This is a genomic window from Marinomonas sp. ATLA20, assembly GCF_057180105.1.
Window position 1 is genome coordinate 288,357 of record NZ_JBXUKU010000001.1, and the last position, 57,671, is coordinate 346,027.

Genomic DNA, 57,671 nt, shown 5'->3' on the forward strand with positions numbered 1-57,671 from the left:
ATTTCACTGTCTTGGAAGGTGGCTATCCAGCTGGATACCCTGCTTTAAAAGACGCAATAGTCGATTATTTGTATCGTGTTCGTGGTCTTGACTGCTCGGCTGAGCAAATTATTGTCACGGCTGGCAGTCGGGATTCACTACTATTATTGCAACATGCGGTTACGTTATTAGGTGGTTCTGGAGGATCGTCAATGAAGTGGTGGTTAGAGGAGCCGACCTATCCGCCAATTCGCCAAGCTATTGATTCATCTGCCAAAGCGGGTGCCCTTTTGATTGATGAAGATGGACCGTGCTTGCCAGTCAGTGAATACGCTTCGAACGTGGCGGTTGTTACACCGAATCGGCAATACCCGCTTGGGGTAAGTATGAGTGCGGCTCGACGACAGCAATGGTTGCAGGCGTTGCAAAATGACTCCACTAGCTGGTGGATGATAGAAGACGATTACGACAATGAGTTTGTCTATCAGGGGCGAAGCAATGTGCCTTTTATGCAAACGGCGAGTGTGCATGATCAAACCCGAGATCGAGTGTTCTTTGTTGGGAGTTTTTCGAAAGTGCTGTTCCGTGGTTTACGGCTTGGCTTTATTGTTGCGCCCAAGAAACATATCGAAACATTACATAAAAGTCAGCGAGGGCTGGGGTCATCTGCATCCTTGCCAATACAGCCTGCAGTAGCAGACTTTATGATTCAAGGTCATTTTGATCGCCATGTAAATCGAATGCGTCGTCATTATCGACTTAAACGAGATGTTCTATTAGCGCTATTAGAGCGTCATTTAGCGACTTGGTTCGAATGGAAGAAGCCTCGCGGTGGCATGCATGTATTAATTGAATTAAAGTCTGCCTTTGTTCCTATCGTGCAAACTGATGTGGCTTTAGATCAGCTAATAGCCGAAGAACTTAAACTTGATGATGTACAACTTTCTCCTTTGTCTGACCACTACATTTATGCACAAAAAGAATCTAATAATTGTCGATTTGGTTTTTTATTAGGTTTTAGTGGTCCAAAAGAGGAAGAAATGACGTATATAGTGAACATTCTTCAAAATTGGTCACGTGCGAATTTGGTAAAAAAGAAGCCTTACTGATTGTAAGAAAAATGCCTTAGAAGGTTGTTAACCTTAGTAGTTGCGGGCTATGGCAGCAGGATTTGCTCAAGACAAGAATGTGAATTTTTACAAAAAGACCGTGAAGCAAACATGAACAAAGGCTAAACTAGACTTTGTGCGGTTGTATAATTTTTGCTATATTTCGCACACTTAAATTCGTATGAAGCGAGTAAAAACGGCTTTTACACTTTTGATTTTATGAATCGGATGGATAAATTGAACAAATTTCAAGACATTCAGCATCACTATGTGCATTCGGTATCCAGTGTCTTGGCGGATTCTTTACGCCATGCTGCCACCGTGTCTTGCTTGTTTTTGATTTTTTTCTTACTGATTGTTGCACCTCTCTCTGTTGATAACCAAAGTGTTATTAATATCGACCCTATTTTTAATGCGGGGCTAGCCTCTAGCCTCGTATTTATAACTCTATTATTGGTTAGTTATTGGTCCGTTATGGTCAATATCAACCCCGCTCGCCAGAAATTGGCCTTCTCTTTATTTCATGTGTTTGCTCCTAATGAGCAACCCAGTCGTGCTGAGGCGCGATGCATGATGAGATGTGGAGCTCCCCTTTTCAGATTTAGGTGATCCAAAAAGCTATTGCTGCGTTAATTCTGTTAACTAGGTAATAGTCTTTGTACTGTTTTCAGTGTGGTGATCTTTACTGAAATACCCGGCATTTGCCGGATTTTCGTTCTGTTGCTTGGTTGTCAGGTGGCAGTTTTGTGAACATAAGGGTTAGAGGATGATTCTCTTGTTAACTCGTATCCTAAGTAAAGTCGCTTTGGCGCTAATGGTGGGCTTGCTCGCCGGTTGTCAGGGTGGTGTGCTCGATCCTAAAGGGCAAGTAGGTATTGAAGAGAAGCAACTAATTATTGTTGCGACTTTGTTGATGCTGCTTGTTGTGATTCCTGTCATCTTCATGACACTGTATTTCGCTTGGAAATACCGTGAAGGCCGTGACGAAATTTACGAACCAAAATGGTCGCACTCCACAAAAATTGAAACCATTGTTTGGGCTATTCCAATTGTTATCGTCATCATTCTTGGTGTGATTACATGGAAATCTACTCACTCATTGGATCCTTACAAGCCTTTGAAATCGGATAAAGATCATATCAATGTTCAGGTCGTTTCTATGAACTGGAAATGGTTGTTCATCTATCCTGATTTAGGCATTGCTACAGTCAACGAACTGAGATTCCCAGCTAACGTTCCTGTCGCTTTCCAAATTTCATCTGAAGGCACAATGAACTCGTTCTTCATTCCTCAATTGGGTAGCCAAATTTACTCAATGGCAGGCATGGTGACTAAACTTCACTTGATTGCAAATGAGCCAGGTACATTTGATGGTATCTCTGCAAACTACAGTGGTGCTGGTTTTACTGGGATGAAATTCAAAGCAATCGCTACGGAAACTGAAGCTGATTTTGACGCTTGGGTAGAAGGTGTGAAAGCTGGATCTCATAATGTCATCAATAATGGCATATTGGATCAAACATCCTATGAAAAGCTTGCTGAGCATGATTTAGATGAGCATCACATTGAACCTACTCCAGTTCAGTACTACAACTCAATTGCATCGAGTATTTTCATGAACAACGTTACGAAGTTCATGAAAGACCATGGTCAAGTTGAATTGCTGAAAGAAACGTCTTTTGAACCTAAAATGATTCATGGCGAAATGGGTCACCACGGTGAGATGAATCATGGTGAGATGAATCACAGTGATATGAATCATGGAGAGTCTGAAGACTCATCGCATGATATGCATACGGAGGCTGGAAAATAATGTCTGCACTCTTAGGCAAACTATCGTGGGACGCTCTTCCGTACGACCCGATTGTTATCGGCACATTGTGTGTCGTTGCGATCGCTGGTTGTGTACTTGCTTTCCTACTTATTAAACACAAATTGCTTGGTGTACTCTGGAATGACTGGTTAACGTCTGTTGACCATAAAAAACTGGGTATTATGTATATCGTTCTAGCATTGGTAATGCTTATTCGTGGTTTCGCGGATGCCATTATGATGCGTTTGCAGCTCGCGCTTGCAACGAACGGTGATCCAGGCTATTTACCTCCAAGCCACTATGACCAAATTTTCACGGCTCACGGTGTCATCATGATCATCTTTATGGCGATGCCATTCATGATCGGTTTGATGAACATTGTTGTACCGCTACAAATTGGTGCTCGTGATGTGGCTTTCCCATTCCTAAACAACTTAAGCTTTTGGCTAGCTGTTTCTGGTGCGGTATTGGTAAATATTTCCTTAGGCCTTGGTGAGTTTGCTAAAACTGGTTGGGTGGCTTATCCACCGTTATCAGGATTAGAATACAGTCCAGGGGTCGGGGTTGACTACTACATATGGGCGCTGCAGATATCCGGTATAGGTACGACATTAACAGCAGTTAACTTCTTGGCGACTGTTTTCAAAATGCGTACGCCAGGTATGAAGTTGATGGATATGCCGATCTTCACTTGGACCTGTACTTGGGCCAATATCTTGATCGCAGCATCATTCCCAATTTTGACTGCTGTACTAGCGATGTTGACACTTGACCGTTACTTAGACTTCCATTTCTTCACGAATGATGGCGGCGGTAACTCAATGATGTATATCAACTTGTTCTGGGCATGGGGTCACCCTGAAGTGTACATTCTTGTACTTCCAGCATTTGGTATCTTCTCTGAGATCGTTTCTACCTTTACTGGTAAGCGTTTGTTCGGCTACAAATCTATGGTTTGGGCGACAGCGTCGATTTCCATTCTTGGTTTCATCGTATGGTTGCATCACTTCTTTACCATGGGTTCCAGTGCGAACGTCAATGCTTTCTTTGGTGTGATGACAATGATCATCGCGGTACCAACAGGTGTGAAACTATTTAACTGGTTGTTTACTATGTACCGTGGTCGCCTTCGTGTGACTGTACCGGTTCTTTGGACGCTTGGTTTCATGGTGACGTTTACTGTCGGTGGTATGACAGGTGTACTACTTGCAGTACCTGGTGCTGACTATGTATTGCATAACAGCTTGTTCTTGATTGCCCACTTCCACAACACCATCATTGGTGGTGCGGTATTTGGTTATCTAGCTGGTTTCGCTTTCTGGTTCCCTAAAGCAATGGGCTTCCACCTCAATGTTAAATTGGGTAAAGCGGCTTTCTGGTGCTGGTTGGTCGGCTTCTTCTTAGCCTTTATGCCTCTTTACGTACTGGGTTTCTTGGGTATGACTCGTCGTCTTAACCACACGGATAACCCAGACTGGAACATCTGGCTATATATAGCGGTTGTTGGTGCTTTTGTTATCCTTGCGGGTATCATTTGTCAGTTCCTACAATTGTATGTCAGCTTCCGCGATCGTAAGGACAACATGGATACCACTGGTGATCCATGGAATGGTCATACGCTTGAGTGGTCTACAGCTTCTCCGCCGCAGTACTATAACTTTGCTGAACTGCCTGTTGTTTCTGATATCGATGCGTTTACCGATATGAAAGAAAAAGGCACTGCTTATGTTCGTAAAGAAAGCTACGCACCTATCCACATGCCTAAGAACACTAAGGCTGGGATTATCATTGGTGCCCTTATTACGGCATTTGGTTTTGCAATGATCTGGCATATTTGGTGGTTGGCAATTGTTGGTTTGGTGGGTTCAATCGTGACCTTTATTGCTCGCGCTTACACCTCAGATGTTGATTACTATGTTCAGCCTGATGAAATCGCTCAGATAGAAAATGAGCACCTAGATAACGTGGCTAAGGGGTAATCATGAGCACTACACATATGAATACGCACGACGCTCACGAAGCTGGTGCACATCACGACGAACATCATGATACTGGTGGAAACACTGTATTTGGGTTCTGGATTTACCTAATGACGGACTGTTTGTTATTTGCATCCGTCTTCGCTACCTACGCTGTGCTTTTCATGAACACAGCTGGGGGCGTGTCTGGTAAAGATATTTTTGAGTTAGACTTTGTGTTGGCTGAAACTGCGGCGTTACTTGTTTCAAGTATCACTTACGGTTTTGCAATGATTTGCGCACACAGCAAAAACAAAAAAGGCACCCTATCTTGGTTGGCTGTTACGTTTTTATTAGGTGCTATATTCATTGCGATGGAAATCTATGAATTCCATCACCTAATTGTCAACGGTCATGGTCCACAAGCTAGTGCGTTTTTGTCTGCCTTCTTTACCCTTGTGGGTACTCACGGCTTACACGTAACTGCTGGTCTGATCTGGATGTTTATCATGATTATGGAAGTAACTAAAACAGGCCTAACAGCACGAGCAGTAACTCGTCTTAGCTGCCTTAGCTTGTTTTGGCACTTCTTGGATGTTGTTTGGATCTGTGTATTCACCGTTGTTTATCTGATGGGGGCGATCTAATGAGCGATCATTCTTCTGAAGCGCATTCACACGGTAGCGTGAAGTCATACCTAACAGGGTTTATCTGGTCTGTTATTTTGACTGGTATTCCATTTTGGATGGTAATGACTGAAGCGTTCGATAAAGGTCCAACTTATATAACAATCGTATTGTTAGCCGTTGTTCAGATTTTTGTTCATTTGAAGTATTTCCTTCATTTGGACTTCTCTGAACAAGGTAAGCTGGACACTTATTCATTTATATTCTCTGCTGTAATTATTGTGATGGTTGTCGCGTTATCCGTATGGATTATCTACGCTTCCAACGCAATGATGATGTAAGTAGAGTCATTTGATGATTATGCGGACTTCTTTCATTATAAGTAATGAGTGTCCGATGGGAGCCTATAAAGATGTTTAAGCGTTATCTTCAGGTAACAAAGCCAGGCATCATTATGGGCAACCTCATCTCTGTTGCGGGAGGCTTCTTTTTAGCCTCCCGTGGCGAGATTGACTGGATTCTTATGCTAGCGACAGTGGTTGGTTTGTCGTTGGTCGTTGCTTCTGGCTGTGCCATTAACAACTATGTTGATAGAGATATTGATGCCAAAATGCAGCGTACGCGTAACCGCGTGACGGTAAATGGTGAGATGTCAGGTAAAGCGGCATTTTTCCACGGTATTTTGTTAGGTGTTATTGGTTTTGCTTTGCTGTCGTATTTTACGAACTGGGTTGCAGTGGCTTTTGCTGTATTCGGTTATGTGGTTTACGTCGGTTTATACACTCTGTATTTCAAGCGTAAGTCCGTTTATGGGACTTTTGTTGGTAGTTTATCTGGCGCTGTTCCGCCGGTTGTGGGCTATTGCGCCGCAGCAGGTCAGTTCGATGCAGGTGCTGCTATCTTGCTTACTATGTTTTGTATTTGGCAAATGCCACATTCCTATGCAATCGCTATTTTTCGCTACAAAGATTACGAAGCGGCAGGGATTCCTGTCTTGCCTGTGTCACAAGGTATCGCGAAAGCAAAACGCCATATAATTCTACATATTGCTGCTTTTGCAGTCGTCGCAGCACTTTTACCGCTGACGGGTTATGTTGGAATTGGCTTTATGGTTGTTGCACTGGCTACCAGCCTTTGGTGGCTAGCGATGGCGTTACGAGGCTACCGTCCTGGGATTGATGTAAATGGATGGGCACGACAAGTGTTTTTCTTTTCCATTATCACTGTAACGGCGCTTAGTGTGACTATGGCATTGGATTTTAATGAAGTTTCTCCAAACTTATTGGTGTTTGCTGCCCATTAATCCATGCTTTTCAAAACGGGCTTTTTAGCCCGTTTTTTATTTCCCCTCCTGTGTTTATCTTGATAACTTTCTATTTGTCTCATTATTGGTTATTTTGAAGCCTGCCCGTTGAGTTTCGTATTTTTAAAATATTCCCGAAATGGTAGGAATAAATTTTTGCTCTGATTCTAAAATCAAAAAGGACGATGTGAATGAAAGCGCTTTTCACCTATTTAGCCCCCGCTTTGATGCTTTTTTCATTAGGCAGCAACTCGGTTTATGCTGTTAATTGCCAAACATTAATCACAAAAGCGCCTCAGAACGTAGAAATTAAAACCACAATGATGGGCAGAGACAAGGATGTTAGAAGTCCATATTGTTTGGTGTCAGGCGTTATGTCCCAGCGTATGGGGCTTGATAGTAAATTCTACGCGATCAAATTTGAGCTACGCTTGCCTAACTTTTGGCAAGGTCGTTTTGCTTATCAGTTTAATGGTGGTAACGACGGTGAAGTGAAGCCAGCGTTGGGTGCAATGACAGGCCTGCTTAACTCTCAATATGCGATCAATCAAGGTTTTGCTGTTGTCTCAAGCGACGGTGGTCATGATGCACAAGCTAATCCAGAATCAGGCTTGGTTGGTCCTGCCGTGTTTGGTCATGATCCAGAAGCGCGTCGCGATTATGGCTATAGTGCAGTACAAAAGTTAAATCCTGTTGCGCGCTCTTTAATTGAAAGCTATTACGAATCTCCTATCAAATATTCGTACGGTCTTGGCCAGTCAAACGGCGGCCGCATGGCGATGGTCGCTGCAACGCGCTTCCCCGATATGTTCGATGGTTTGTTGGTAGGTTATCCTGGCTTTAATTTACCAAAGGCCGCACTTCAGCACGCTTGGGATGTTCAGGCACTGCATCGAGTAAGCGATGATATCAGCGAATCATTAACCAAACGCGATTTGGATGTGTTTGCAAAACGTATTCTTGATCAATGCGACACCTTGGATGGGATTAGTGATGATATGGTGTTCGCAACGGATGCTTGTCAAAAGGTATTTGAGCCCAAGGCATTGGTATGTAAAAGCAACTTTGATAGAGACTGCTTATCATTAAACAAAGTCGGTGCCTTGATGCGCATGCATATGGGGCCTCATAATTCGAAAAACCAGGCGTTGTACACAGATTGGATATATGACACGGGCATCCGTTCTGATAACTGGCGCATGTGGAAAGTTGAAAGCACGATTTCAGACTGGAGCAATAAGCCGATTAATGTCGTAATGGGTGGTGCTTCATTAGCGCATATTTTTACCACGCCTTATACGAATGTGGCGGGTGATATTTACTCGTTAGAAAACTACTTGCTTAAGTTTGATTTTGATAAAGATGCGCCGAAAATTTATGCGACGAATAAACGATTCAAAGAATCTGCCATGACCATCATGACGCCGCCTGATGCAGCCAAGCCAAAGTTGACAGAGTTTAAACAGCATGGTGGAAAAATGATGATTTTCCATGGCAACAGTGATCCAGTTTTCTCTGTGAAGGACACCGTGCGTTGGTATGATTTCTTGGATTTTGCGCTGGTGGGAAGAGCGTCAGACTTTGTCCGTTTCTATAGAGTTCCGGGCATGCCTCATGGTCAGGGCGGTCCTTCAGCTGATCAATTTGATATGCTGCAGCCCTTGATTTCATGGGTAGAAAAGCAGCAAGCGCCTCAATATATTGTTGCAGCCACGCGCGCGGACAATCCAGAAATCACCGCACGCATGACAGGCATAAAGCGACCACTATGCCCGTATCCATCTTATGCTCAATACGATAAAGGCGATTTTCTGTTAGCCTCTTCTTTTGAGTGTGTGGTCGCTAGATAATGATTAGCGGCCGCCGCCCACGTCGATAAATCCACCCGTCGAGTAACTGGACTTATCGCTGATAAGCCAGAGAATCGCTTCGGCGACCTCTTCTGGCTGTCCTCCGCGCTGCAGTGGTAAATTAGGCCCTATGCGATCCACACGCCCCGCTTCGCCGCCATCGGCGTGCATGTCGGTGTATATCAAACCAGGTCTGACCACGTTAACTCGAATGCCATCGCTAGCCACTTCTAAGGCAAAGCCCTTGGAGAAAGAATCGACAGCGCCTTTGCTTGCCGCATAATCCACATACTCATTTGGTGAACCATAAACAGAGGCCAGAGAAGATACGTTGACGATTGCTCCGCCGTCACCACCTTGGCTCTTAGCCATGTCTTGGAAGGCTTCTTGGCAGCATTGCATGGTGCCAAAGACATTGGTTTGAAAGACTCGCTGCCAGCGCTCTGGTTTGGTATCCACAAATCGCGCTTGTTGATCTAGTACGCCCGCGCTATTTACCAAAGCCTTAATAGGCCCCCAGTTACGTCGAATCGTGGCAAACATTTTACTGACTTGTTCTGTGTCGCTTATGTCCGCTTGTACGCAATGTGCTAGTCCGCCAGATGCGATGATGTCAGTGGCGACGTTTTCTGCAGAAGTCGCATCTTTTCGATAGTTGATAATAACTTCATAGCCGTGTTGAGCCGCGAGTTTCGCCGTCGCTGCGCCTATGCCTCTCCCTCCACCAGTAATCAAAAGTATGGGTAATTTCAAATCACTCTCCTTGCGGTTTTATTTACTCTTAACAATAACGTGCCCATCTGACTAAAACCAGATTCTACCTCCTCTGACATTAAGGATTTTTGAGCGACTATTCTTCATAAATTGAGGAAGTATTAGGCATCTTTATAAAGCCAGATTGAATATAGTAAGTAATATATATAATAATCATAAGATATTAAATTTGGTGATTTGAATGCAAACAAACAACATTGGTTTTCTTCTAACTGACATCATTCGTCTCATGCGTAGGGAGTATTTAAAAAGCGATCTATGCATGACTCCAATGCAGGCGCGGGCACTGGTTTATGTTTCTCATTACGAGGGGATTCGACAAGTGCAATTGGCTGAAATGCTGGATATTCAGCCCATCACGCTTGCCCGTTTAATAGATCAATTGGCGGAAGATAATTTGGTCGAACGTCGTCCCGATCCAAAAGATCGTCGAGCCTATGGATTGTATTTAATGGCGAAGTCGGCGCCATTGTTAGAAAAAATCGATGTTGAGGTGAAGCGAGTTCGTGAGAAAGCGCTGCAAGGCTTAACAGATGAGCAAGTAACAGTTCTTCAAGGTGCGCTCTCTGTCATGCACACAAATTTATCAGCTGAATCGTCATTATAGAATTTACCTGGGGAAATACTGGAAATGAGTGAACAAGAAAATATTCCGTCCGTGCCAAAGCAAGTAGAAAAACGCACGACTCGTCGCGTTTTATTAATAGCACTTCCGCTAGTGGTGATCTTAGCTTCTGTGTTTGTTTATATGAAAGGCGGTCGTTATGTTGAAACCGACAACGCTTATGTGCAGTCAGATATCACGACAATCAATGCTGAGGTGTCTGGTGCTATTCAGACGATAGCCGTCAAAGAAAACGAAAAAGTTGCCAAAGGTCAGTTGTTGTTCAGTATTGACGCTACGCCATTTAAAGTCGCGGAAGCCAAAGCACAAGCTCAACTCCAGCAAGTCAGATTGAATATCTTGGAACAAAAAGCCGCTTACGAAGAGAAAAAAGCGGAGATTAATCAGGCAGAGAACGAATTTGCTTTTAATCAACGTGAAGAAAAGCGTCAGGCAAATCTATTAAAGCAAAAATTTATTTCTGACACTCAGTTTGACCAAGCCAAACAGGCAGCTGAAGTTAGTGAGCTTAAGGTCGCCACATTGAAAAAAGATTTGTTTCGCTTGAAAGAAGCGTTAGGCGGAGATCCAAGCGCTCCACTGGAAGATCACCCTAGTTATCAGGCCGCTCAAGCAGCGCTAGATGAAGCAAGAATTAATCTTGGGCACGTTAATGTGAGAGCGCCAGCATCCGGAGTGGTAGCTAAGGTTCCAAATAGCGGAGAATACGTAACAGCAGGTTCCACCTCTATGGTGTTGGTGTCTGATGAGCAGCAATGGATTGCAGCGAACTTCACCGAAAAAGATCTGACTTACGTTCAGCCTGGCCAAGAAGTTGAAATCGAAGTGGATGCGTACCCTGGAGTGTCATTACGAGGTAAGGTGGAAAGTATTAGTCCAGCGACTGGATCTGAATTCTCTGTGATTCCAGCCGAAAATGCGACGGGTAATTGGGTGAAAATAGCCCAGCGTCTTTCAGTGAAAATTCTTGTTGATGCCAATCAAGATACGCCAGTATTGCGTACAGGTTTTAGCTCAAACGTCACAATAGACACAGAACATCAGCGCCGTTTATTCGGTCTAGCTTTGTGAGGCGATAGATATGGCGCTTACGCAAAGCCTAAAAACGGAGGGCGCTGGCACGAATCGCATTATGATCACGATCTCTGTGATGTTAGCGACCATCATGCAAGCGTTAGATACCACTATTGCAAACGTAGCCCTGCCACACATGAAAGGCGCTATGGGAACGACTCAAGATCAGATTTCTTGGGTGCTGACGTCTTATATCGTGGCGGCGGCGATTTGTATGCCATTGACGGGGATTTTGTCCGCTCGAATTGGCCGTAAGCGTTTGTTTATGTGGTCAATTGTGGGTTTCACCGTATCGTCTATTTTATGTGGTGCGGCACAGTCGTTAGACCAGATTGTATTATTCCGTCTGCTACAAGGTGTGTTTGGTGCGAGCTTGGTGCCCTTGTCTCAATCTGTATTACTTGATACTTACCCTAAAGAAAAACACGGTTCAGCCATGGCTATGTGGGGCGTGGGTGTCATGGTGGGGCCAATCTTAGGGCCTTATCTTGGTGGCTTGTTGACCGAATATTACAGCTGGCGTTGGGTGTTTTACATTAATGTGCCATTTGGCATCGTTGCTTGGCTTGGTCTTGCAGGCTTCTTAGAAGAATCAAAACTCGATAAGAAACGCAGCTTTGATATGTATGGCTTCGTGCTGCTGGGGGTTGCGATTGGTAGCTTGCAAATGATGCTTGACCGAGGCGAGTCGCAGAACTGGTTTGCCAGCTTGGAAGTTACCATCGAAGGTCTGCTAACCCTTGTTTGTGGTGCTATGTTTTTAGCGCATATTTTTACTCACAGCCATCCGTTCATCGATCCAAAAATGTTTCGAGATAGAAATTTCAGTGTTGGTATGGTGTTCATTTTTATTGTTGGCATTATTTTATTGTCTTCAATGGCCTTGCTGCCGCCGTTTATGAGTTCATTAATGGGGTATCCCGTTGTGGATATCGGTGCGATATTGGCTCCAAGGGGGTTTGGCACCATGGCAGCGATGATCATTGTGGGGCGTTTATCGAATAAAGTGGATGCACGCTTGTTCATTACTTTGGGCTTGGTGTTGATTACCTACTCTATGTGGGAAATGACGTTATTCACTGCGGAAGTAACGGCGTGGGATATTATTCGTACTGGTTTGGTACAGGGAACAGGCTTAGGTTTTATTTTCGTTCCTTTATCAACTATCAGCTTTGCGACCTTGGATCCCCAATACCGAAACGAAGGTACGTCTATGTTTAGCTTGCTGAGAAACATTGGCAGCAGTATTGGTATTTCGGTAGTGACAACCTATTTGGCGCAGCGGACGCAGATCAATCATGCTGCATTTGCCGATTATATTAATCCCTTCAGTCTTGGGCTACAGATGGCACAAGAACAGGGCGCTTATAATACGACTACAGAGGCCGGTTTAACGGCGCTAAACCAAGTTGTGACTGGCCAGGCCGCTACCTTGGCGTACTTGCAAGATTTTCGCTTGATGATGTGGGTGACATTAGCTGCATTGCCTTTGGTGCTTTTATTAAAAGGAAAATCGAAACAAGCTAAAGCATAAGCAAAACTTCTATTCAGGTAAAAACAGTAAAAGCTCTGATTTTTCAGAGCTTTTACTGTTTAATCGATGCCCTTTAGCGGTTTTCCTTCTTTCGATCAATCATGACATAAGCTAGTACTGTCTAAAGCCACACGTTATCATGCAGGTTATCTGGGATTTGATTTGGTTAGTTTTGTTTGGAGGCCGTCATGAGTACATTAGATCGACACTTTATTTTGGGCTATGGCAGCCTAATTAATGGTGAGAGCCGTGCAAAAACCGGTGAAACAGGCAAGGTTTGGCCTGTTAAATTACATGGGTTCGAGCGTCATTGGTCAGTAATGTCTGATGTATATGGTATGAGCTCTGTTGCTGTAATCCATGCTCCTGAAAAAGCCTGCAACGGTGTATTGGTTGAAGTGCCTTACGATCAATTTCCATTATTTGATGAGCGAGAGCAAGGCTATCAAAGAGCCGTAATCGATGCCCAACAATTAACTGCGTATCAAGACCATCCTTTACCAGAAGGCACTTATTGGGTTTATCACACTGACGATGTGGTTGATCCCCATGATGAGTGCCCTATTGCACTAAGTTACCTAGATGTCATTTTGTCTGGTTGCTTAGAACATGGTGATGATTTTGCACAAGACTTTCTAACATTAACCAAAGGCTGGTCATCGCCTTTGCTGAATGATCGAAAAGCACCTCGCTATCCGCGAGTGCAACCAGAACTTCCTACTGCGCGCTTGAATACCTTATTAGCGCCGGTAACCACCTTATCTATTAAAGAGCTATCTGTAACTTATGAATCTTAACTCGACGAGCCAATTATTGGTGCGCAACGAAGAAGACTTGGTTGGCAAAGTATTATTTGCTAACCCTGAAGACACTTATCCACTTGATCTAAGCAAAAAAGCCGATGTGTCTGCTTGGTGCCAATCTAAAACCTTTTATGATGCTTTGTTGCGAGTTGGCTTTGCGGACGCAAAACTGTTTTTGTCCGAGCAATGGGCGCCAGAGAATGGCAATGATTTCGATCATATTGTGATCTATCAGCCTAAAGCGAAAGAGTTATTAGACTATCTTCTTGCGGCGGTTTTGCCTCTGTTAAAAGATGGCGGTCAAATTTGGCTGGTGGGCGATAATAAAAGCGGTGTTAAATCCTCTATGAAGCGTTTAGAGGACGGATTAGACGACGTTGGTAAGCGTGATGGTGCAAAACACTGCTTGCTTTATACAGGCTACAAGCGCCGTCCAGCGAAGCCATTCGTATTCGAAGATTGGATTGTGACTTGGCAACAAGATGTTGCAGGGCAAACATTAACGCTATGTAGCTTGCCGGGCGTTTTTGGTCATGGAAAATTAGACAAGGGCACCGACATTTTATTGAACCAGCTAAGCCAGCATCGCTTTATGAGCGACGTTGCCAGCGCACGAATACTCGATTTCGGTTGTGGTGACGGTATTATCGCCCTTTGGCTACACAACAAAACGGGAGCGCGCATCACCGCGTTGGACGACAGCGTGTTAGCGTTGAAAGCGACGGAACTGACCTTCGCTGCAAACCAAGTCAGCGACGCGGTTACCGTTATTGCTTCCAATGGCTTAGGTGAAGTGAAAGGCCGCTTTAATTATGTTGTCACTAATCCACCATTCCACAGTGGCGTGAATACCGACTACAGCATTGCAGAAAGCTTCTTTATGGCGGTGAAGCAACACCTTACCTTAAACGGTGAGTTGTTTGTGGTTGCCAACGATTTCTTACGTTACCCGCCAATCTTAGATGCGGCGCTGGGCTCGCATACTCGACTGTATCGAGACAAAGGCTTCGCCATCTATCACGGTCGCCAACCAAAGAAAAAATAACGCCCCAGATTTTGCGAAACGAAAACGCCCATTTGAAAAAATGGGCGTTTTTTTAGTTTTTATAGCATGGTTTTTTAATACAATTGATGCGGAGTCACAACGAGATTTTTCTGTTACCTCTTCACTCTAAGGTATATCAGCGATCAGTAAGTGCAAGCTTTACACCCAATAAAGCGAAGCTAGCCGCAAAGGTTTTTTGCAAGTACTTTGCTATGTGAGAGGAACCTATCAAGTATTTACGCGCTCTACTGGCGAGAGCTCCATATAGAATGAAAACAATGAGCGTCATTGCCATAAAAGTACCGCCAAGCAATAGCATTTGGCTGGTCGTCGAACTGATATTTGAATGAATAAATTGCGGTAAAAACGCCAAGAAGAAGATAGTCAGTTTTGGATTTAACACATTGATAAGACAACCTTTTAGAGCGACTTGGAATAAATTAATCTGCTTATCTTCAGTCTTTTCTAATGCGAACCCACCAGATTCACGCCACATTCCCCAAGCTAAATAAAGTAAATAAGCCACACCGACGAATTTCACCACTTGAAATGCCAATGCGCTGGTATTCAGAATAACGGCTAAGCCAAAAATACTGGCTAGCATCGAAGGGACTATGCCCAAAGTGCAACCTAATGCCGCAGAGAATGAAGCACGAGTCCCTTGAAAAAGCCCTGTTGAAATCGTGTAGATGACACCCGTTCCCGGAATAAGCACCAGAATTAATGAAGTGATTAAGAATTCCATACTAATCATTATTCATACCTTTCAATCTTTTTAGAGTTTTAAAGATGACAATAAACTGAACAAAAATAAACCAAAAGATATTTTTACTTAGTCTCTTTTGCTATCAAGCGCCAATCAACAGTCGGCTTTTTGATCCAAATAAACGTTTTAGTTTCCCTATCAACCACACCGATCCATAGAACTGGAAAATAAACAAACATACCGATGAGATAAGGCTATAAGCCATGGTGGTATTGGGTTCGATATAGCCAGCATTGAGCAATAAGTATTTGGTATTACCCCAAATCATGCTGAGTAAGGGATGCAAAAAGAAAATCGCGAAGCTAATAGAGGCGAGCATTATCAAGTGTTTGCCAAGTGCAGGCCAAACGAGATGATAGCAAAACCCGACAAATAACACGCACAGGCCCATTTTTTGAATGAACTGTAAATCAATACCCGCCCATTCAAATGCCGCTTTATGATAGCCACCTGCATGGAATAGCACACTAGATTGCAGCCAGACTGTTGTGATTACTGCGATAATCGCAGCGATCAAAAAGTAACGGTAGTGTTGCTTCATCCAATCTAAATACTGTGAGTACAGCATGCCCACTAAATAGAAAGGGGTAAAATACACAACAGACTGCAGCACATTGATATTGCCATCTGGGCGGTGAATCATGACGGCGGTGATTGAAAATAATGCCAAGATAGTTAACTGAGTCAATAATGGCAGTTTTAAATAACGAAAATGCAGTCCAGAGCAAAGAAAAGTCGCCATAATAAAAGGGATATACCAATGGGGAAACAACACAAAACCTTGCAGTATGAGCTCCCAGCACATTGATAAAGCCTCCATTACAGTAACGCGATCAACGAACAGAAAAACGAAGAAATTGACTACAATGGCAAACGCTGACACCGACAAGAATGGCACTAATACGTTCTGCACCTTCTTTGACATAAAATTTTTATAATCAAAGCGTTGAGCAAAGATGTGATGAAAGAAAAAGCCCGAAATAAACACAAAAACGCCCGTGCCACCGCGAATGATATTCTCTAGCCAAACAGGGAAGCCGTCATTGGTGTTGGTAATGGAATGCCCTAATACAATTAGTACAATGGCTAACCCACGTAGATAATCAAATTCAATAACTCGAGAGGACTTCTTGGCTTTCGACTGGTTGGATTCGACAACAGACGATTGTTGGGGCGTCTTGATGACTATCAGAGTGGGTTTTTGCGTAATGTTCACTGGCTTACATCCATGAAAGTGAGAAATATAAGCTATTAAGTCGCCAGTTCTGTTGCTAATCAATATAGCTTGCAGACAGAATCTAAAATTTTACGTTAATCATGCATTTTCGACGATATTCTTACGAATTTAGCGACAAATGTAGGTAAAAAGTTGCCAATCTGCTAGAGTCGCATCCTACTATTATTTATGCCCCCTAACACTAGGAAATCATTTTGAACAACAACGACATTTTACGCCGCCTTCGCTATACCTTTGACCTGAAAGAACTGGATATAGTGGACATTTTTGCCTCTGCTGATGGTATCGCCTCACAAGAGCAAGTCACCAGCTGGCTGAAGAAAGAAGATGATGCAGGCTATGTTGAAATGATTGACGTGGAAATGGCGACATTCCTCAATGGTTTTATTAACACTAAACGCGGCAAGCGTGAAGGCCCACAGCCTGTACCGGAAAAGCGCCTGACCAACAACGCTGTATTTATGAAATTACGCATAGCCTTGAACCTACAAGCAGAGGAAATCCTCGACATCATGTCGCTAGCAGAATTCAACTTAAGCAAACATGAGCTAAGCTCTTTCTTCCGCAAACCAGACAACCGCCACTACTGCGAATGCAAAGACCAAATCTTGCGTAACTTCTTAATGGGATTGCAAAAGCAATTTCGCGTGTAATTTCTAATCTTTTAGAACTTCGTGCTTTCAATAAAAAAGCCGCTGCCGACTAGGCCGCGGCTTTTTTATTGTCTTTTCACCTAGTGTACAAAGATTGCACTATATGGATATTTGGATACGCATTCCTTTGCGATATTAACCCTCTAATTATAAATATAACTGTGAATGAATAGGGTGGTATCCATATGTTGATGAAAAATAAAGTCGCACAAGCGGTCATTATTGCAGGCTTATCTTCTCAAGGTTTTGCGCTTGAATTGGGTGATTTTAACGGTACTCAATTTAGTGTAGGCGGTTATATTAAAGCTGAGGGTGTTTTCAATAATCCCGATGAGAGCCGTAGTACGTTTGAAAGTAGTGCTAGCCAGTCACGCTTGAACTTTACGACTAGCCGTCAAGAAGGCGATCATAAACTGAGAGGCTTTATTGAAGGCGATTTCCGAGGCGCTTCTTCAGTATTTCGTCTACGCCATGCAACATTGACGGTTGATAATTTAACGGTGGGTCAGACTTGGACTGGGCAGTTTTTCGCCAATGCACCTTTTGATACTGAAATGATTAACTTCTATGGAACGGGTATTGGTACGGTTTCAGGGAACGGAGCAGTAGTCCGACCTGACCTTGTTGCGCATTATGCAAAGGGTGGCTTGCGTTTAACTGCACAGGATCCTCTTTATAGTCATGCAAACCTTCCTGATTTGGTTGCCGGATATACTCATAGAACTGCAGAAGGCCATGCTTATAACGTGTCGGTTACAGGTCGAGACGTCGACACAACGCCGTCTGATACAAACGATAGCGAGTCGAAATTTGGTGCCGCATTGTCTTTGGCAGCAAAGCTTAAATTTGGTGACACTAGTGTGTCTGTAAGCGGTTTTTCTGGTACGGGTGCTGCAATATATGCAGGTTGGGGATACAACGGAGCCGCTGGAACAGCTGGCTCAGCCGAATTAGATAGCAATGGTGACCTGTTAACAATCACTGGCTTTTCCGCGGGTATTGGCCATAAAGTGAATGATAAGTTACGAGCGAATCTACGTTATGGTCAAGTGTCGACAGATGCTTCAAGCTTGGCTGATGATACGCTGACCATTACCACAGCGAACATGATTTACACTTACCTTCCAGGGCTTGATATTGGTGTCGAGCTACGAGATCAAAGTGCCGCGACTAATGGTGCCGCGAGCGGTAGCATTGTAACGCGTCCTGCTGGACAGCAAGTTGAAGTCATGGCGATGTATAAGTTCTAGTAAAGAGCACTAGCAAGAACAGACTGGGTCTTACCCTTTTGCCTAGTCTGTTTTTTTTAACTCTAGGTTAATGAGTAAAATGCCTTAGCGTTTGAGAAGGCAATTCCCCAATTTGTTCTCGGTATTGAGCTGAAAACCTTCCCAAATTCGTAAAACCATACTCCAACGCGACTTGTGTCACATTTCTAACGCGTTCATTGTTCTTTAATTCGGAATGAATACTTTCTAACTTTAGGCGGCGTATGTAAGCGGACGGCGTTAGTCCTGCTTCTCTTTCAAAGAGGTTATATAAGGATTTGCGGCTAATCTGGCACACCTTGGCCAATTCATCGATTGTTATGTCTGCTGTAATATTGTCTAGCACATAATTACGCACGCGTTCTACATGACGGTGTAGCGACAAAGTAGACTGAGGCTGGGTAAAGTTGCTCTTGAACATGGTTAGAATTGCACTATTAAATAGTCGACAGTAGTAGATCAATGCTCGGTCGCAAAGAGTGCGTTTATCCTGCTGTAACATGTCATTAAGTAGGTTAAATAAAGGCCCTGTCATTGGGAATACATTGGCTTTATGCTCGAATTGAATTGGGTCTTTTGTCGTTACATAGCCGAATTTTCGTGCGGTCTGGTGTAAAAAATCGGTTGGAATTTTAACAATTAACTTTCGGCAGTTTTTAGAGTTATTGGATTCAAATCGAGTGCCTGGCATGACTAAAATAGAGTCACCAGCCCGCAGTGTACGTACCTCGTTATTAGACTTACCGATGCTTTGACCGGCGAGAATGATATGCAGGAAATAAGCATTTGAAACGTTAGATGCGCGAATATTTGTGCTGTTGCCAGCTTCGTACTCTAAAATAGAAAGTGGTCCGAACTCCTTAAACGTTAACTTTGCAAGTTTCTGAAGGGGAGAGCTTTGAATGAAATAATACTCTCCAAACGCCTTATCTCGTAAAATGTTTGTTAGCGTTTGCGAAGAAGCTTCTGCGACCTGAAGGTCGTAGATAGAAAAATCAAACTTCATATTTACACCAATGCATTAATTATTTTTATAAGTCTGCAATCTTGGTAAAACAATGAATCTGTTCTACTGCATTGATCCAGTGTAATACTTGGTGGTTTGACTTAGTCATCCAATTTTGTGCTGACTTCATAAATTATTGGTATAGTAAACAATATCAATTATTTTTTTGACAGATGATAGGAAGCGATGAGAGACCTAGGAGTAATCAATTTGATAGCAAGAGAGTGGAAAGCCCGTTGCCCAATGTCTAAAAAAGAAGGTTTCATCGCCTACTTATATGAAACAGGGGTGAAAGACACATCGGCTACTGAAGGCTTTAAAGGCGCGCAAATTTTTGGGCGAGAGCTGGATGAGTTGACCTTTGAGGTGACGCTAATTACTTATTGGCCGACTCGTGAGTCAATTATTGCGTTTGCTGGTCAGGATATTGAAGTTGCCAAACTTTACCCTGAAGATGCCGAATATCAGCTAGATCCGGATACCTTTGTTCGTCATTACGAAGTGATCGAGAATCATTGGGTTTAATCTGGATCATCATGCTCGCCAAGGCCGAAGAGTTAGATCGTTATTTTTAATAGAGAAGAACCGAGAAGTCGACTTGGTCTCTTGAGCCAGCTTGGTCTATTAATGTGAGTTGATAGTTACCGGACGTTAGGTCTTTTAAGGTGGTTTGTCTTTGCTGGTCTGGTAACAAAACACCGTTTAAAAACCAGTAGAAAGGCGCTTCGCCTCCTTCGGCTGAAATACGGATATTGCGATTTTGTTGCTTAGGTAGCTGAAACGCATCTTGATCTGTGAGTCCATGGATACGGACTGCTGATTGGCGAATAATATTGCCTGTTGTTTCACATCTAGGGTCCCATCTGGGTATCCGGGAAGATCGATGTTGTTCCGGTGTTAGCCAATTATCTAAGGGGGCAGGCCAAACGGTGGCCTTTTGGCGTTTGGCTTCGATCTGACAGCTGATATTGACGCGGAGGTTGGAATCATTCGCTTGCCAGAATTGAAATTCTGCTTGGTTGAATGGCTGCTCTAGCGCTGCTGTGTTGTACCAAGTCTTAGGAATGGTGCCATCGACGATATAAGCGCTGTGGCTTTCCTCGCAATCCGTTTTAACCACGTCACCTTGTGGCCAGCATATGTCTACTTTAGACACGCTGTCGGGCATTTTTGGGGCTGGACGTTGATCATTGAGCCGTTGATAAATATTGTTTAATAACGGTACAGCGGTGACTTGACCGTAATGGCCTGGCATGGGAACACCATCGGGTCTGCCAATCCAAACGCCTAAGGTGTAATGCTGGCTCACTCCAATCGCCCAGGCATCACGGAATCCATAGCTTGTGCCGGTTTTAACCGCCAAGCCAGAAACAGAATCTGGATTATCTAATAATATTTTTCGAATAACCCAAGCAGCGCCTTCACTCAAAAGCGGTTGCTGTGATTGAGGGTCGGTAGGACTAAAGCGCAGTTGTTGTGCTTGGCCTTTGTTTCCAAGGCTGGTGTAAGCATAGACAAGATCTTCTAAGTCAGAGCCAACGCCACCGAGAGCCACTGCCAGATTAGGCTTTGCCCCGATCGGGAGTTTCAGCTCGATGCCTGCTTTTTTCATTTTTAAGAAAAAGTAAATCGGCTTGAGCTGCTCCAGAACTTGTACGGCAGGAATATTTAAGCTTTTTTGCAGAGCATGGGTGACAGAGACTGGCCCACTGACGCCACCGTTAAAATTGTCGGGTTGATAGTCTCCAAACTTAAGCGGCACATCCATTAATAAGCTTTCGCTATGAATTAAGCCTTCATCCAATGCCATACCATAAATAAAGGGTTTCAGTGTTGAACCTGGTGATCGGGTTGCCTGAACCATATCCACATAAGCGAAACGGCTGCTGTCATTGAAATCCGCCGATCCTGCGTAGACTTTTACCTTGCCTGTCTCGTTTTCGACAACCAAGGCTGCAGCCGAGACTTTTTGCCCAATTCCATGGACATAATTTCTCAGTAGGTTACTGATCTGGCCTTGCCATTGAGAGTGGATAAAGGTTTTGATCTGAGGTGCAGTGCTTTGTGTTACCAATCGGCGGGCGAGCAATGGCGCCGATTGGTAGTCTTGTTTGGTTATGGTGGGAATGTCTTCGATTAATGCGTCGTTTAAGCGCTCTGTTGACCACTCTTCCAGTGTTACTAAACGGCGCATCAACTTGTTCCTAGCTTGCTGGGCGCGTTCGTTATGTCGATCTGGTCGGTAATAGCTGGGTGCTTGTGGCAAAACCGCCAAAAGAGCCGCTTGGGCGTCTGTCAGTTGTTTCACCTTATGACCAAAGTAACCCAAGGAAGCGGCTTGAATGCCTTCGTAGGTGCCACCAAAGGGCGCATGGTTGAGATAATAGGTGAGTATGTCTGCTTTACTAAAATGCCACTCTAATTGCAGAGCACGGACGATTTCTTTGAGTTTCCCCCATACGGTTCTGGGTTCTGGGTAACGTATACGAGCCACTTGCATGGTCAAGGTTGAGCCGCCAGAGACGATGTCGCCTGTGCTTATCCATTGCCAAGTGGCGCGAGTGAGAGCAAAAAGATTGACGCCGGGGTGATCATAAAAGTATTGATCTTCGTAAGTAATGAGCGCTTCGAGGTAGTTTGGGGAAACCTCGTCTAATGTTACCGGAAAGCGCCATACGCCGTTGTCGTCAGCAAAATTACGCAAAATCGAACCATCCTCAGCAAGAACGGTTTGGCTCAACGAGCGGGATTCCAAGTCGACTGGCACAAGCTTGTCGAATAACAAGAAAGACAAAAACAACAGCATTCCGGCGATGGGTAAACAAACCCATAACCGGAATCGACTATTCAACAGCGCCATTATCGAGGCTGTATTTCCAAGGTCGTAATCGACGTACCAATGGCACGGTAATTAGGACGATACATGTCCTCTACAAAGGGCGGTGCGACCTGATACGTCCCCGGCGTGACAGCACGAACTAGGTAATAGAGCTTCTTCACAGATTTATCGGCAAGGCTCACGGAAGCCACAAAGCGATCATCCCGATACTCTTGATAGAGTAGGTTGTTTTCACGGAAGTAACGACCAAGTGGCTTTTCGTCAATCATAATGCTGTCCAGATCGACGCTGGCATTGCTGAGGTTTTGGTTTTCTAATTCCAAGCCCGCTGGCAAAAGATCAACTATCAGGGCATCAGGAATGCGTAAGTTATCATTAACCGTGGCAACGTTTAATTCCACAATGAGCAAATCCCCACTGGTTAACTGCGTCGGTGTTGTCGGCTTGCCTGTTAGGTCGTAATACTGACGGCTAATGCGTAGCCCTTCGCTGTAGGGCTTTGGTGTGTCTTTCGGTGCGCCTTGGTATTGCAGGCTGACATACAATTTTTGGTCGTCTGCGGTAATGCCTTTGAGCTTGCGCAACTGGTCGGCATCAAACACAGAATTGAACGCCTGTGTTTTAACGAGCGATTGATCCCCAGACGGCAATTGGATACTGGCACGCCATTCACTGTCTTTGTTCGCGTATTGGCGAGCAACTTTTAATAGGGCGATGCGCTCTTGTGTGCTGAACCAACGCTTGCTTTGTAGGCTCTCAATCATTTTATCGGCCAGATTGCCGTCATCCAGACCAAGCTCTAAGGCAACCGCAAGGCTAAGGGCTTGATCGCGCACAATAGAGCCGTAATCTCGATAATAAGCATATTGTTTGCGGTCAATCTTTAGAGCCAGTTCAAGTGCTTTTTGGGCTCTTGAGGTGTCATTTAATAGATGCAATGCACCTGCTAAGTGCATCCAAGCAAGACCTGACTCATCGAAGGATGGTGTTGATTTGGCATGGCTGGAAGCAACCGTGTCGTCATTATTGGTCATCGCCTGATCATAAAGACGGCGAACGAAACTCAAACTAATGGCATCAGCTTTGGCTAAGACAAACGCGGCGTAAGCGCGATAAGAGAACGCATAATAATCGGCGCTGTCGCTCCACATATCGCTTTCAGGGTTATTGTTGACAAAGAAGGTCAATCTTTCGATGGCGCGTTTTAGCATATCATCATCAACGACAACGCCTTGTTTACGCGCATCGACTAAAAACTCTGTCGCATAAACAGTGCCCCAGCGAGATTCCCAACTGCTCGAATCCCAGTAACCAAAGCCACCGTTACTCAACTGTTTAGCTTTAAGCTTTTCAATCCCATCCTGGATTTGTGTTAGGCGAAAGGCTTCGCTAAATGGTTGTTTGAATTCTTGTTCAATACTGTCATTCAAGTCGAGCTGACTGACCATGTCTTCGTTTAACAACAGCCAAGGGTAAGTCGAGCTGGTGGTTTGTTCTAAGCAACCATAGGGATAGTGTAATAGGTTCTCGAATTGGCTTCTAAAGTTGATCGCAGGACGATTAGAAATGGTCAGCATGGCTTGAATGCTGCTATCTCGTAATGTGCTTAGGTCAAAATGAGGCTTCCACTGTTCGTCTGGCTCAAGCGTCGCACGTAATTGGTTCGTTGCCCAAGGATAAGGGCTTCGCACACCAAGTCGCCACGTTCGCGTGATATTGATGTCGTCGCCATTGGTGGCATTAAGTGTAATGACACCTTGGCCTTCCATGTCCGAGCCTTTGATAGGAATGGAAAGCACGGTTTTTTCTTTATCGGCAAGCTCTAGGTTCTGCTGCAAACCTTCGCTAATGATGGCGCCATTTACTTCTACACTGACATCAAATGTCTGCTTGGCATCGGAAAGGTTATGCAGGTCAATGCTGATTTGGCTCTTATCGCCCATCGCAAGGAAGCGCGGCATGGCAATTTGTGACACAAGTTTGTCCGCGACAATCATTTCATTGTGGGCGCTGCCGTAACTGTGATCGCCATAGACCACGACCATCCATTCCAATTTGCCATTGAAATTAGGCAATTCAAAGCTGACGTCGGCTTCGCCATTGACGAGAGCAACCGGCTCACTCAGGAAGGAGATAATTTGCACATCAGATTTTGGCTTTTTACCGCCGCGGCTGAGTTCGGCATCAGATTCATTAAAGGCATCGCCACCAAATTTCTGGCGGATCATGTCATAACCTAAGTTATTAATAATCTTGCCATAGATATCGAAATACGCCGATTCAAAACGACGCGGAGCATAAAAATACTGCTCAGGTTGAGGTGGTTTATAGCGCGTAATATTCAGCACGCCTTTATCAACAAGAGCCACCGTTGCATAAAGCGGTTGATTCCCAAGTACTGATACATTCGCTACCTTAATATGCGCGCTAACTACTTTGTTTGGCTGAACTTTTTCTTCGGTGGTCAGCTCTACGTCGGCAATGGCATCTGGGCGAATGATGGGTAAATGCACAATTCCTAAGGCGCGTTTTGGTGCGACTTCGGTGACTTGGTCCGCTGGCGTTAACACCATCGCTGTGACGTATAAGTCGTGTCGATTCCAATTCTGTTGTACATCGAAACTAACTTCATTTGTGCCTTTTTCGATGTTCTTATGCAGGCTGTATTGAACGCCATTAGTGGATTCCACATTAATAATGCCATCACCAGCAACAGGACTGGTTAAACGCAATGTTGCTTTATCACCGGGCTCGTAGTGATCTTTATCCAACGACATTTGCAACATGTCGGGTTTTAAATTGCTGCTGCTTTGGTTATCCCAACTCCACTCCGTTTCAAACTCAAAGGTGCTTTTGGCTCCCGTTTCAGAGGTGACTTCCAAAATATACGTGCCCCATTGCACAGGGAAATCGACGGTGACGGCGTCGTCTTTGACGGCAATATTTTCATTACCAACCGTATAAATATGGCTCTGATAATTCCAGTACCAGCCTCGGGATTCGTTGTATTCCCAGAAATATTCGCGGTAATTTCGAGACAGGCGAACACTGAGTTTGTCAGCAGCGGGCTTGCCTTCTTGGTCGACACTCAATAGCTTAAATTGCAGAGTTTCATTGGACGCAGGTCGGCCTTTAAATAACGGCTGGATACCAACCAACTTTTCGAAGTCTGGTAACTGTATGACGCTCTGATTCCGAGTTACTGGGCGACCGCCACTTTCGTAAACGCTGGCGCTAACAAGGTAGCGCAATGGCACTGGCGTGCTGGCCCAATTATCGGGGATGGAAATCATCCCTTTGCCATTTTTATCCAGCTTGATTGCGTCGGTTTTCAGCGTGCGGCCGTTGATTTTTTCGTTGGCATTGCCGAAGTAATAGCCCTTTAGCGAAGGAAACGGTGTCGTCGAAGGTGTGACAGTGATAACCGCATCGGCATCATTACCAGCAGCAGGCGCGCCATAAAGGTAATCACCTTGGATAGGAACATAAAATTTGCTATTGGTGGGAGCATAGCGAGTTTGATTAGGAACATCATCGTAAAAGGAAAGTGTCAGGGTTTCCGGTAAAAAATCTTCGACCTGAAACCAATAGGTATCCACATAATCGTCATTAACGCTGACTTCAAGACGCCATTTTCCTGTTGGCGCCTTGTCGCCTAACTGGAAACCAGTTTGATAAAGATTGGTGCTGTCGGGCTGCCAAGTGAACTGTTTTTTGCGTTCGCCACGAGCATCGTAAAGTCGGGCTTGCAGTGGTAGATTCGCCACTTTTTGGCCGTCAAAATCGCGTAGCAATAAATTAATCGACACATCTTCACCGGGACGATAAAGATCTCGCGGGCCGTACATAAACATCTGGTAAGGGCGATGTAAGCTTGGCACATTTGGGTAGGCGGATAAGTCTAATTCATCACGGTCTAATTTTAAGAAGGTAATGCTGTCGCCATGACGAGCAACCACGGATTGTGGCAAGTCGTTGGTCGATAATTGGTAGCTGCCGTCTTGTCCACTTGTGGCGGCTTGAACGTGGGCCGCTTGTTTATCTGTTTTCGGCCACAAAAACCGTAGATTAACATTAGCCATTGGTTTTGCCGTGGCAATGGAGTGACTGTAAACCACCAAAGAGTCTTTGTATTTTCTGGCGTGTAAGCCGATGTCTGTGATGGTGAAAACTGCCGTGTCGTAGGCGTAGTCATAATCACCTGGCTTGCGGATAACGGCCACATAAATGCCTGGGGCGTTTTTTTCTAGGACGGGATCTAAATTTAAATTGTAGGTTTGACGTTGATTGGCTTTGGCATCATTTTCATAGCGTGCAGAATGGACCAAATCGGCGTATTGCTTTAGTCGTGTAAGGCTGTAGTAATCGTTCATTCCTTGCAATGATGTTTCATCAAGAAAACGGTCTAAAGCGTCATCACGAACCCGAAAGACATCTAAGTCCACCGACTTCTGATTGATAACAGTGACTGGAATGCCATTTTGAATATTACCGACAAGAAAGCTGCCTTTACCGGAAAAATTGGCGCCGGGAACGATTGCGCGGGTTTTAACGGTTCGTTCAAAGCTATGAAGGTTACCTTTACTGTCTTTCTCGGTCAGCACTTTTCCCGTAAGCGATTTTGGTTTGGTGTCGACTTTTATGGTGTATTCGGTGCTGGGTTCAACAAATGGCAGTACCCATTGGCGACCATTATTTTGCGGTATCCAGATATTGCCAGTGGTGGGATTGGGTGTCACAGAAATTGATTTGCTTAGGTCGCTTTGAGGGTCAATGGCTTCGGTAAAACGAATCACCAAGGCGGGAGCCTTGTCTTGAGTAGTTTCGCTGACATCAGAAATATAAAAATCCGCCGCGTGGAGCGTGCTGGAAAGCAGCAACAAACTCATCCAAATGAGGTGGAGACCGGATAGAACTGACCGCATGACAAGCATCCCTTTTGCGTTTATAGGCAATGGATTCTATAAGCTCATACAGTGGGTTACAAGGTGAATAGGTGATGGTCCATAGAGTAAGGAGAGCACTTAATAAAAAAACGCCCTTGCGGGCGTTAATATAGACAAAACCTAAAGTGAGGGCTGCTAGCAGCTTACGCCGCACCCACCGCAATGGCCTCAATACGGTTTTCTTCCACAGCATGACAAGCAATCATGTGGCCTTGTTCTTGCTCCGCTTGATCGTCTAATCGCAGCAATGGCGTTTCGGTTTTACAGCGGTCGTTGGCATAGCTGCAACGCCCGTGGAAAGCACAGCCAGAAGGTGGATTAAGCGGTGAAGGCAGTTCGCCTTGTAGCTTAATACGCACACGGCGCTTATCTGGTGAAAGCTGCGGCGTACTAGAAAGCAATGCTAAGGTATAAGGGTGTTTAGGGTTTTCGAACAGCTGTTCGCGAGAGCCTTGTTCCACCACTTTACCCAAGTACATCACCATGACGTCGTCAGCGATGTGCTCGACCACGGACAAATCGTGGGAGATGAACACATAGCTCAAACCAAACTCTTCCTGCAAATCCATCATCAAGTTCAATACTTGTGCTTGAACCGATACGTCCAGTGCGGACACAGGCTCGTCAGCGACGATGACATTTGGGTCGAGCATCAAGCCACGAGCAATGGCGATACGCTGACGTTGGCCACCCGAAAACATGTGCGGGTAACGGTCGTAATGTTCGGTTTTTAAGCCGACTTTCGCCATGATAGTGAGGGCTTTTTCTTTGCGTTCTGCTTTGGAAAGCTTGGTATTAATCACCAAAGGTTCTTCCAAAATAGCGCCGATTTTCTTACGTGGATTCAGCGAGCCATAAGGGTTCTGGAAGATGATTTGGATCTTCTGGCGCAGCTTCGCTTGAGCATCTGCGCTCAAGGTTAGTAAGTCTTCACCAAGGTGCGCTAACTTACCGCTGGTCGGAGTTTCAATCATGGTCAGCATGCGGCCAAGAGTGGATTTACCACAACCAGATTCGCCTACTACCGCCAAGGTTTTGCCTTTTTCAAGATTGAAGCTAATACCATCAACGGCTTTCACTACCGCGTCAGGCTTAAACAGACCTTGTTTGACGTGGTAATGCTGTTTTAAATCTTCGGCTTTCAAAATTAACTTGCTATCGGATTGGTTCATGCGGCTGGTCTCCCTTCGCGGTCCAATGGCGTATGGCATTTCACTTGGCGATCAAGGTCGCCTTGGTTCGCAGGTTCAACCTTGCGACAATGATCGGTCGCATAAGGACAGCGTGGGCTGAGCAAGCAACCCAACGGGCGGTCATATTGACCCGGAACCACACCGGGTAACGCTTCAAGGCGTGCTTTGCCAGAGGCGGACTCTGGTAAAGAAGCCAGTAAGGCTTGCGTGTACGGGTGTTTCGGTGTGCTGAACACTTCCGACGCTGGGCCAGATTCGACAATTTGACCCGCGTACATGACGATAACGCGATGAGCCACTTCGGCCACGAGAGCCAAATCGTGAGTGATCAGCACCAAGCCCATTTGCTTCTTGCGTTGCAGCTCGATCAATAGATCTATGATCTGTGCTTGAATGGTCACGTCTAGCGCGGTTGTCGGCTCGTCTGCGATCAATAAGCGTGGATCACAGGCAATGGACATGGCAATCATCACACGCTGGCTCATGCCGCCTGACAGCTGATGAGGATAATTGTCTAAACGTGATTCCGGTGCCGGAATACCCACTTGTGTTAGTAACTCAATAGCACGGGTTCTTAGTTCTTTCTTGCTGCCGCCTTGGTGCGTTTTTAACGCTTCCATGATCTGATAACCCACGGTGAAACAGGGGTTAAGACTGGTCATTGGATCTTGGAAGATCATCGCAATGTCGGAGCCGGTTAGCTTACGACGTTGTTTTTCTGGCATGGCTTGCAGATCTTGACCATCGAAGGTTAATTGGTCTGCGCTAACTTTGCCTGGGAAGTCGATCAAGCCCATGATGGACAATGAACTCACACTCTTACCTGAGCCAGATTCCCCAACGATGCCGAGAACTTCCCCTTCTTCGACTTTATAACTGATGTTATCTACGGCGCGAAAATTGCCGAAGGTAACGCTTAAATTTTCCAACTGTAACAGTGACATAACAACCTCTCTTACTGTTTCAACTTGGGATCAAGGGCATCACGCAAGCCATCGCCCATGAGGTTAAACGCCAGTACTGTGATCAAAATCATCAAACCGGGGAAAGTAACCACCCACCACGCGCGCTGAACAAACTGCAACGCATCGGCCAACATAGAACCCCATTCAGGAGTTGGTGGTTGTGCGCCAAGGCCAAGAAAGCCAAGGGCTGCCATATCAAGAATGGCGCTGGAGAAGCCTAACGTTGCTTGCACGATCAATGGCGCTAAGCAGTTTGGCAAAATGCATACAAACATCAAACGCAGCGGGCTAGCACCGATTACGCGTGAAGACGTCACATAATCTCGGGACATTTCTGCCATGGTCGCTGCACGGGTCAAACGCACATAATGCGGTAGTGAGACAATGGAAATCGCCAAGGCAGCATTCACTATGCTTGGTCCTAAGATGGCAACGATCGCAATCGCCAACAACAAGCTTGGCATCGCCAACATGATGTCGACGATACGCATGATGGCTGTATCTATCATGCCTTTAAAATAGCCTGCAATCAGACCCAGTAAAATACCCATGATCAAAGACGCGGTAACCGCGACGAGGCCAACAGCAATAGAAAGGCGTGAGCCATAGATCAAGCGAGATAAGATATCTCGGCCCACATCATCTGTTCCTAATACAAAAGACCAGTTGCCGCCGTCTAGCCATGCTGGTGGCAATAACAGCGCATCGCGGTATTGGTCAGATGGGGAATGCGGCGCAACAAAGTTAGCAAAGACTGCCATAAAGCAAATAATCGCAATAACGACTAAACCGGCTACAGCGCCTTTGTTGCTGCTAAAATAGTGCCAAAACTCTTGTAATGGCGTCATTGGTACTGGCGCAGTCAATGGAATGTCTGTCGTGGACGTTTTTGTAGATGTTGTCATAAACGCCTCCTTATCGGCTGTGTCGAATTCGTGGGTTAACAATGCCGTAAGTGATATCCACCAAGAGATTCACGACAATGATGATACAAGCGACAATCAAAATACCGCCTTGTACAACGGGGTAATCACGGCGTCCGATAGACTCGATTAACCATTTACCAATGCCCGGCCAAGCAAACACGGTTTCGGTCAAAATGGCGCCGGATAACAAAATACCCACTTGCAGACCGATAACGGTAATTACTGGGATCAAGGCGTTACGTAGCGCATGAATTACGATGACTCGCCAAGGTGCAATACCTTTCGCGCGAGCGGTACGAATGTAATCTTCGCTTAATACTTCCAGCATAGAAGAGCGCGTCATACGGGCAATAACCGCCATAGGGATGGTGCCGAGAACAATACTTGGCAAGATCAGGTGCGAAACCGCGGAAGAAAACGCGCCTTCTTCACCGGACAATAATGAGTCAATCAGCATGAAGCCGGTAACGTCGTCTATCCAGTACACCACGTCGATCCGTCCAGAGACGGGTGTCCAACCCAGATTAACGGAAAATACCAACATCAATAGTAGCGCCCACCAAAATATGGGCATGGAATAACCGGTGAGAGAAAACGTCATCACCGAATGGTCTATCACGGTTCCTCGTTTTACCGCAGCAAAAATACCCGCGGGCAAACCGATTAGAATTGCAAAAATAGCCGCACAAAAAGCCAGTTCAATCGTGGCCGGGAAAAGTGTGAGGAATTCTTTCATTACCGGTTCTCTGGTAATGAGGGAGTTGCCTAGGTCTCCCTGTAAAACGCCAGTGACATAGTTGTAATACTGCATGTACAAAGGCTGATCAAATCCTAACTGGGCACTCAACTCAGCGTGGCGCTCTGCGCTCACACCGCGTTCACCAGCCATGACTTCGATTGGATCACCGGGAATTAAGCGAATAAGGGTAAAAGTCAGCAATGTAATCCCGAGGAAGGTCGGAATAACAAGGCTTAAGCGACGGAAAATAAATTGGAACATAAAGGACAGGCTCTCTTGGGATGTTATGCGACCGAGTATTTTGCTCGGTCAGCAAAACATCTGCTCGCGTCCCAGCGAACAGATGTTTTGTTTAGTCCGAAGACCGTATTTCTAAACGTTGATTACTTGCTGACGTTGTAGAAGTAATGACCACCAAGTGGGTCAATTTTGTAACCTTTCACTTCTTTACGGATTGGCTCGTAAACAACTGAGTGAGCAACTGTGATCCAAGGAGCTTCACGTTTGAAAACAACTTGAGACTCTTCGTACAACTTAGTTCGCTCTGCTTTGTCAGATGTTTGTTTTGCACTTAGAAGTAAGTCGTTGAACTCTTCGTTACACCACTGTGCACGGTTAGAGCCGCCAACGCCGTCACAACCTAGCAATACGTATAGGAAGTTATCTGGGTCACCATTATCACCAGTCCAACCTAGCAATACGGTATCGTGTTCACCTTTTTTAGAGCGGTTTAAGTACTCACCCCATTCGTAGGAAACGATTTCCGCTTTTACGCCAACTTTAGACCAGTCTTCTTGCATGATTTCAGCCATACGACGTGCATTTGGGTTGTATGGACGTTGTACAGGCATTGCCCAGATGTTGGTTGAGAAACCATCTGGATAACCTGCTTCAGCAAGTAATTTCTTCGCTTTTACAGGATCATACGGGTAATCAACGATGTCTTTGTTGTAAGACCACATGGTTGGTGGAATAGGGTTCTTAGCGACTTTACCTGCGCCTTGGAAAACCGCATCAATGATAGCGCTCTTATCCGTTGCTAAGTTTAGGGCTTGGCGAACACGAGGATCCGTGAACGGTTTTTTCTGTGTATTAAATGCCAAGTAACCAACGTTCAAACCTTCCTGGTTCATTAGGTTGATGTTTGGATCCGCTTCCATTTGCTTAAGATCTGCAGGGTTTGGGTACGGCATAATATCACATTCGCCCGCTTTCAATTTCGCGTAACGAACAGAGGCATCTGGTGTGATAGAGAAAACAAGACGATCAACTTTTGCTTTGCCTTTCCAGTAGTCTTCAAACGCTGTGTAGCGGATCAAAGAATCTTTTTGGTACTGAACTTTTTGGAAAGGACCTGTTGCAACTGGATCAATATCTAGCTTTTCAGGTGTGCCTTTTTTCATGTAGAAATCGGCTTGTTCCTTAGAGAAAATAGACGCGAAGTCCATTGCAAGGTTAGCAATGAAAGGCGCTTCTGGTTTCGTCAAAACGAACTTAACGGTGTAGTCGTCGATTTTTACCATTTCTTTAATCAAAGTATCCATACCCATGCCAGTGAAGTACTCGTAAGAGCCGCCGGACACTGTGTGGTAAGGGTTTTCTTTGTTGCCTTGACGATCGAAAGTGAAAATTACATCGTCAGCGTTAAAGTCACGTGTTGGCTTGAAGTCTTTTGAAGAATGGAACTTCACGCCTTTGCGTAAATGGAAAGTGTATTCAAGACCATCGCTTGATACATCATAGCTTGTTGCTAAGCCTGGCTCTGTTTCAGTCGTTCCAAGTTTGAATTCGACTAAACGGTTGAACATGTTTTTTGATGTCGCATCAAAAGTTGTACCAGCAGTATAGAACGCTGGGTTAAAGCCCTCAGGGCTACCTTCTGAACAATAAACTAGTGTGGATGCTGCGTGAGCGGATGTGCCAATTGCTCCAGCGGCCATGAGTGCAAGCGTCAGTTTAGCTAACCCTTTTTTCATTGTAACTCTCCATTAGCATAATTATATTCGTGTTTAACACGTGGGAAGTCGAATCAAGGTATTCGTTACTTTTGTGATTATCTTGGGTAGGTTAAGAGCCATCTTTTTAGTTCGAGTCTTTTACAGTTTTAAAAACAAACCCCATCCAAACTCCTAGTTCGAATGGGGTTGCTCTGCCTCGTCCCTGAGCCCCCTTTAGCTATAAATAATGATCCTGAATAAACAGAAGCATCAAAAACAGCGTCTTTGAAGATTACTCAAGCCAATTTAAATAACCAATCGAAATAACGATATGTCCTATGCGTGTAATGAATACAAAATTCCTATAAAGCAGCGGAAGTCTTGATAACAAAGGCTTTACAGATAAATTGCTACGTAAGGAATAGGGAAGAAAAGGGGTTATTTATTTTCACAAGCATGCGAAAAATTGAAAAAAGAGAGATTGAAAGAGGGTTTTTAGCGAGTTTTTGTATGGTTAAAAAGAGAACCCCCCTTCTTAATGCTCCCCTTGAAAATAAGAGGGAGTGTGGAGGGGAATAGCACAAGCTCCTCCCCCTGCTAAGAGGGAGGTTGGGATGGGTTACTTTTTATCGAGGGCTTTTATTAGGACTGAAGTATCTTGGCGACCACGACCTTCGGCGATGAGCGCTTGGTAATCCTGATCAACCGCCTGAGTTAATGGAATCTTGATGCCCATTTTTTCCGCTTGAGCTAGGCACAGACCTAGATCTTTATGCATCCATTCAATGGCAAAGCCGAAATCAAACTCATTTTTCGCCATGGTTTCACCGCGGTTTTCTAATTGCCATGAGCCAGCCGCGCCATATTTTAAGGTGTCGACCAATGAAGCGATATCTAAACCAGCCTGTTGGGCGAAACGAATCCCTTCAGACAAACCGGACAATACACCACCGATGAGAATCTGGTTTACCATTTTTGCAATCTGACCGTTACCGACAGGACCCATTAAGCTGGTGGCTTTTGCGTAGCAATCTAATACAGACTGAGCTTTATCCAAATCGCTTTGCGAACCACCTATCATCACGGTTAATACACCGTTTACGGCACCTGCTTGGCCACCAGAAACGGGCGCATCCATAAAGTGGAAACCACGTTCTTGCGCTGTTTGATGAAGTTCTTTAGCCACTTCAGCTGAAGCGGTTGTGTGATCAATAAAAAGCGTGCCCACTTTGGCTTGTTGGAATACGCCTTCAGGGCCTAAGTAAATAGCGCGCAAATCATCGTCATTGCCGACGCAAGTTAAGACAATATCAGCATCTTGGGCGGCAATGGCAGGCGTTGTTGCGAAAGTGCCTGTGTATTCCTCACACCAGTTTTGAGCTTTTTGAGTCGACCGGTTGAAGACCACAACAGCATGACCTGCTTTACTTACATGTCCTGCCATTGGGTAGCCCATGGTTCCAAGTCCGATGAAGCTTACTTTCATTGCGTTTCTCCTTACTGCGTTTGTTCAAGTTGCTATAAATCATACGCATTTGTCGGTTAATTACGAGGTACAAAAAAGAGGGAAATCAGGCATACAGATAGTGAAAAAGAGTCAGATATCGGCCTTTCTACTACATTTTTTGCTTTATTTCGATTCTGCGTATTTTTCACCCACCCTGTGGATAACTTTGTGTAAGAAAAACACAGCGACCGATTATTTCGTAAAAAAGCGCCTATTGGCGAATAATCGTGCATATTTTATACGATTTTCATTCTTTCCTTTTGCTCTTGTAGGAATTACCTCTTTTGTCAAGGCCTATAAATAACAAAATGCTGAAAAAGCGTCTTAATGCATCTAGTTCCTTCAGATTGGTTTGTTTTTAATCAAGACGCTGGTTTTGTGTGGTGATATTTAAAAAATCAATTTAAAACAATGGCTTAAACCTAAATGCGATCTTTGATTAAAGGGTAGATGGCGTTTGCTAAGTGTTCATTTCCTTGCGTGTCTAAATGAACCCCATCGACTTCACTGGGTTGTAAAACCCCAGCCGCGTTGAGAAAAATACATTGGTTCTTAGAGGCAATATCTTGGTAGTACTGATGAAAATGTTGTGATTTTTCAATGGCTCCGTCAAAACTTTCAGCAACAGAGCCCGTTGGGGATAAAATATTTGGCGGAGCGACTATGACAAGGGTTGGCGCAGGAAAACCATTGTCATTCGGCATTCTTGACTTTTCGATCAGTTTCTCGACGCCTTTTGCGGCCTCATAGGCACCAACATGGAAATGTCGCTTCAAATCATTAGTGCCTAACATCAGGATCAAAATATCGACAGGGCCAAAGGTTTCTAAGGCGGCTTGAAGGTATGACAGACCATTGCGACCTTCTAAGAAAGGGTCATTCCAGATGGTGGTTCGTCCCTGTAAACCAAAATTAATCACTTGGTGCTGGTGGCCTAATAAGTCGTTCAACAAGGTCGGCCAACATAGATGTTTTGGGTAACGTCCACCATTAGGTATCCGCCCCCAAGTAAGAGAATCCCCGTAACATAAAATAGTAGCCATGATTTGCTCCTTGCATTAATAATGAGTCATTAGATAGTGTAGTTAATCTACGGCGTTTGATCACAAAATAATAACGAGCTGTGAGGCCCATATGAATATAGTTTCTTCTACTTTTTCTTCGAAAGATGATATTCACTCGGCTTTTTCTCGTCTGAAAAAGGTGACTCAGCAAAATGCCTTTCCCTCTGCCCAAGAGCGCCGACAAGTTCTTATTCGTCTGCAAGCCTCATTAATGGATCATGAAACCGTTTTATTAGAGGCATTACGAAAAGATTTTGGGACACGTGCCCATGAAGAGTCTCGGTTGATTGAACTTGTTCCTTTGCTTGGGGAAATAAAACACGCAAAGCGTTACCTTGCTAAATGGATGAAACCGTCCAAACGTCATGTTCACATCAGCACCTTACCTGCCAGTGCTCAGGTGTTCTATCAGCCAAAAGGTGTGATAGGTATCATCTCACCTTGGAATTACCCTGTGTTGCTGTCCCTAGGGCCTTTGGTGGGGGCGTTAGCCGCTGGTAATCGAGTGATGATGAAGTTGTCTGAGTTCTGCCCTGAAACCAATCGAGTGTTACGCGATGTCGTAACTCAGGCGTTAGGAGGCGATTGGGTGGAAGTGATAGAAGGCGAGGCCGATATTGCTAATGAGTTTAGTAAGCAACCTTTTGATCACATATTATTTACTGGCTCGACGTCCGTTGGCCATATCATTATGCGTAACGCGGCCGAGCATTTAACGCCAGTGACTTTAGAGTTGGGCGGAAAATCTCCGTTGCTGGTCGCACTATCAGCGGATTTGCGTGATACGGCTAAGAAGCTGGTCTTTGGAAAAATGCTCAACGCAGGACAAACCTGTGTCGCGCCTGATTACGTTATGTGTCATGCCGAGCAAAAGCAGACCTTAATCGATTATATCAAACAGGAGCTCGCAACTTATTATCCAGAAGGTGTGTTGAGCCCTGATTATACGAGTTTGATTAATACTCGCCAATTAGACCGCCTGAAAGTCTATTTAGACGAAGCCAGAGCCGCTGGAGTCGTGTGTGACAATCTAATGCCCCAAGGGCCAGAGGAGAGTGATGGTAAGCTGGCGTTGCATGTGCTGCATCAACCTGATGATTGCTTGAGTGTGATGCAGGATGAGATCTTTGGGCCTTTGCTGCCCATTTTAACTTACACCGATCCGTCCGACGCCCTGTCTTATATCCAGCAACGACCTCGGCCGTTATCTATGTACTTGTTTACGCAACACAATGAAGATCAAAAGCGATGCGAGGAAAATATTGCCAGTGGTAGCTTGGTGATCAACCATACCCTAGTGCAAGTAGCGCAAGCGGATTTACCCTTTGGAGGCATTGGCGCATCGGGCATGGGCGCTTATCATGCTGAAGAAGGCTTTCGTACCTTTTCCCATAGCAAATCGGTATTACATAAACGTGGGCCGAATGTTCTTGGCTTGTTAAGGCCGCCATACGGACGTCGTATTCATGGTTTAGTTGCAAAATACTGGCGATGGCTTTAATAAAATAAAATCCCACGCTGATCTCTCAACGTGGGATTTGTCGTTCTACTGTATTTTATATATCTATTTCAACGCATTGAGTCGATTCGCAATGGCGTCGATCTCTTTACTCATGCGACTAAGCTGACTAGAGTCGCTGGCGTTACTGCCAGTTAACTCTTGCAAGCGAGAGACAAACTGGCTCAAGTCCTGTGACACTTTTTGCTGTTCGCCAGCGGCCACCGAGATTTGCGTTGCTTGATCTGTGATCTGAGAGAAAGCGCTCACCACTTGTTGTAAGTGATTCGCTGTCGACTCTGCAGTTGACACGGCACGTTCAGTTTCGCTGTGCCCCAGTTCCATAGAGCTAACGGATTCTTTCGACGCAACCTGCAATCGGCCAAGAACTTGCTCAATTTCCACCGCAGAGCTTTCACTCTTCGCGGCAAGGTTACGAACTTCATCGGCCACTACCGCAAAGCCTCGACCTGTTTCCCCAGCTCGAGCTGCCTCAATCGCCGCGTTGAGTGCAAGTAGGTTAGTTTGCTCAGCAATGTCACGAATCACACCTAACATACCATTCGCACGACGACTGTCTTCATCCAGCTTGAGAATATTGGTTTGTGCTTGGCTCATAGCACTGGTAAGAGAGCGCATCGTTTCGATGACGGTATTCATTTTATCGCCACTGCTGCGTACGTCTTTATGAATGCGTTCAACGGTTTCTCTGGTTTCGTTAGCGTACATGGCAACGTCATGAGAGGTCGCTCCCAATTCTTCTGTTGCCGCCGCTAAGGTAGTGTTTTCATCACTTAGACTGTTTGCCTTATTTAAGAAGTCATTACTGAATACGCTTAAACGACCTGCATCTTTTACAAGGTTGGCAGATTCTATGTGGATTTGTTCGAGCAATTTCTTCAGTTTGTCGCCATAAGCATTCACAGCCTGGCGTAAATCACCTAATTCATTCAATTTACCCACTTCCAGTTCTTGGGTGCTGCCGCCATCAGCCAGCTCTTGAATTTGTTGCGTTGTTTGGGTGATCTGACTAAGTAAACTACGGAAGAAAGAAATAGCGATGATGCTAACAATGATGAGCAAAGCCCCAATGACAATCATCAAGAATAAGCCCATGCTTTGAGCGATTTCCGTCATTCTTTCTTTTGGTACGACTAAGCCTATAGTCCAGCCTGTTTGTGGGTGTTTGATTAAATCCACATAGGCTGCACCATCTAAAATAGCATCGTGATCAAGCGAGATAACTTGCTCTTTACCCTCTACTTTTTTCAACGCAGGCTTTAACCATGGAAGCTGATTGCCAAGCTCTGTTGCCGTAAGCATACTGCCATCGCTTTTTACTATATTAGCTTCCCCTTTTGGAAAGCTTAATACTTGGCCTGTTTGGTCAATGGCGAAGACATAACCTTGGTTTTCAGTACCATATTGTTCAAGAGATTTGGTAACGCCATCGAGCATCATATCGACCGTAGTGACACCGGTAAATTGATTGTTTTCTTTCATTGGTATGGTACAGGTTACCATTGGAATATTGGTGACAGGATCTATGTAGGCTTCGGACCAAGCACACAGTTTTTGTGAAGACGTTTTGCCAACAGTGTACCAAGACTCGTTGTGATAACCCGACCCAGCAGGATCATTGTAATCGTCGAGATAACTCATTTTAGAGCCATCACGCCCCCAGAAAAAACTACGTCGCTCTGTTCCGGATGTAAATGCAGAAGGTTCTGGCCAAATACCACCACCCGCTATGCTTTTGTCATCATGGTTATTAATAATACTAGGGAATAGCTTTTTGAAAAGCGCTTCTTCTTTAGGAAGCTGAGAGCCTGCTAATGCAAGGGTACTAGTAAGTAATTGGATTTTCTCTAGCTTGGCACTGAGTAATTCAGTTAATCCTTTTTGATTTACGGTAATTTGTCTTTGCCGTTCTGCGGTTAAGTCGGGTTTTACCTTTATTTCAATAACGATATAAATACTGGCGAGAGCGAGCAAGAGAATGACCACTAAACCAATATTAATTTGCTGTCGAATTCTTAACGGTGATTTCATAGTAGCCTCATTCTGCACAACACGGGGAAGGGTGTATAAGACAATAGTCTTATACACAGACTGAGAGCAAGAGTATTTTTTATACAATCCATATAAAGGTTTTATCCTATCTTAGTTTTCCAAAAAAGATTTTTCATTTTATATATTAGATCTGTGATTGTTAATAGAGTATTTCAATGTTTTGATAACTCAAAATACTGAGTAAAGACGAGGAAGGTTTGTGGTCTGTAATAATGCAATCATAATCGCTCATTTTTCCCCATAAACAACGGGACTCTGTATCAAATTTAGTGCTGTCGATAACCAAAACTCGATAATGGCAATGTTCAACCAAGGCTTCTCGTGCCATGACCTCGTCATCAGTGAAATCAAATAAATGGCCCTGTTTATTAGCTGCGGCGACAGAGAAAATGCCAATGTCCGCTCTGTAGCGCTGAAAAAATCGCATGGCATCACCACCGATAACGTCTTGATCGCGCATTCTGACGCGCCCGCCTGAAATAGTCAGTTCACAGTCTGGGTGCTCGCATAAATTACGTGCGGCATGAAGATTAGTCGTCATTACCTGCAAACCTTGAAATAGTGCAAGTTGGTTGGCGACTTCGGCCACGGTTGAACCACTTCCAAGAAAGATGGATTGATAGTCGGCAAGCTTGCTTATACAAAGGTCGGCAATGTGCTTTTTTCCGGCAGCATGGCGTATTCGACGTTGATCGAAACTGATGTTTTCTCGATGAGGAAAAGGAATAACTTCGCCATGGCTGCGTAATACCAAGCCTTTTTCCGCTAATAACCGAATATCTGAACGAACGGTTTGTACTGAAACCGAAAATTCGTCGGCAACAGCTTGTAGCGTCTGACGTCCTTGTTTATTCACCCATTGCACGATGTCATAGTGCCTTTTGTTCATAGTGATCCAGTCCTTTTCATAAGGCTTTATAAGTGAAAATTGTCGAAACGAAAGTAATCCAGCATTAAACGAAATTTTTTCGTCACTATAGTGTCAAATTATGTCGGTATTGTTGCAGCTCACTTATCAAAAAGAGAGTTTCTCCATGACCGTTAAGAAGACCTTGTTGCTATGTGCTGCGGCGCTTGCTTTTCCTCTTTCCGTACAAGCTCAAGATGTTTTGACCTTGTATACCAGTCAGCCAAACAAAGATGCACAAATGACGGTGGATGCATTTGAAGCAGCCAATCCTGATATTAAAGTGGAATGGGTGCGTGACGGAACGACCAAGTTAATGACGAAGTTGCGTGCTGAGTTATCGTCTGGCGTGGTGAAACCCGATGTATTGCTTATTGCCGACAGCGTGACCATGGAATCCATGGTATCGGATGGTTATTTGTACTCCTACATGAGCCCTAATCGCGATCAATACGAAGACAGTTTGTACAGTGAAGATGGCTATTATTACGGAACGAAACTGATTACTACAGGTATTGTTCGTCATAAAAAGGCACCACAACATCCAACGGGTTGGAGTGATTTCGTCAAGCCTGAATATAAAAACCAAGTCGCGATGCCAAGCCCTTTGTATTCTGGAGCAGCTTTGATTCATCTTGCGACGCTAACCGATGATGAATCACTAGGTTGGAATTATTATGAGCAGTTGCATGCCAATCAGGTGATGGCACAAGGCGGCAATGGTGGTGTACTGAAAGCAGTGGCATCGGGAACGAAACCTTACGGCGTTATTGTGGATTTTTTGGCAATACGCGAAGCTGCGAAAGGCTCGCCGATAGAGTTTATTTTCCCTAAAACAGGCGTGTCCATGGTCACTGAACCTGTGGCCATTATGAAGGAAGCTAAGAATAAAGCCGCGGCAAAACGCTTTGTGGACTTCTTATTATCCAAAAAAGGTCAGGGTTTGGTGTTAGAGCAAGGATATTTGCCAGCTCGTAGTGATATTGGCGTGCCAGAAGGCTTTCCAAAACGTACCGATATTCGCTTGATGCCGTTCGATGCAGCAAAAACATTGCGCGATAATGAGGCGAATAAAGCGCGTTTTAGCAAGATCTTTGAAGGTTAAGAAAAATGACACCTTCGTTAATAAAACGACGTTTTATGGACAGTACGTCAATGGACAACCATCTACGCTGGTTGTCCATTGGGCTGTTCGTGTTGATCGCAACATTAAGCGTATTACCAAGTCTACGTTTATTGGTAGAAGCCTTGAGCCATACTACCTTTTCGGCATCTTCACCAATGGCTGAAGTACTGCGCAGTGAACGAACTTGGATAGCCTTACGTAATAGTTTCTACACTTCAGGTTTAGGCACTCTTATCGCGGTGGTTTTGGGGTGCGGCTTTGGTTTTGTGGTGACGTTAACCAATATTCGTGGCCGCGGTATTTGGGTATTTTGCTTTATGTTGCCGATGATGATCCCGCCACAAGTGACGGCGTTGAGCTGGTTGCAATTATTTGGACCTGCGAGCCCAATTTTAAATACTCTGGGAATAGAGCCAGCGTTGGGAAGCCCACAACCTATGTATTCGGCAGAAGGCATTGCCTTATTGTTAGGCATACAAAGCGCGCCATTAGTGTTTTTGGCCTTACGTACACAGCTTATTTCATTGCCGCAGGATTTATTAGAAGCTGCTCAATTGTCTCGTGCTTCTCAGTTTCGGATTTGGGTCGATATCATTCTGCCTTTGTGTCGCAGTGCGATTATTGCAGGTGCCGCATTAGCCTTTGTTTCTTCTCTGGGGAATTTTGGTATTCCTGCGATGTTAGGAATTCCAGCAGGCTATATTGTTTTACCTACCTTGATTTATCAGCAAATGGCAGGGTTTGGTAACGATATGCTGAGCCAAGTAGCTGGCTTGTCGATGATTATTGCATTGTTGGTATTGGCTGGCATGTTGTTACAGCAATGGCTACAGCAACGCAGTCGTTATGCCTTGTTGGGTCACACCGCGCAATCGCTGTCTTTTCGTCTTAAACAATGGCGTTTGCCCCTCGAAATTCTGCTGGCCCTAGTGTTGTGTTTTATCTTGGTCGCTCCGCTGTTTGCTTTAATTGTGAGCTCATTAGTACCTGCTCTTGGCATGCCATTGAACGCTGATACCATTACCTTTTCTGCATTTTACGAAATGATAGGGCGGCAAGGTGTTACGGCTAGAGCCTTCGAAAACAGCGCGTTTTTGGCTTTTTTCAGTGCTGTCGTTTTGATGCTGGTGTCTTTGCCACTGGGTTATTTGTTGATGCGTTTACCAATGCGAACCAGAGCCGTGATCGCCAGCTTGATCGAAGTGCCTTATGCCATCCCTGGTATCGTCTTAGCTATTGCTTTTATTTTGTTGTTCGCCAAGCCTTTGCCGTTTATTGAGGTCAGCTTGTACGGCACTTTAGGCATTATTTTCTTGGCGTATTTGTCTTGTTTTTTGAGCGTGTGTTTGAAGCCGGTATTAAGTGCCATGTCTCAGCTCGATCCTGCTTTAGAAGAAGCTGCTCAACTAGCAGGCGCAAGGCCGATACAGCGCCTGATAGACATCATTTTACCGCTCACTGCCCCCGCCTTTTTTGCGGGTGGATTATTAGTATTTTTGATTTCCATTAATGAACTGACGGTATCTGCTTTGTTGTGGAGCGCTGGCAATGAAACCCTCGGTGTGTTGATTTTTAACCTCGATGAAAGTGGCGACAGTGTTTTGGCCTCGGCCATTGCTGTGCTGGTGGTTTTACTGGTCGCAGGGTTAATGAGCTTATTGAGTCTGTTTTCCCCTCGTCTACCTAAAGGAGTGATTCCATGGCACGGTTGATATTGGATGGCGTTGAAAAATCTTTTCATGGCGCGTCAGTTGTAAAAGGCTTGAACTTAACCATTGAACCGGGTGAGTTTGTTGCCTTACTTGGGCCAAGCGGTTGTGGTAAATCGACGATTTTAAGAATGCTGGCAGGGTTTGAGAACGTCTCAGGTGGCCAGATTATTCATGGCGATGACTGTCTCTCTAGTTCGACGCGTCATGTGCCAACAGAGGAAAGAAACTTCGGCATGGTATTTCAATCCTATGCACTCTGGCCTCATATGACGGTGAAAGAAAATGTCGGCTATCCGCTGAAAGTACAAAAAATACCGACAGCTGAACGTAATAAGCGCATACAAGACGCTCTGGAAATTGTTCAGTTAGAAGAGTTCGCCGATCGTTTGCCAGCGCAACTAAGTGGCGGTCAACGTCAGCGTGTGGCGTTAGCGCGTAGTTTGGTCACCGAGCCAGATGTGGTGCTGTTTGACGAACCGCTCGCCAACTTAGACAGACATTTACGAGCGACGATGGAAGAAACCTTCCGTGCCTTTCACAAACGCACTGGCGCGACCATTGTTTATGTCACCCACGATCAATCCGAAGCTATGTCATTGGCCGATAAAATTGCTGTGTTGAATAAAGGCCAGTTGGTGCAATGGGGAACACCACAGGAACTGTATGCAAGACCAAGAAATACTTGGCTAGCGAAGTTTATTGGTCGCGGCTCTGTGTTGTCTGTTGCTGCGGTGGCGCCTTCGCAATACGTGAGCGGTACCAATTTGCACGAGTTGATTCGTCAATATTCGCCGGACAAAGCTGCCAGTTCTGTTTTGGTTCGACCTCAAGATATTGAGTTTGTCAGTTCGCAGGATTTAGCACTTGCGGTTAGCGTTCACAGTTGTATTTTTCGTGGTGAGCGTTACGACATAGAGTTAACGCTAAACGATAGTCAGAGGCTACTCGCGTACAGCGATGTGCCGATGGCGCTAGACAGTCAGCATCATATTCGTCTTGGGCAAGCTTGGTCGCTTGAGCGTGAAGCATGAAGGTCAGTATTGATATTCTAAGTGGCGCAGGAAGGAAAACTGCTGCCGCGATTTTGGTGACCTACGAAGCGAATAGTCAGACAAAACCAATTCGTTTTTTACTTGATGCGGGCGGTGCCTTAGAAGTGGGCGAAGACAAAGGCTGGACGCAACCCGATCACTTAGATGCGATTTTTATTTCCCATGATCATCAAGATCACATGGGCGGTTTGATCGACATTGATAGCCAAGTTCCGGTATACGCCACGTCACCCGTTCAGCAGCAATTGCCAACGCATTTGAACCTTCATACCTTACCGATTTGTGGTACGACGACTGTGTCTGGTATTAAGGTGACAACCGGTTCGGCAGGGCACTCCTTTGGCGGCATATGGCTGCATCTTGATGTTGGGGGTGGTGTCTTTTACAGCGGTGATTTTAGCCTCGAATCCGGTTTGTATCCTTTTACGATGCCGCCACAAGCGAATGTTGCTTTGCTCGATGCGTCTTACGGTTTGTACGACAATTCATTAGAGCAATGTAAAAACGCCTTGCTGCATTATCTTAGAGACGAGCGTGCATTGCTGATGCCAGTACCGCAAACGGGGCGAGCATTAGAAATGGCTTGTTGGTTAACTTCGCTCGGCTTCCATGATTGGACTCTAGGGGAAGATTGCATCAGGCCTGAAACCGTGTTGGCTGGACCAAAAGACAGTGTTTGTACCAAGATTCGATCTGTCTTGGAAAACATAAAAAGCCAACCATTTAATCCCAGTGCCAAAGTGATTTTATGTGGTGATCCTGATGGGTTGAGTGGCGAAGCGGCAGTTTTATTGCAACAACCAGAGCGATATTTGCCGGTTTATACAGGGCATCTGCCGGAGCACGCTCGCCAAGGGGTGAGCGAAGACAGAGCGCATTTTGCGCGCTGGAATGTGCATCCACGTAAGCAAGATCTAAAGCAGTTGGTGGATCATCTTGACTGCCGTATTAGCGTTCCACTTTTCCACACCATGAAAGACCTAAATGAGTGGCGACAGGCCCTTGGCCCAAGCGTCACTGCAGATTCTTATATTGAGTTAGATTGTATAGAGTTAGATTATGACCTTACTTGCTAAACCTTTTGTCTTTGCTCGCCATGCGCAGAGTGAGTTCAACGCGGCGTTTCGCATTGGCGGTTTTACTGACAGTCCGTTAAGCGCAACGGGAATTCAGCAAGCCAAAGAGGCGGCGCCAATATTAAGCGCCATTGATTGGAGCCTTGTGGCAACCAGTACGTTACAGCGGACCCAAGAAACCGCTTTTCATGCAGTGCCAAAACATCCCGTTATGGCTTATGAGCAACTTAAAGAGCGCAATTGGGGCGACCTTGAAGGCTGCCCGATAGAACAGCAATTGCCCTATGACGTGACGCCGCCTAATGGTGAATCTTGGCAAGACTTTGAAAAACGTGTGCTCAGCGCATTGAATGAGATCCTCAGCGAGCATTCGTGGCCTCTAATCATCGCTCACTCTGGCGTTTATCGAGTCTTAAACAAGGTCATAAACGGCACACCTTATTGCCCAAGAATTGGCAACGTTACTCCTATTTCTTTTGTGCCTAGCCAAGATGAAAATGGCTGGGAAATCACCCCTTTTAAAGGAAGCTTTACATGATACCAAATGCCGTAATTGTGGATTTAGATGGCACGCTTGCCGAGTTCGACCACACCGAAGTCGCCCATTGGGTGCTCGGTGCAGAAAAACATTGGGATCCTTTTTTTGAGCATATGAAACACGCACCAGTGATCGAAAACGTACTGCGCTTGGTGAATATTCTCAAGCAACAAGGTCAACATATTTTAATTTGTAGTGGCCGTCCAGAGTCCCATAAACAGCATTCGCTTGAATGGATTCAAAAACACAATATTCCGTGTGACGGTATTTATTTACGTCCTGAACATGCCGATGCCTTGCCAGACGAGGACGTTAAAAAAGCCTTATTGGAGAAAATTCACGAAGATGGTTTTACGCCTTGGTTGGTATTAGATGACCGCGACGCTGTGGTGCAAGGCTGGCGTAACCTAGGATTGACTTGTCTACAATGTGCGCCGGGGGACTTTTAAACAGCAGATTTTACCTTCATGACTAGCCTTGTTATCTAGCTCGCGCTAGCATGAGGAAATTTTTCTGGAGCTTGGCCCATGTTTCAACTTGTTCTTCTTAGTAATCAGCAACATATCGATGTAGCAAATCTGTCGCTGTCTGCCGAATTAATGGGTTTACCGAAAGACATTCCTATTAACGTACAGCAGACGTGTCTTATGGGCGGTAAGCAAACTGGCTCGCGTTTGATCACGTTAACTGTGGGGGATTCTGTGGTTCGTATTGTGCCAACCCGAGGCATGGCGGTGCTTGATGTGGCCAGAAAAGATAAGACAGGAAAGGATGTTCGCTTTGGTTGGGATTCACCAGTCAAAGAAGTCGTGCATCCAAGCTTTGTTAATCAAGAAGCGTCTGGCGGCATTGGCTGGTTGGATGGTTTTAACGAGATGATAGTGCGTTGTGGTTACCAGTGGGCAGGTCACCCAGGTCAAGATGGCGATGAGTTTTTGACCTTGCATGGCCGTATCCAGAACACGCCTGCTGACGAAGTGGTTTTAGAAGTGGAACAAGTGCCTCCGTATCGAGTGACCTTGCGAGGTAGGGTTGATGAGAAACGTTTCAAGTCCACCAATTTCGAGCTGCAAACTGTCTTATCACTGACGCCAGACGAGCCGTATTTGCTGGTTGAAGATACCTTGACTAACAAAGGCAGTTACCCGCGCGAATACCAAGCAATGTATCACAATAACTTTGCTCAGCCGATTCTTGAGAAGGGCGCTCAGCTGCATGTTCCTATTGCAGAAATATCCCCATTTAATGACTACGCAGCGGGTGGTTTGAACGATTGGAATCAGATGCCTGCACCAACTAAAGACTTTGACGAAATGGTGTTTAATGTTCGTCCGCTGAGTGACGAAGACGGTTTCTCTCATGCGTTATTACACAATGCAAATGCAAGCTATGGTATTGAGGTGAGTTATCAATCCGACACCTTGCCAGTGCTTACCGTGTGGAAAAATACGGACACACTGGAGCAAGGTTACGTGGTGGGCATCGAGCCGGGCACCAGCTTCGCTTATAACCGTTCTTATCAGCGAGAGTTAGGTTTGGTACCGACGATTGCGGCTGGTGAATCCAAGCGCTTTGTGGTGCGTTTTGGCTTGTTAACGGATGAAGATCAAGTCCAAGCAAGTGTGACGAATATCGCCAAATTACAAAATGCTCAAACAGCCAAAGTACTGTCTACGCCGATTGTGCGCCTTGGTGAGGCATAGAAGTTCGGGAGTATCGTTCCCAATCGCCTGCTTCCATATAGGGGGCGTGGTCTAAAGATTTGTTGTAGACATAAATCCAGCCTCTACCGTAAGGAGAGAAAACGCGCTTTCTAATGTACAAAGAACTATCTGGCGCCTTTGGGTCATAACCTTCTAGTTGATCCAAAGACGCGAGTGTTTCGTCTGATACGTCATACCACTCGACTCGGATGCGACCACTTTCGTCGTGAGTTGAGGTAATGGCTGGAAAGTCTCCTAAATTGTGCATGCGAAACCCTGTCAACCAACCTAGTCCGATGCGTTTACATTCGGCAAGAAGCTCGTGATTGTTCAGTCCTTCACGAAGCGTTCCATATACAGCAACAATGTTTGTAGGCATGTTGAATTCCATCTAATTACGATTAAAGTGTAGAAGATGAACTGGCTAAGCGGTCATTTCAAGCCTTGTAGATGGAAATTACATTGCCATGACACAACCTTGATGTATTCATGAAACTACGGACATTTGAATCGTTTGACTCAGCCTTTCACGAGGTTATGACTGTGTTCTTTTTCATGATCAAGCAGCCAGCGTTTTCGCTCTAATCCCCCCGCATAACCAGTTAAGCTGCCGTCTTTGCCAATGACTCGATGGCAAGGAATAACAATGGCAATGCGATTCATGCCGTTGGCTCTGGCGACAGCTCTGACCGCTTTGGGATTGTTTAAACGCGTAGCTTGTTCTTGGTAGCTGGCGGTTTCACCAAATGGAATAGTGCCAAGCATCTGCCAGACGGCATTTTGAAAGTCGGTTCCTGGTGTATGAAGCGGTACACTAAATTCAGTTCTATTACCTAGAAAATACTCTTCTAGTTCTTGTTTGAGTTGCTTAATATGCGCATTTTCTCCCGCTACGATGGGCGCTTTTAAACGGCGCTGTAAGTCTTCAAATTCGGTTTCTAACATGCGTCGATCAACGAATTCCAATAAACAAATTCCTTCATCTGTTGCGCAAACAAACATAGGGCCAATGGGCGTTGTTAGCCTATCAATTAAAATCACAGCATTCTCCAAATTTAGAGTCGGTGCATGACCGAGTAACTTTTTAAAAGTGTAACCGAAACCACTCAACGAATCGTAGCCTGAATCCAGCGCAGTATTGGTGGCGCTTTTGCCTGTCTTTAATTCTTGAAAGGCATAATTAATTCGATACATACGCTGAAAGGTTTGAAAAGTCATACCGTAATGTTGATTAAACCAACGGCGCACAAAGATGGGCCGTATTCCAGATTCTCTTAATGCTTGGTCGGTGATTTTCGCCTTAGTGCAATCTCGTACAAGATTCATTGCCGCTTGCACTTCATAGGGGGCTTCATGGGCGTTTTCAGTAGGTCGACAGACTTTGCAGGGACGAAAACCAGCGTCCATGGCGTCTTTGAAATGCGTGTAAAACTCAACGTTTTCACGTTTTGGTTTGCGTGCTCGGCACGTTGCAATACAGAAAATTGAGGTGGTTTTAACACCAACAAAAAACACACCAACATAGCTCGGCTCTCGGTTTAGTAGGGCTTGATAATAGCCATCGGCTTGTTTCTCATCGGTTATTAACATGCTCTAGTCCGTTGTTTAAATGATAGTTGAGTTCATCTTTATTGACGTTGTGCTGATTGAATGAGATTAGCGTGTTTGCCTTTGCAGCAACAACCGAAAAGTGGACGAGTATTTTTTAATGTGAGTATTCTGTTTCTAATTATTTCTAAATATGAAATAGAGATTTAAGAAACAGCCTATATATATTGATTTTGTGAAATAATAGAGTACTCATGATATTAAGTGATTTTTTATAAGGATTCTGCATGTCTACTCTTTTGATACAAGAACCTAGCTCGCCAACGCGTCTGTTTTTATTATTCCATGGTGTTGGTGCTACGCCGCAAAGTTTAGCTCCTATGGCGGATATTCTTGCTAAATCATTTCCTAATGCGGTTGTTGTTTCAATACAAGCTCCTGATGCGTCTGACTTTGGGCAGGGTTATCAGTGGTTCTCTGTGCAAGGAGTAACGGAAGAAAATCGTGTCGAACGAATAAAAGAAGCGATGCCGCGTTTTGTTGACACCATAAAGTATTGGCAACAAAAAAGCGCACTAAACGCAGAGCAAACCACCTTGATAGGCTTTTCTCAAGGCGCGATTATGTCTTTATCTTCGGCACAAATGGTGGACGATTCATTAGCGGAAAAAATAGTGTCTTTATCGGGGCGGTTTGCTGTATTGCCTGAAGAGCCAGTAGATTCTGTGCTAACCCATTCTGCAGAGGATACGAAAGTGCATTTTATCCATGGCAATCAAGACAATGTGATTGATTATCAATGGTCTAAAGCGGCGTATGATGTGCTTATAGGCTGCGGCGCAAGGACGACTTATGACCTTATACCTGATCTTGCGCACAGTGTGAATCAAGCTGTTGTTAATTGCTTATTAGAGCGTTTATAGCGTTTTCATTGTTAATAAAAAAACCTAGCGCCCAGATGTTGGGGCTAGGTTTTCTTGTTTTTGACAATAGGATGATTAAGGCTGGCTAGACTTGAAGCGTGCTACCATGCTTTGCAGTTCAGCCGACAACTGATTAAGTGCGGTTGCCGTTTGTGACACTTGCTGAGAAAGATCGCTGGTTTTAATTGTACCATCGTGGATCACGATCACATTGGTGTTAATTTCTTCTGCCACCAAATGTTGTTCCTCTGCAGAGGCACTGATTTGAATCATCATGTCTTTAATCTCCAACACAGAGTGAAGGATTTTTTCAAACACTTGGTAGGTTTGAGAAGCCAATACAACCGAATCTTTTGCGACTGTAACGCTGTTACTCATCTTGTTCGCAACCGATCCTGTTTGCTGTTTTAGCTTCGTGAGCATGTTATCTATTTCGGTAGTCGATTCTGCCGTTCTTCCTGCTAGTGTACGGACTTCATCTGCTACAACCGCGAATCCTCGACCTTGCTCACCTGCACGAGCCGCTTCTATTGCGGCATTTAACGCGAGTAAGTTGGTTTGTTCTGCGATGGCTTTAATCGTGTCTAAAATACCCACGATACTTTCAGAGTCTTTTGTTAACTCGATCATGCTTTCATTTGAACTATGGATTTCTTTTTCTAGGCTGTTCAAAGAGTCCATCGTTTGCTGAATCAGTTTATTGCCTTCTTGTACTTGTGTTTCACTGTTTTCCGCAGCGGCCGCTGCGCTACTGCAGTTCGAAGCCACTTCATTCGCGGTAGCGACCATTTCGTTAAAGGCGGTAGACACGTGATCAACAGAATTCACTTGATGAGATACAATGTTGCTTAGTTCTGACGATAGACCTTCAGACTTGTTCGCTACCTGACTGATTTGTTCACAAGACGATTTGGCATGGCCAACGATACTGTCTATCGATGTGACAAACTGATTAAATGCTGATGCCATCTGACCAGATTCGTCTTTGTCTTTTACTTCTAAGCGTTGTGTTAAATCCCCTTCGCCTTGACTAATATCGGTCAAGCGGTCAGCCATTACTCTGACAGGTCGAATAACAACACCAGATAAAATAGCACCAATTGTCATAAAGATAACGATCATGACGAGCGCAATAATCACAGTAGTGACAATTAAGCTATTGGCTTGAGCGTAAATAACTTGGCTTGGTACCAAGCCAATAAACTTCCAGTTAAGGGCTGGAGACGTATAAACCATAGCGAACCATCTTTCTCCGCCTATGGTTAACTCTTGAAGTGAGCTGCTGTCGTTAAGTGTAGAATAAGGGCGTGAGGCATCTTTAATGGCTTTAAAGTTGTTTTCGGGATCAACAGGGTCGGCGAGAACGGTTCCCGTATCTTCCACCATGACTACATAACCTTCTCCGCCAAACTTCACCTTAGCTAATAATTCTGTCAGTTTTTTTAAGGTTACATCAACACCGACAGTACCATACAGGCCGTTTTGACCTTCAAAACGTTGTAAGTAATCGACTAAAGGCGCGCCTGTAAATGAATCTTTATAGGATGGTGTACGGATAGGCGTTTTGCTATTAATAGACTGTTTGTACCAGCTGCGCTCTGTAGAATCGTACTTTATGCCGTTCTTACCTATTGGCCATTGAAGATAGCCTGAGTCGTTTGTCCCCAACCAAATATACGCTAAGTCTGGGTGTGTCTTACCAAAATCGTCCATTAGCGCAAAGGCTTTTTGTTCTTGCGGAGAGTTTTGATCCGGCGTCATCATTTCTTGGGTAGTTTTGTTTGCGTAACTGGCGATGCTGTTTGGAGTAAGTTCGTTTAGGGCGCCCGATCTTGCGAAAAACGACACATTTTCAGCAAGGTTATTCAAATACATCGAGAAGATTGTATCAACATGGCCAATTTCTGCCTGACTTTGATTCTCAAAATTTTTCAGGGCATTGGTACGAACTTCGCTGATAATAACAGCAGAGACAATGAAAACGGGGAGAATAACGCCCGCAGCCATTAGCGCAATTATTTTAGATCTAACTGTCATGAATACCTCACTTGAGTACTGAATATAATGTAAGGACTATAACGAATTAAAGAAGGGTGCTGGGTGGCAGGGTTCTCTAATGCAATTTTCCATTGTCACTGCTATTAATCTAGGTCATTTTTAAACATATGTCTGTAGTAATTTGTATTTATTTAGTTGCTAAAAGAAACCAAAAAACCTTTTGTTAATCCTGCTTATTATCCTTATCATCCCCTCCTATTTTTATTCTGATTTATATAACCCCCATTTAAGGACAATGTTATGGATTACAGTGTATTCACTGTTTCGCTTTTGATCGGGACTGGTTTTCTTGCGGGCATTATTAATACTCTCGCAGGTGGTGGATCTAACCTGACATTGCCAGCCTTAATGGTAATGGGGATGCCAGCCGATATCGCCAACGCGACCAATCGGGTTGGCGTGTTTTTACAGAATGTAGCCGCCACGTTTGGCTTTCGTAAAGCGAAAAAACTGGATAACGCAGATATTCTTCCGGTGATGATTCCGTCGTTACTTGGTGGTGTCGTCGGCGCATTTGCCGCCAGTTATGCTCCAGAAACTTGGCTAAAACCGCTTTTGCTGAGTGCCATGATAGGTATGACGTTAATCATGATCGTCCGTCCTACCATGATTGCGCCACCAGAAGGTACAGTCCCTTTCAAAGTATCAGAAAAGCCAAGTGCATGGATTGCCTTGTTTGTTGCAGGTGTATACGGCGGCTTTGTGCAAGCTGGCGTGGGCTTTATTCTTATTGCGGCTTTGGCTGGTACTTTACGCTACGATCTGGTTAAAACAAACGCGCTAAAAATGGTCTGTACGTTGGGCTTTACCGCTTTAGCGTTAGGCGTTTTTATTTGGAATGATCAGATTCTGTGGATTCCTGGCCTAATACTGGCTTCTGGTACCATGCTAGGATCCTTCCTCGCCGTGAAAATGGCCATTAAAGCCAACCCAAGCCATTTGAAGTGGTTTCTGTTTATCATGACAGTTTGTGGTAGTGCTGCTGCATTGTTGAGTGATTAAATACTTTAATGCTAAATAGGTAGCTGATATGTACACACCAAAGCATTTCGAAATAAACGACCAAGAAGAGCTGCTCGCCTTTGTGAAAGCTTTTCCCTTCGCGACGTTAGTTTCGAATGGTGAAGACGGTTTAAACGCTGAACATATTCCTATGTTGGTTCATGTTGATGATGAGAAGAGAGTTTGCTTGCAAGCTCATATCGCCAAGGCGAATAAGTTGTGGCAGAACGTTGCGAACCAAGCGGATGTCTTGGCGGTTTTCCAAGGCGAAAACGCCTATATTTCACCAAATTGGTACCCTTCCAAAAAAGTAGATGGTAAAGCCGTTCCAACTTGGAATTATCGAGCGGTTCATATCAAAGGTAATATCAACTTTATCCACGACGTTAAATGGAAATTAGCGTTACTGGAAAAACTCACCAATATTCATGAGAAAGAACAACCAGCTCCTTGGTCAATCTCCGATGCGCCGCAAGAATACATCGATAAACTGCAAGCCGCAGTCGTTGGTATTGAAATTACCGTGACTGACATTCAGGGCAAATACAAGCTCAGCCAAAATCAGACAACTGAGAACAAAAGCGGTGTAAGAGATGGCTTAGCCGAAGCGAAACAACCCCTTGCTGAACTGATAAAACCATAACCTTGCGTTAAATATAGCTATCGTTAAATGTTCAGACCTTTGGTATGAAGGGCCTGTTTTTTAGTCGTCGTGGTAGCAAGAATCACTGCATTAATGCCATGAGGACGGTACAGATGAGCTGACCTTGACGATTCACGCCAGCCTTAGGAAATATCTGTTTTAGCTGAGAACGAATGGTAGCTTCACTTTTAGAACGATTTTCGGCAATTTCTTTCAAGCTCATCCCTAGAACTAAATCGGCACACAGCTTAGATTCGGCAGGGGATAGATCAAAATACGCCGCGATCAATTCTGGTGTAGGCATTGAACGTTTAGCGCTATCATACAAAGTGGCCAAAATACCGCTGCCTTCAATTGGGGCAAGCGTCATAACTACAGGTTCTGTGCCACTTGCCTTAAAGATAATGACATCATTATCATAAATACCTTGGCCCATGCTGGCACGAATAATTTGGGTTGACGCCGTTAAAAATGAGTTTGTATGTTGGGCATTTTTGAACTCAAGACGTTTGTTTTTGACAGATATTTGATCGTGTCCTGATAAGAAGTCTTTGGCTTTTTGATTCGCATAAATCAGCTCAGATCGTTCATTTAGAATGAAACTGGGATTGGGCAGCGCATCAATAAGAGCAGCCATAGACTGTGTTGCGACATTGGCTTTATCAAGTTGTTTATATAGCAGTACGGCTTGTCTGATAAAAGGTACCAAACGATTGAGCTGTGCAAGCTCCACGTCTTGATAAGCACCTTGCTCCACCGTTCTTTGCATAGCCAGTAGTGTTGTATGTGTTTCTGTACTGTCGATAACGAGCCAAGCACTATCAATCATGTTTTGATCTTGCTGCCACCGATCGTAATCTGGCAGGTGTTTGACTTGCTCAATCAAAGATAGCGCAGTTTGAAATAATCCAGGGCGACAATGAATGGCATTGTTAGAAACTAAATCGCTTTCAATCATATTGTTGCTAATGTACCACTCCATAAATTCCAAAGAGAGGCCCGCGTACCAAATGTTCTCTATTTTTAAAGGGGCTTTTCGAATGACCACCAACTCAGCGGCACAAGCATTGATAGACTTCACCAATAAATCGAGAAAAGTATGAAAGCCTTCTTTTTCGAGCAGCGCAGCATACAACGACTGAATCAGCTGCGGTTCGCTTGATAGCGGCTCGCAAGTGAGCCTTGTGTCTAAGGTCGATTGGGACATAATTTTTTATACAACATCATCTATTGAATAAAAAAATATACTTCATTTTTTGATCCTACCCAACTAAGAATAGAGTTTTATTTGGCGTCTGATCTCCTCAAATTTCCCCAGAGTTCAACAGCATGCCTTGTGGGCTGGTGTCGAATAGCAAGACTCGGTTCAAATCTACCGACATCGAGATATTCTCTTGGCGTTTGACGTGGGAGCGTAAGTCGAGTCGGGCTTTGGCGTCTTCGCCGCCGAGTTTGAACATGATTTCTTTGTCGAAGCCGAGGTTTTCCACCAGTTCTACTTGTATGTCGTTGAATTCAAATAGGTTATCGCTAGGAGATGATAAGGCACTGTCTTCAAAGAAGTCAGGGCGAATGCCCACTAACACTGTGTCATGGGATTTAAGGTCGTGTAAGTCCACATTGGCGATTTTCGCCGCTGGCAGTCGGTAATTGTCGAATACCAGATCTTCGCCTTCTATTTTGGCTTCGATCAAGTTCATCGCGGGAGAGCCAATAAAGGTCGCGACAAAGGTGTTGGTCGGCTGCAGGTAAATCTCCATTGGCGTGCCGACTTGTTCGACGATGCCATCGCGCATGACGACAACGCGGTCGCCTAAGGTCATGGCTTCGATCTGATCGTGGGTAACGTAGATCGCCGTCATGTTGTATTGGTGCTGAATGCGAGCGATTTCGGTACGCATGTGATGACGCAGTTTGGCGTCTAGGTTCGATAAGGGCTCATCAAACAAATACACATCCGCATCTCGGGCAAGAGCGCGCCCCATGGCGACTCGTTGGCGCTGACCGCCAGATAAATCTGCGGGTTTGCGATCCAAATAATCGTCGAGCTTGAGCATTTCTGACACGTCAGTCAGTTTTGTCTTGATGGTCTCCGCGTCCGCCCCTGATTTTTTCAAGCCAAAGACGATGTTTTCTCGCACCGACATATGCGGATACAAGGCGTAGTTTTGGAACACCATGGCGATGTTGCGTTTGTGTGGTGGCAAATCATTAATGGCGCGGCTGCCAATCTGGATTTCTCCCTGGGTGATGTCTTCCAACCCTGCCACCATGCGCAGCGTGGTGCTTTTACCGCAACCACTTGGGCCAACCAGCACGACAAACTCACCGTCTTTTACTTCTAGGTTGAGGTTCTTCACTATCGGCAAGTTGCCATAAGACTTATTTACGTTACGTAAGATCACTGAACTCATATTCTACTCCTACAAAACTACTGCGCTCGATGATACTGCGTCAAAAGATCGCTCAAAATGCTCATTTATAACTATAAACTCCGCTTTTTCGCTCACTTTTTCCTTGTCTGATCTTCGCTCGTGACGTTTTGTTAGTTGTTAACCTTTCAAAAAATATCCATGAAACACAATAATCATATTTATCCTTTCACGCCGCCGTCGGTAAGTCCGCCTGACAAATGTTTATTTGCCAACATGAAACAAATCACCACAGGTAAAAGCGTCAACATGGACGCGGCCATGATGCGATCCCAAATGGCGTTTTTCGAGGTAAACAAAGTTTGTAATGCCAGCGGCAAGGTTTGGAAATCTTGGTATTGTTTGAGGAACACGGAAGCAAACAAATACTCGTTCCAAGCGATGACAAAACAATAGATAAACACGGTAAACAGCATGGGCTTCGACAAGGGCATAATGATGCGCCAGAAGGCTTCTACTCTTGAGCAACCGTCCATCATTGCCGCTTCTTCTAAGGAGAAGGGAATGGTGCGGAAGTAATTGCCCAGCATGTACATGGCGACGGGCAAGGTCTGAATCAGGTAAATCAAAAACAGACTGAAAATCGTCCCTGCGGCACTGGATGCTAAGCCGACGTTAACGCTCATTTGATAAAGCGGAACCATCAGTAAAACACCGCCAACCATGTAGACGAACAGCACGCCGTTTGCCATTAAGGACTGCGCTGGGAAGCGTAAGCGTGCAATGGCGTAGGCCGCAAGAGAGGCCAAGAAAGTTGAGCAAATTCCTGTGATAAAGGAAATCACAAAGGTATTGAGCATGTAGCGACCAAATGGAAACACATCACCGCCGGAGCTAAACTTTTCCAGCAGCATTTGTTTCTTCTCGGCCGACAACGCTGGGTTGTCGAGTAAACGTTGCACACTAGCGGGTACATCGACCTCTTTTGCAGGCATCAAGCCAAGCAGCTCTTTGTAGGCATCCAAATGTAATACTCGCGGAATGAGAGACGGGTTGCCCCAATCAATTGGGTGCTTTAACGAGGTCGAGAGAATCTGCAGAAATGGAAACACGCAGAAAATCACCAAAGCGAGCACCAGAGCATACAAGATCACAGACTGGGTGGTTGAGCGTTTATTCATCATATTCTTCCCCTACCACTTAAGGACTTTACGAACGTACAGCCAAATTAAACCGACCAGCACGAGTAATTGAATCACTGAAATCGCGGCTGCTACGCCTTGATCGACGATGCCTGCGAACGCTTGGTAATATGTGAAAATTGGCAAGGTTTCGACATTGGGTGCAAGCAAGTAAACATCTTCAAAGCGGTTCAAATTCCAAATCACCCGTAATAGCACCACGGTGGCAATGACGAATCTTAGCTCTGGCAAGGTCACATGCCAGAAACGCCCCCACGCGTTTTGTCCATCAATGGCAGCGGCTTCATAGAGATCTTTTGGCACACTTTGTAACTTGGCGAGAAACAGCAAATAGGCGATCGGAAAATGCTTCCAAATATCGAAAACAATCACGACAAAGAGAGCCGAGTCTGGGTTGCCGATTAGGTTTTCCCGTGTGTCGGTCAGGTGCAACACATCGACCACCACGTGGTTATAAATGCCGTTCACAGGATCGAAAATAAACTGCCAACCAAACACCACACTAATTACCGGTGCGAAGTAGGGAAGGAGAATCAAACCGCGAGCAAGGTTGCGAAAGCGAAACTCTTGATTCATCAAAATGGCGGCCGCCAAGCCCAACACGGTCGTTCCGACGACGGTTCCGATTAGGTAAATAACCGACACGCCGATGGAATGGTAATAACGCGGATTGCCGAGCAAATCCGTGTAATTCTCCAT

General features: G+C 44.9%; 48 protein-coding genes (2 of these 48 cut by a window edge). 26 read left to right on the forward strand and 22 right to left on the reverse strand.

Features of this window, described 5'->3' with window-relative positions; translation table 11 throughout:
• The 7 genes from pdxR to AC2A4J_RS01280 form a co-directional block, all read left to right on the forward strand.
• Nucleotides 1-1,088, forward strand: the 3' portion of a protein-coding gene (pdxR, locus tag AC2A4J_RS01250) for a MocR-like pyridoxine biosynthesis transcription factor PdxR (RefSeq protein WP_484174589.1). It extends 409 nt beyond the left edge of the window; only the last 1,088 of its 1,497 coding nucleotides appear in the window; its start codon lies beyond the left edge, outside the window; its stop codon occupies nt 1,086-1,088.
• Between the two features lie 766 nt (nt 1,089-1,854).
• Nucleotides 1,855-2,901 carry a ubiquinol oxidase subunit II gene (gene cyoA / locus AC2A4J_RS01255; RefSeq protein ID WP_484174590.1) on the forward strand — a complete coding sequence of 349 codons (1,047 nt, stop codon included), beginning with the start codon at nt 1,855-1,857 and terminating at the stop codon, nt 2,899-2,901.
• Complete coding sequence (gene cyoB, locus AC2A4J_RS01260) at nt 2,901-4,880, forward strand: cytochrome o ubiquinol oxidase subunit I (protein WP_255827373.1); 1,980 nt, start codon at nt 2,901-2,903, stop codon at nt 4,878-4,880. The genes cyoA and cyoB overlap by 1 nt, the downstream gene beginning before the upstream one ends.
• A 2-nt stretch (nt 4,881-4,882) precedes the next feature.
• The gene (gene cyoC, locus AC2A4J_RS01265; protein WP_255827374.1) at nt 4,883-5,506 is read left to right on the forward strand and encodes a cytochrome o ubiquinol oxidase subunit III; all 624 of its coding nucleotides are present in this window, start codon (nt 4,883-4,885) and stop codon (nt 5,504-5,506) included.
• On the forward strand, nt 5,506-5,826 hold the full coding sequence (cyoD, locus tag AC2A4J_RS01270; RefSeq protein WP_255827375.1) for a cytochrome o ubiquinol oxidase subunit IV: 321 nt from the start codon (nt 5,506-5,508) through the stop codon (nt 5,824-5,826). The genes cyoC and cyoD overlap by 1 nt, the downstream gene beginning before the upstream one ends.
• Nucleotides 5,827-5,897: 71 nt before the next feature.
• Nucleotides 5,898-6,788: a heme o synthase gene (gene cyoE / locus AC2A4J_RS01275; protein ID WP_255827376.1), complete on the forward strand. Its 891-nt coding sequence runs from the start codon at nt 5,898-5,900 to the stop codon at nt 6,786-6,788.
• 191 nt (nt 6,789-6,979) lie between these two features.
• Nucleotides 6,980-8,638, forward strand: a complete 1,659-nt coding sequence (locus AC2A4J_RS01280) for a tannase/feruloyl esterase family alpha/beta hydrolase (protein WP_484174591.1) — start codon at nt 6,980-6,982, stop codon at nt 8,636-8,638.
• A gap of 3 nt (nt 8,639-8,641) precedes the next feature.
• On the opposite strand, the gene AC2A4J_RS01285 is transcribed toward AC2A4J_RS01280, so the two are convergent.
• Complete coding sequence (locus tag AC2A4J_RS01285) at nt 8,642-9,391, reverse strand: SDR family oxidoreductase (RefSeq protein ID WP_484174592.1); 750 nt, start codon at nt 9,389-9,391, stop codon at nt 8,642-8,644.
• A gap of 202 nt (nt 9,392-9,593) precedes the next feature.
• On the opposite strand from AC2A4J_RS01285, the gene AC2A4J_RS01290 reads away from it, so the two are divergent.
• From AC2A4J_RS01290 to AC2A4J_RS01310, 5 genes are all read left to right on the forward strand, one after another.
• Nucleotides 9,594-10,019: a MarR family winged helix-turn-helix transcriptional regulator gene (locus AC2A4J_RS01290; protein WP_255827379.1), complete on the forward strand. Its 426-nt coding sequence runs from the start codon at nt 9,594-9,596 to the stop codon at nt 10,017-10,019.
• A gap of 24 nt (nt 10,020-10,043) precedes the next feature.
• The gene (locus AC2A4J_RS01295; RefSeq protein WP_484174593.1) at nt 10,044-11,108 is read left to right on the forward strand and encodes an HlyD family secretion protein; all 1,065 of its coding nucleotides are present in this window, start codon (nt 10,044-10,046) and stop codon (nt 11,106-11,108) included.
• A 10-nt stretch (nt 11,109-11,118) separates the two neighbouring features.
• Nucleotides 11,119-12,645, forward strand: a complete 1,527-nt coding sequence (locus tag AC2A4J_RS01300; RefSeq protein ID WP_484174594.1) for a DHA2 family efflux MFS transporter permease subunit — start codon at nt 11,119-11,121, stop codon at nt 12,643-12,645.
• A gap of 188 nt (nt 12,646-12,833) precedes the next feature.
• Nucleotides 12,834-13,442 carry a gamma-glutamylcyclotransferase family protein gene (locus AC2A4J_RS01305; RefSeq protein ID WP_255827382.1) on the forward strand — a complete coding sequence of 203 codons (609 nt, stop codon included), beginning with the start codon at nt 12,834-12,836 and terminating at the stop codon, nt 13,440-13,442.
• Nucleotides 13,432-14,493: a class I SAM-dependent methyltransferase gene (locus AC2A4J_RS01310; RefSeq protein WP_255827383.1), complete on the forward strand. Its 1,062-nt coding sequence runs from the start codon at nt 13,432-13,434 to the stop codon at nt 14,491-14,493. The genes AC2A4J_RS01305 and AC2A4J_RS01310 overlap by 11 nt, the downstream gene beginning before the upstream one ends.
• A gap of 136 nt (nt 14,494-14,629) precedes the next feature.
• Here the strand turns inward: AC2A4J_RS01310 and AC2A4J_RS01315 are convergent, their stop codons facing one another.
• Both AC2A4J_RS01315 and AC2A4J_RS01320 read right to left on the reverse strand, forming a co-directional pair.
• Nucleotides 14,630-15,247: a LysE family translocator gene (locus AC2A4J_RS01315; RefSeq protein WP_255827384.1), complete on the reverse strand. Its 618-nt coding sequence runs from the start codon at nt 15,245-15,247 to the stop codon at nt 14,630-14,632.
• Nucleotides 15,248-15,341: 94 nt separating this feature from the next.
• Nucleotides 15,342-16,475, reverse strand: a complete 1,134-nt coding sequence (locus tag AC2A4J_RS01320; RefSeq protein WP_255827385.1) for an acyltransferase family protein — start codon at nt 16,473-16,475, stop codon at nt 15,342-15,344.
• Nucleotides 16,476-16,690: 215 nt separating this feature from the next.
• Between AC2A4J_RS01320 and AC2A4J_RS01325 the strand changes: the two genes are divergently transcribed.
• Nucleotides 16,691-17,149: a YehS family protein gene (locus tag AC2A4J_RS01325; RefSeq protein WP_255827386.1), complete on the forward strand. Its 459-nt coding sequence runs from the start codon at nt 16,691-16,693 to the stop codon at nt 17,147-17,149.
• Nucleotides 17,150-17,334: 185 nt separating this feature from the next.
• The gene (locus AC2A4J_RS01330; RefSeq protein ID WP_484174595.1) at nt 17,335-18,399 is read left to right on the forward strand and encodes a hypothetical protein; all 1,065 of its coding nucleotides are present in this window, start codon (nt 17,335-17,337) and stop codon (nt 18,397-18,399) included.
• A 67-nt stretch (nt 18,400-18,466) separates the two neighbouring features.
• On the opposite strand, the gene AC2A4J_RS01335 is transcribed toward AC2A4J_RS01330, so the two are convergent.
• On the reverse strand, nt 18,467-19,423 hold the full coding sequence (locus AC2A4J_RS01335; protein WP_255827388.1) for an AraC family transcriptional regulator: 957 nt from the start codon (nt 19,421-19,423) through the stop codon (nt 18,467-18,469).
• Nucleotides 19,424-19,633: 210 nt separating this feature from the next.
• Here AC2A4J_RS01335 and AC2A4J_RS01340 point away from each other — a divergent pair, with 210 nt between their 5' ends.
• Nucleotides 19,634-19,948, forward strand: coding sequence for an antibiotic biosynthesis monooxygenase (locus AC2A4J_RS01340; RefSeq protein ID WP_484174596.1), 315 nt, complete (start codon nt 19,634-19,636; stop codon nt 19,946-19,948).
• Nucleotides 19,949-19,994: 46 nt separating this feature from the next.
• On the opposite strand, the gene pbpC is transcribed toward AC2A4J_RS01340, so the two are convergent.
• The 9 genes from pbpC to AC2A4J_RS01385 form a co-directional block, all read right to left on the reverse strand.
• Nucleotides 19,995-22,283, reverse strand: a complete 2,289-nt coding sequence (gene pbpC, locus AC2A4J_RS01345; protein WP_484174597.1) for a penicillin-binding protein 1C — start codon at nt 22,281-22,283, stop codon at nt 19,995-19,997.
• Nucleotides 22,283-27,187, reverse strand: a complete 4,905-nt coding sequence (locus AC2A4J_RS01350; RefSeq protein ID WP_484174598.1) for an alpha-2-macroglobulin family protein — start codon at nt 27,185-27,187, stop codon at nt 22,283-22,285. The genes pbpC and AC2A4J_RS01350 overlap by 1 nt, the downstream gene beginning before the upstream one ends.
• Nucleotides 27,188-27,351: 164 nt before the next feature.
• Nucleotides 27,352-28,380, reverse strand: coding sequence for a peptide ABC transporter ATP-binding protein (locus AC2A4J_RS01355; RefSeq protein WP_205113089.1), 1,029 nt, complete (start codon nt 28,378-28,380; stop codon nt 27,352-27,354).
• Nucleotides 28,377-29,345 carry a dipeptide ABC transporter ATP-binding protein gene (gene dppD, locus AC2A4J_RS01360; RefSeq protein WP_114410580.1) on the reverse strand — a complete coding sequence of 323 codons (969 nt, stop codon included), beginning with the start codon at nt 29,343-29,345 and terminating at the stop codon, nt 28,377-28,379. The genes AC2A4J_RS01355 and dppD overlap by 4 nt, the downstream gene beginning before the upstream one ends.
• An 11-nt stretch (nt 29,346-29,356) precedes the next feature.
• Nucleotides 29,357-30,271 (reverse strand): dipeptide ABC transporter permease DppC, encoded by a 915-nt coding sequence (gene dppC, locus AC2A4J_RS01365; RefSeq protein WP_441805594.1) that lies wholly within the window; start codon nt 30,269-30,271, stop codon nt 29,357-29,359.
• A gap of 10 nt (nt 30,272-30,281) precedes the next feature.
• Entirely contained in the window at nt 30,282-31,292 is a 1,011-nt protein-coding gene (locus tag AC2A4J_RS01370) for an ABC transporter permease subunit (RefSeq protein ID WP_114410582.1), read from the reverse strand.
• A 122-nt stretch (nt 31,293-31,414) separates the two neighbouring features.
• Nucleotides 31,415-33,007 carry an ABC transporter substrate-binding protein gene (locus AC2A4J_RS01375; protein ID WP_484174599.1) on the reverse strand — a complete coding sequence of 531 codons (1,593 nt, stop codon included), beginning with the start codon at nt 33,005-33,007 and terminating at the stop codon, nt 31,415-31,417.
• Between the two features lie 580 nt (nt 33,008-33,587).
• Nucleotides 33,588-34,454: an NAD(P)-dependent oxidoreductase gene (locus AC2A4J_RS01380; RefSeq protein ID WP_484174600.1), complete on the reverse strand. Its 867-nt coding sequence runs from the start codon at nt 34,452-34,454 to the stop codon at nt 33,588-33,590.
• 443 nt (nt 34,455-34,897) lie between these two features.
• Nucleotides 34,898-35,518 carry an SGNH/GDSL hydrolase family protein gene (locus AC2A4J_RS01385; RefSeq protein ID WP_484174601.1) on the reverse strand — a complete coding sequence of 207 codons (621 nt, stop codon included), beginning with the start codon at nt 35,516-35,518 and terminating at the stop codon, nt 34,898-34,900.
• 91 nt (nt 35,519-35,609) lie between these two features.
• Between AC2A4J_RS01385 and AC2A4J_RS01390 the strand changes: the two genes are divergently transcribed.
• Complete coding sequence (locus AC2A4J_RS01390; protein WP_484174602.1) at nt 35,610-37,040, forward strand: coniferyl aldehyde dehydrogenase; 1,431 nt, start codon at nt 35,610-35,612, stop codon at nt 37,038-37,040.
• Nucleotides 37,041-37,103: 63 nt separating this feature from the next.
• Here the strand turns inward: AC2A4J_RS01390 and AC2A4J_RS01395 are convergent, their stop codons facing one another.
• Nucleotides 37,104-39,089 (reverse strand): methyl-accepting chemotaxis protein, encoded by a 1,986-nt coding sequence (locus tag AC2A4J_RS01395; protein WP_484174603.1) that lies wholly within the window; start codon nt 39,087-39,089, stop codon nt 37,104-37,106.
• A 160-nt stretch (nt 39,090-39,249) separates the two neighbouring features.
• On the reverse strand, nt 39,250-39,999 hold the full coding sequence (locus AC2A4J_RS01400; protein ID WP_255827397.1) for a DeoR/GlpR family DNA-binding transcription regulator: 750 nt from the start codon (nt 39,997-39,999) through the stop codon (nt 39,250-39,252).
• A gap of 145 nt (nt 40,000-40,144) precedes the next feature.
• On the opposite strand from AC2A4J_RS01400, the gene AC2A4J_RS01405 reads away from it, so the two are divergent.
• The 7 genes from AC2A4J_RS01405 to AC2A4J_RS01435 all read left to right on the forward strand — a co-directional run bounded on the left by AC2A4J_RS01405 (nt 40,145) and on the right by AC2A4J_RS01435 (nt 47,224).
• Nucleotides 40,145-41,122: an ABC transporter substrate-binding protein gene (locus AC2A4J_RS01405; RefSeq protein WP_484174604.1), complete on the forward strand. Its 978-nt coding sequence runs from the start codon at nt 40,145-40,147 to the stop codon at nt 41,120-41,122.
• A 5-nt stretch (nt 41,123-41,127) separates the two neighbouring features.
• Nucleotides 41,128-42,855, forward strand: coding sequence for an ABC transporter permease (locus AC2A4J_RS01410; RefSeq protein WP_484174605.1), 1,728 nt, complete (start codon nt 41,128-41,130; stop codon nt 42,853-42,855).
• Nucleotides 42,843-43,886 carry an ABC transporter ATP-binding protein gene (locus tag AC2A4J_RS01415; protein WP_484174606.1) on the forward strand — a complete coding sequence of 348 codons (1,044 nt, stop codon included), beginning with the start codon at nt 42,843-42,845 and terminating at the stop codon, nt 43,884-43,886. The genes AC2A4J_RS01410 and AC2A4J_RS01415 overlap by 13 nt, the downstream gene beginning before the upstream one ends.
• Entirely contained in the window at nt 43,883-44,983 is a 1,101-nt protein-coding gene (locus AC2A4J_RS01420; protein WP_484174607.1) for an MBL fold metallo-hydrolase, read from the forward strand. The genes AC2A4J_RS01415 and AC2A4J_RS01420 overlap by 4 nt, the downstream gene beginning before the upstream one ends.
• Complete coding sequence (locus AC2A4J_RS01425; RefSeq protein WP_484174608.1) at nt 44,967-45,521, forward strand: histidine phosphatase family protein; 555 nt, start codon at nt 44,967-44,969, stop codon at nt 45,519-45,521. The genes AC2A4J_RS01420 and AC2A4J_RS01425 overlap by 17 nt, the downstream gene beginning before the upstream one ends.
• Nucleotides 45,518-45,970 carry a phosphatase domain-containing protein gene (locus AC2A4J_RS01430; protein WP_484174609.1) on the forward strand — a complete coding sequence of 151 codons (453 nt, stop codon included), beginning with the start codon at nt 45,518-45,520 and terminating at the stop codon, nt 45,968-45,970. The genes AC2A4J_RS01425 and AC2A4J_RS01430 overlap by 4 nt, the downstream gene beginning before the upstream one ends.
• A gap of 78 nt (nt 45,971-46,048) precedes the next feature.
• Nucleotides 46,049-47,224, forward strand: coding sequence for an aldose 1-epimerase family protein (locus AC2A4J_RS01435; RefSeq protein WP_484174610.1), 1,176 nt, complete (start codon nt 46,049-46,051; stop codon nt 47,222-47,224).
• On the opposite strand, the gene AC2A4J_RS01440 is transcribed toward AC2A4J_RS01435, so the two are convergent.
• Nucleotides 47,193-47,603 carry a gamma-glutamylcyclotransferase family protein gene (locus tag AC2A4J_RS01440; protein WP_484174611.1) on the reverse strand — a complete coding sequence of 137 codons (411 nt, stop codon included), beginning with the start codon at nt 47,601-47,603 and terminating at the stop codon, nt 47,193-47,195. The genes AC2A4J_RS01435 and AC2A4J_RS01440 overlap by 32 nt on opposite strands.
• 140 nt (nt 47,604-47,743) lie before the next feature.
• The gene (locus tag AC2A4J_RS01445) at nt 47,744-48,814 is read right to left on the reverse strand and encodes a bifunctional transcriptional activator/DNA repair enzyme AdaA (RefSeq protein WP_484174612.1); all 1,071 of its coding nucleotides are present in this window, start codon (nt 48,812-48,814) and stop codon (nt 47,744-47,746) included.
• Between the two features lie 245 nt (nt 48,815-49,059).
• On the opposite strand from AC2A4J_RS01445, the gene ypfH reads away from it, so the two are divergent.
• Nucleotides 49,060-49,695: an esterase gene (gene ypfH / locus AC2A4J_RS01450; RefSeq protein WP_255827405.1), complete on the forward strand. Its 636-nt coding sequence runs from the start codon at nt 49,060-49,062 to the stop codon at nt 49,693-49,695.
• A gap of 75 nt (nt 49,696-49,770) precedes the next feature.
• On the opposite strand, the gene AC2A4J_RS01455 is transcribed toward ypfH, so the two are convergent.
• Nucleotides 49,771-51,732, reverse strand: a complete 1,962-nt coding sequence (locus tag AC2A4J_RS01455; RefSeq protein WP_484174613.1) for a methyl-accepting chemotaxis protein — start codon at nt 51,730-51,732, stop codon at nt 49,771-49,773.
• A 261-nt stretch (nt 51,733-51,993) separates the two neighbouring features.
• Between AC2A4J_RS01455 and AC2A4J_RS01460 the strand changes: the two genes are divergently transcribed.
• Together AC2A4J_RS01460 and AC2A4J_RS01465 are read left to right on the forward strand one after the other, a co-directional pair.
• Nucleotides 51,994-52,755: a sulfite exporter TauE/SafE family protein gene (locus AC2A4J_RS01460; protein WP_484174614.1), complete on the forward strand. Its 762-nt coding sequence runs from the start codon at nt 51,994-51,996 to the stop codon at nt 52,753-52,755.
• 28 nt (nt 52,756-52,783) lie between these two features.
• On the forward strand, nt 52,784-53,398 hold the full coding sequence (locus AC2A4J_RS01465; RefSeq protein ID WP_484174615.1) for an FMN-binding negative transcriptional regulator: 615 nt from the start codon (nt 52,784-52,786) through the stop codon (nt 53,396-53,398).
• 82 nt (nt 53,399-53,480) lie between these two features.
• Here the strand turns inward: AC2A4J_RS01465 and AC2A4J_RS01470 are convergent, their stop codons facing one another.
• From AC2A4J_RS01470 to AC2A4J_RS01485, 4 genes are all read right to left on the reverse strand, one after another.
• A complete protein-coding gene (locus tag AC2A4J_RS01470) occupies nt 53,481-54,605 on the reverse strand; it encodes a helix-turn-helix transcriptional regulator (RefSeq protein ID WP_484174616.1) in 1,125 nt (374 codons plus the stop codon).
• A gap of 97 nt (nt 54,606-54,702) precedes the next feature.
• Nucleotides 54,703-55,812 (reverse strand): ABC transporter ATP-binding protein, encoded by a 1,110-nt coding sequence (locus AC2A4J_RS01475; protein ID WP_484174617.1) that lies wholly within the window; start codon nt 55,810-55,812, stop codon nt 54,703-54,705.
• Nucleotides 55,813-55,991: 179 nt separating this feature from the next.
• Entirely contained in the window at nt 55,992-56,954 is a 963-nt protein-coding gene (locus AC2A4J_RS01480; RefSeq protein ID WP_484174618.1) for a carbohydrate ABC transporter permease, read from the reverse strand.
• A 9-nt stretch (nt 56,955-56,963) separates the two neighbouring features.
• Nucleotides 56,964-57,671 carry the 3' portion of a carbohydrate ABC transporter permease gene (locus AC2A4J_RS01485; RefSeq protein WP_484174619.1) on the reverse strand. The gene runs 159 nt beyond the window's last position, so the window shows 708 of its 867 coding nt (coding positions 160-867); its start codon lies off the right edge, out of view; it ends in the stop codon at nt 56,964-56,966.

Coding starts and splice junctions, on each gene's coding strand:
- AC2A4J_RS01375 (WP_484174599.1), bottom strand. CDS start 33,007: ATGAAAAAAGGGTTAGCTAAACTGACGCTTGCACTCATGGCCGCTGGA.
- AC2A4J_RS01290 (WP_255827379.1), top strand. CDS start 9,594: ATGCAAACAAACAACATTGGTTTTCTTCTAACTGACATCATTCGTCTC.
- dppC (WP_441805594.1), bottom strand. CDS start 30,271: ATGACAACATCTACAAAAACGTCCACGACAGACATTCCATTGACTGCG.
- cyoE (WP_255827376.1), top strand. CDS start 5,898: ATGTTTAAGCGTTATCTTCAGGTAACAAAGCCAGGCATCATTATGGGC.
- AC2A4J_RS01405 (WP_484174604.1), top strand. CDS start 40,145: ATGACCGTTAAGAAGACCTTGTTGCTATGTGCTGCGGCGCTTGCTTTT.
- AC2A4J_RS01435 (WP_484174610.1), top strand. CDS start 46,049: ATGTTTCAACTTGTTCTTCTTAGTAATCAGCAACATATCGATGTAGCA.
- AC2A4J_RS01480 (WP_484174618.1), bottom strand. CDS start 56,954: ATGATGAATAAACGCTCAACCACCCAGTCTGTGATCTTGTATGCTCTG.
- AC2A4J_RS01440 (WP_484174611.1), bottom strand. CDS start 47,603: ATGCCTACAAACATTGTTGCTGTATATGGAACGCTTCGTGAAGGACTG.
- AC2A4J_RS01305 (WP_255827382.1), top strand. CDS start 12,834: ATGAGTACATTAGATCGACACTTTATTTTGGGCTATGGCAGCCTAATT.
- AC2A4J_RS01400 (WP_255827397.1), bottom strand. CDS start 39,999: ATGAACAAAAGGCACTATGACATCGTGCAATGGGTGAATAAACAAGGA.
- AC2A4J_RS01350 (WP_484174598.1), bottom strand. CDS start 27,187: ATGCGGTCAGTTCTATCCGGTCTCCACCTCATTTGGATGAGTTTGTTG.
- AC2A4J_RS01370 (WP_114410582.1), bottom strand. CDS start 31,292: ATGTTCCAATTTATTTTCCGTCGCTTAAGCCTTGTTATTCCGACCTTC.
- AC2A4J_RS01445 (WP_484174612.1), bottom strand. CDS start 48,814: ATGTTAATAACCGATGAGAAACAAGCCGATGGCTATTATCAAGCCCTA.
- ypfH (WP_255827405.1), top strand. CDS start 49,060: ATGTCTACTCTTTTGATACAAGAACCTAGCTCGCCAACGCGTCTGTTT.
- AC2A4J_RS01335 (WP_255827388.1), bottom strand. CDS start 19,423: ATGAAGTTTGATTTTTCTATCTACGACCTTCAGGTCGCAGAAGCTTCT.
- AC2A4J_RS01395 (WP_484174603.1), bottom strand. CDS start 39,089: ATGAAATCACCGTTAAGAATTCGACAGCAAATTAATATTGGTTTAGTG.
- cyoC (WP_255827374.1), top strand. CDS start 4,883: ATGAGCACTACACATATGAATACGCACGACGCTCACGAAGCTGGTGCA.
- pbpC (WP_484174597.1), bottom strand. CDS start 22,283: ATGGCGCTGTTGAATAGTCGATTCCGGTTATGGGTTTGTTTACCCATC.
- AC2A4J_RS01430 (WP_484174609.1), top strand. CDS start 45,518: ATGATACCAAATGCCGTAATTGTGGATTTAGATGGCACGCTTGCCGAG.
- AC2A4J_RS01465 (WP_484174615.1), top strand. CDS start 52,784: ATGTACACACCAAAGCATTTCGAAATAAACGACCAAGAAGAGCTGCTC.
- cyoD (WP_255827375.1), top strand. CDS start 5,506: ATGAGCGATCATTCTTCTGAAGCGCATTCACACGGTAGCGTGAAGTCA.
- AC2A4J_RS01390 (WP_484174602.1), top strand. CDS start 35,610: ATGAATATAGTTTCTTCTACTTTTTCTTCGAAAGATGATATTCACTCG.
- AC2A4J_RS01315 (WP_255827384.1), bottom strand. CDS start 15,247: ATGATTAGTATGGAATTCTTAATCACTTCATTAATTCTGGTGCTTATT.
- AC2A4J_RS01455 (WP_484174613.1), bottom strand. CDS start 51,732: ATGACAGTTAGATCTAAAATAATTGCGCTAATGGCTGCGGGCGTTATT.
- cyoB (WP_255827373.1), top strand. CDS start 2,901: ATGTCTGCACTCTTAGGCAAACTATCGTGGGACGCTCTTCCGTACGAC.
- AC2A4J_RS01415 (WP_484174606.1), top strand. CDS start 42,843: ATGGCACGGTTGATATTGGATGGCGTTGAAAAATCTTTTCATGGCGCG.
- AC2A4J_RS01280 (WP_484174591.1), top strand. CDS start 6,980: ATGAAAGCGCTTTTCACCTATTTAGCCCCCGCTTTGATGCTTTTTTCA.
- AC2A4J_RS01300 (WP_484174594.1), top strand. CDS start 11,119: ATGGCGCTTACGCAAAGCCTAAAAACGGAGGGCGCTGGCACGAATCGC.
- cyoA (WP_484174590.1), top strand. CDS start 1,855: ATGATTCTCTTGTTAACTCGTATCCTAAGTAAAGTCGCTTTGGCGCTA.
- AC2A4J_RS01295 (WP_484174593.1), top strand. CDS start 10,044: ATGAGTGAACAAGAAAATATTCCGTCCGTGCCAAAGCAAGTAGAAAAA.
- AC2A4J_RS01385 (WP_484174601.1), bottom strand. CDS start 35,518: ATGGCTACTATTTTATGTTACGGGGATTCTCTTACTTGGGGGCGGATA.
- AC2A4J_RS01355 (WP_205113089.1), bottom strand. CDS start 28,380: ATGAACCAATCCGATAGCAAGTTAATTTTGAAAGCCGAAGATTTAAAA.
- AC2A4J_RS01310 (WP_255827383.1), top strand. CDS start 13,432: ATGAATCTTAACTCGACGAGCCAATTATTGGTGCGCAACGAAGAAGAC.
- AC2A4J_RS01380 (WP_484174600.1), bottom strand. CDS start 34,454: ATGAAAGTAAGCTTCATCGGACTTGGAACCATGGGCTACCCAATGGCA.
- AC2A4J_RS01330 (WP_484174595.1), top strand. CDS start 17,335: ATGTTGATGAAAAATAAAGTCGCACAAGCGGTCATTATTGCAGGCTTA.
- AC2A4J_RS01410 (WP_484174605.1), top strand. CDS start 41,128: ATGACACCTTCGTTAATAAAACGACGTTTTATGGACAGTACGTCAATG.
- dppD (WP_114410580.1), bottom strand. CDS start 29,345: ATGTCACTGTTACAGTTGGAAAATTTAAGCGTTACCTTCGGCAATTTT.
- AC2A4J_RS01470 (WP_484174616.1), bottom strand. CDS start 54,605: ATGTCCCAATCGACCTTAGACACAAGGCTCACTTGCGAGCCGCTATCA.
- AC2A4J_RS01425 (WP_484174608.1), top strand. CDS start 44,967: ATGACCTTACTTGCTAAACCTTTTGTCTTTGCTCGCCATGCGCAGAGT.
- AC2A4J_RS01420 (WP_484174607.1), top strand. CDS start 43,883: ATGAAGGTCAGTATTGATATTCTAAGTGGCGCAGGAAGGAAAACTGCT.
- AC2A4J_RS01460 (WP_484174614.1), top strand. CDS start 51,994: ATGGATTACAGTGTATTCACTGTTTCGCTTTTGATCGGGACTGGTTTT.
- AC2A4J_RS01475 (WP_484174617.1), bottom strand. CDS start 55,812: ATGAGTTCAGTGATCTTACGTAACGTAAATAAGTCTTATGGCAACTTG.